The 57671-nt window shown below is 72.1% G+C and carries 51 protein-coding genes (1 of these 51 only partly in view); 20 read left to right on the plus strand and 31 right to left on the minus strand.

The window, feature by feature from the left end; all coding sequences use genetic code 11:
* Window positions 1-86: 86 nt before the first annotated feature.
* A complete protein-coding gene (locus tag ACXR8F_RS10065) occupies window positions 87-464 on the plus strand; it encodes a response regulator (RefSeq protein ID WP_458800127.1) in 378 nt (125 codons plus the stop codon).
* Here the strand turns inward: ACXR8F_RS10065 and ACXR8F_RS10070 are convergent.
* The 12 genes from ACXR8F_RS10070 to ACXR8F_RS10125 form a co-directional block, all read right to left on the minus strand.
* Window positions 414-2528, minus strand: a complete 2115-nt coding sequence (locus tag ACXR8F_RS10070; protein ID WP_458800129.1) for a sensor histidine kinase — start codon at window positions 2526-2528, stop codon at window positions 414-416. The two genes, ACXR8F_RS10065 and ACXR8F_RS10070, sit on opposite strands and share 51 nt — an antisense overlap.
* The gene (locus ACXR8F_RS10075) at window positions 2525-3823 is read right to left on the minus strand and encodes a GAF domain-containing sensor histidine kinase (RefSeq protein ID WP_458800131.1); all 1299 of its coding nucleotides are present in this window, start codon (window positions 3821-3823) and stop codon (window positions 2525-2527) included. The genes ACXR8F_RS10070 and ACXR8F_RS10075 overlap by 4 nt, the downstream gene beginning before the upstream one ends.
* 178 nt (window positions 3824-4001) lie before the next feature.
* Window positions 4002-4679, minus strand: a complete 678-nt coding sequence (locus tag ACXR8F_RS10080; RefSeq protein ID WP_458800133.1) for a response regulator — start codon at window positions 4677-4679, stop codon at window positions 4002-4004.
* A 227-nt stretch (window positions 4680-4906) separates the two neighbouring features.
* The gene (locus tag ACXR8F_RS10085; protein ID WP_458800135.1) at window positions 4907-5071 is read right to left on the minus strand and encodes a hypothetical protein; all 165 of its coding nucleotides are present in this window, start codon (window positions 5069-5071) and stop codon (window positions 4907-4909) included.
* A 263-nt stretch (window positions 5072-5334) separates the two neighbouring features.
* On the minus strand, window positions 5335-6276 hold the full coding sequence (locus ACXR8F_RS10090) for an alpha/beta hydrolase (RefSeq protein WP_458800137.1): 942 nt from the start codon (window positions 6274-6276) through the stop codon (window positions 5335-5337).
* Between the two features lie 137 nt (window positions 6277-6413).
* Window positions 6414-8318, minus strand: a complete 1905-nt coding sequence (asnB, locus tag ACXR8F_RS10095) for an asparagine synthase (glutamine-hydrolyzing) (protein ID WP_458800139.1) — start codon at window positions 8316-8318, stop codon at window positions 6414-6416.
* Window positions 8319-8531: 213 nt separating this feature from the next.
* On the minus strand, window positions 8532-9026 hold the full coding sequence (locus tag ACXR8F_RS10100) for a 2'-5' RNA ligase family protein (RefSeq protein ID WP_458800486.1): 495 nt from the start codon (window positions 9024-9026) through the stop codon (window positions 8532-8534).
* A 12-nt stretch (window positions 9027-9038) separates the two neighbouring features.
* A complete protein-coding gene (locus ACXR8F_RS10105; RefSeq protein WP_458800141.1) occupies window positions 9039-9764 on the minus strand; it encodes a glycosyltransferase family 2 protein in 726 nt (241 codons plus the stop codon).
* Entirely contained in the window at window positions 9761-11113 is a 1353-nt protein-coding gene (locus tag ACXR8F_RS10110) for a bifunctional PIG-L family deacetylase/class I SAM-dependent methyltransferase (RefSeq protein ID WP_458800143.1), read from the minus strand. Before ACXR8F_RS10110 ends, ACXR8F_RS10105 begins: the two co-directional genes overlap by 4 nt.
* The gene (locus ACXR8F_RS10115; protein ID WP_458800144.1) at window positions 11107-12165 is read right to left on the minus strand and encodes an acyl-CoA dehydrogenase; all 1059 of its coding nucleotides are present in this window, start codon (window positions 12163-12165) and stop codon (window positions 11107-11109) included. Before ACXR8F_RS10115 ends, ACXR8F_RS10110 begins: the two co-directional genes overlap by 7 nt.
* A gap of 82 nt (window positions 12166-12247) precedes the next feature.
* A complete protein-coding gene (serA, locus tag ACXR8F_RS10120) occupies window positions 12248-13459 on the minus strand; it encodes a phosphoglycerate dehydrogenase (RefSeq protein ID WP_458800146.1) in 1212 nt (403 codons plus the stop codon).
* A 151-nt stretch (window positions 13460-13610) separates the two neighbouring features.
* Window positions 13611-14285: a GntR family transcriptional regulator gene (locus ACXR8F_RS10125; RefSeq protein ID WP_458800148.1), complete on the minus strand. Its 675-nt coding sequence runs from the start codon at window positions 14283-14285 to the stop codon at window positions 13611-13613.
* A gap of 16 nt (window positions 14286-14301) precedes the next feature.
* Between ACXR8F_RS10125 and ACXR8F_RS10130 the strand changes: the two genes are divergently transcribed.
* Window positions 14302-17139 (plus strand): FAD-binding and (Fe-S)-binding domain-containing protein, encoded by a 2838-nt coding sequence (locus tag ACXR8F_RS10130; protein WP_458800149.1) that lies wholly within the window; start codon window positions 14302-14304, stop codon window positions 17137-17139.
* Window positions 17140-17211: 72 nt separating this feature from the next.
* Here ACXR8F_RS10130 and ACXR8F_RS10135 read toward each other — a convergent pair whose 3' ends face one another.
* Entirely contained in the window at window positions 17212-18813 is a 1602-nt protein-coding gene (locus ACXR8F_RS10135; RefSeq protein ID WP_458800151.1) for an Hsp70 family protein, read from the minus strand.
* 150 nt (window positions 18814-18963) lie between these two features.
* Between ACXR8F_RS10135 and ACXR8F_RS10140 the strand changes: the two genes are divergently transcribed.
* Window positions 18964-19617 (plus strand): dihydrofolate reductase family protein, encoded by a 654-nt coding sequence (locus tag ACXR8F_RS10140; protein ID WP_458800152.1) that lies wholly within the window; start codon window positions 18964-18966, stop codon window positions 19615-19617.
* Window positions 19614-20156, plus strand: a complete 543-nt coding sequence (locus ACXR8F_RS10145) for an AAA family ATPase (RefSeq protein ID WP_458800153.1) — start codon at window positions 19614-19616, stop codon at window positions 20154-20156. The genes ACXR8F_RS10140 and ACXR8F_RS10145 overlap by 4 nt, the downstream gene beginning before the upstream one ends.
* Before the next feature lie 69 nt (window positions 20157-20225).
* Here ACXR8F_RS10145 and ACXR8F_RS10150 read toward each other — a convergent pair whose 3' ends face one another.
* The 5 genes from ACXR8F_RS10150 to ACXR8F_RS10170 all read right to left on the minus strand — a co-directional run bounded on the left by ACXR8F_RS10150 (window position 20226) and on the right by ACXR8F_RS10170 (window position 25257).
* A complete protein-coding gene (locus tag ACXR8F_RS10150) occupies window positions 20226-21311 on the minus strand; it encodes a hypothetical protein (RefSeq protein ID WP_458800155.1) in 1086 nt (361 codons plus the stop codon).
* Complete coding sequence (locus ACXR8F_RS10155) at window positions 21304-21813, minus strand: RNA polymerase sigma factor (protein ID WP_458800157.1); 510 nt, start codon at window positions 21811-21813, stop codon at window positions 21304-21306. Before ACXR8F_RS10155 ends, ACXR8F_RS10150 begins: the two co-directional genes overlap by 8 nt.
* A gap of 144 nt (window positions 21814-21957) precedes the next feature.
* Window positions 21958-23190: an MFS transporter gene (locus ACXR8F_RS10160; protein ID WP_458800158.1), complete on the minus strand. Its 1233-nt coding sequence runs from the start codon at window positions 23188-23190 to the stop codon at window positions 21958-21960.
* Window positions 23191-23267: 77 nt separating this feature from the next.
* Window positions 23268-24473: a peptidoglycan recognition protein family protein gene (locus tag ACXR8F_RS10165; RefSeq protein ID WP_458800159.1), complete on the minus strand. Its 1206-nt coding sequence runs from the start codon at window positions 24471-24473 to the stop codon at window positions 23268-23270.
* A gap of 43 nt (window positions 24474-24516) precedes the next feature.
* Window positions 24517-25257: a phosphotransferase gene (locus ACXR8F_RS10170; protein ID WP_458800160.1), complete on the minus strand. Its 741-nt coding sequence runs from the start codon at window positions 25255-25257 to the stop codon at window positions 24517-24519.
* Between the two features lie 121 nt (window positions 25258-25378).
* On the opposite strand from ACXR8F_RS10170, the gene larC reads away from it, so the two are divergent.
* Window positions 25379-26662, plus strand: coding sequence for a nickel pincer cofactor biosynthesis protein LarC (gene larC, locus ACXR8F_RS10175; RefSeq protein ID WP_458800161.1), 1284 nt, complete (start codon window positions 25379-25381; stop codon window positions 26660-26662).
* A gap of 15 nt (window positions 26663-26677) precedes the next feature.
* Here larC and larB read toward each other — a convergent pair whose 3' ends face one another.
* The 5 genes from larB to ACXR8F_RS10200 all read right to left on the minus strand — a co-directional run bounded on the left by larB (window position 26678) and on the right by ACXR8F_RS10200 (window position 32662).
* Window positions 26678-27358 (minus strand): nickel pincer cofactor biosynthesis protein LarB, encoded by a 681-nt coding sequence (gene larB / locus ACXR8F_RS10180; RefSeq protein WP_458800162.1) that lies wholly within the window; start codon window positions 27356-27358, stop codon window positions 26678-26680.
* On the minus strand, window positions 27351-28256 hold the full coding sequence (larE, locus tag ACXR8F_RS10185) for an ATP-dependent sacrificial sulfur transferase LarE (protein WP_458800163.1): 906 nt from the start codon (window positions 28254-28256) through the stop codon (window positions 27351-27353). The genes larB and larE overlap by 8 nt, the downstream gene beginning before the upstream one ends.
* A 10-nt stretch (window positions 28257-28266) precedes the next feature.
* Window positions 28267-29697 (minus strand): NADP-dependent phosphogluconate dehydrogenase, encoded by a 1431-nt coding sequence (gene gndA / locus ACXR8F_RS10190; protein WP_045186647.1) that lies wholly within the window; start codon window positions 29695-29697, stop codon window positions 28267-28269.
* Window positions 29698-29847: 150 nt separating this feature from the next.
* A complete protein-coding gene (uidA, locus tag ACXR8F_RS10195; RefSeq protein ID WP_458800164.1) occupies window positions 29848-31629 on the minus strand; it encodes a beta-glucuronidase in 1782 nt (593 codons plus the stop codon).
* Window positions 31630-31825: 196 nt separating this feature from the next.
* Window positions 31826-32662 (minus strand): hypothetical protein, encoded by an 837-nt coding sequence (locus tag ACXR8F_RS10200; RefSeq protein WP_458800165.1) that lies wholly within the window; start codon window positions 32660-32662, stop codon window positions 31826-31828.
* A 332-nt stretch (window positions 32663-32994) separates the two neighbouring features.
* Between ACXR8F_RS10200 and ACXR8F_RS10205 the strand changes: the two genes are divergently transcribed.
* Window positions 32995-34065: a LacI family DNA-binding transcriptional regulator gene (locus ACXR8F_RS10205; RefSeq protein ID WP_045186656.1), complete on the plus strand. Its 1071-nt coding sequence runs from the start codon at window positions 32995-32997 to the stop codon at window positions 34063-34065.
* Here the strand turns inward: ACXR8F_RS10205 and ACXR8F_RS10210 are convergent.
* The gene (locus ACXR8F_RS10210; RefSeq protein ID WP_458800167.1) at window positions 33969-35303 is read right to left on the minus strand and encodes a lactate racemase domain-containing protein; all 1335 of its coding nucleotides are present in this window, start codon (window positions 35301-35303) and stop codon (window positions 33969-33971) included. The genes ACXR8F_RS10205 and ACXR8F_RS10210 overlap by 97 nt on opposite strands.
* A gap of 100 nt (window positions 35304-35403) precedes the next feature.
* On the opposite strand from ACXR8F_RS10210, the gene uxaC reads away from it, so the two are divergent.
* The 5 genes from uxaC to ACXR8F_RS10235 all read left to right on the plus strand — a co-directional run bounded on the left by uxaC (window position 35404) and on the right by ACXR8F_RS10235 (window position 42194).
* Complete coding sequence (uxaC, locus tag ACXR8F_RS10215; protein WP_458800169.1) at window positions 35404-36831, plus strand: glucuronate isomerase; 1428 nt, start codon at window positions 35404-35406, stop codon at window positions 36829-36831.
* Entirely contained in the window at window positions 36828-38258 is a 1431-nt protein-coding gene (locus ACXR8F_RS10220) for a mannitol dehydrogenase family protein (protein ID WP_458800170.1), read from the plus strand. The genes uxaC and ACXR8F_RS10220 overlap by 4 nt, the downstream gene beginning before the upstream one ends.
* Complete coding sequence (locus tag ACXR8F_RS10225; RefSeq protein WP_458800171.1) at window positions 38255-39865, plus strand: gluconokinase; 1611 nt, start codon at window positions 38255-38257, stop codon at window positions 39863-39865. The genes ACXR8F_RS10220 and ACXR8F_RS10225 overlap by 4 nt, the downstream gene beginning before the upstream one ends.
* Window positions 39866-39943: 78 nt before the next feature.
* Entirely contained in the window at window positions 39944-41413 is a 1470-nt protein-coding gene (locus tag ACXR8F_RS10230; protein ID WP_458800173.1) for a glycoside-pentoside-hexuronide (GPH):cation symporter, read from the plus strand.
* 91 nt (window positions 41414-41504) lie between these two features.
* Window positions 41505-42194: a FadR/GntR family transcriptional regulator gene (locus ACXR8F_RS10235; protein WP_458800175.1), complete on the plus strand. Its 690-nt coding sequence runs from the start codon at window positions 41505-41507 to the stop codon at window positions 42192-42194.
* Here ACXR8F_RS10235 and ACXR8F_RS10240 read toward each other — a convergent pair.
* Window positions 42181-42915, minus strand: coding sequence for a GAF and ANTAR domain-containing protein (locus ACXR8F_RS10240; protein WP_458800177.1), 735 nt, complete (start codon window positions 42913-42915; stop codon window positions 42181-42183). The genes ACXR8F_RS10235 and ACXR8F_RS10240 overlap by 14 nt on opposite strands.
* Before the next feature lie 203 nt (window positions 42916-43118).
* Here ACXR8F_RS10240 and ACXR8F_RS10245 point away from each other — a divergent pair, with 203 nt between their 5' ends.
* On the plus strand, window positions 43119-44372 hold the full coding sequence (locus ACXR8F_RS10245; RefSeq protein WP_458800178.1) for an FUSC family protein: 1254 nt from the start codon (window positions 43119-43121) through the stop codon (window positions 44370-44372).
* 235 nt (window positions 44373-44607) lie between these two features.
* On the opposite strand, the gene ACXR8F_RS10250 is transcribed toward ACXR8F_RS10245, so the two are convergent.
* From ACXR8F_RS10250 to ACXR8F_RS10265, 4 genes are read right to left on the minus strand one after another with little or no spacing between them, the layout of a single operon-like run.
* Entirely contained in the window at window positions 44608-45477 is an 870-nt protein-coding gene (locus ACXR8F_RS10250; RefSeq protein WP_458800180.1) for a glycosyltransferase family 2 protein, read from the minus strand.
* A complete protein-coding gene (locus tag ACXR8F_RS10255; RefSeq protein WP_458800181.1) occupies window positions 45474-46574 on the minus strand; it encodes a glycosyltransferase in 1101 nt (366 codons plus the stop codon). Before ACXR8F_RS10255 ends, ACXR8F_RS10250 begins: the two co-directional genes overlap by 4 nt.
* The gene (locus ACXR8F_RS10260; RefSeq protein ID WP_458800182.1) at window positions 46571-47650 is read right to left on the minus strand and encodes a glycosyltransferase; all 1080 of its coding nucleotides are present in this window, start codon (window positions 47648-47650) and stop codon (window positions 46571-46573) included. The genes ACXR8F_RS10255 and ACXR8F_RS10260 overlap by 4 nt, the downstream gene beginning before the upstream one ends.
* A complete protein-coding gene (locus tag ACXR8F_RS10265) occupies window positions 47638-48735 on the minus strand; it encodes a glycosyltransferase family protein (RefSeq protein WP_458800183.1) in 1098 nt (365 codons plus the stop codon). The genes ACXR8F_RS10260 and ACXR8F_RS10265 overlap by 13 nt, the downstream gene beginning before the upstream one ends.
* A gap of 161 nt (window positions 48736-48896) precedes the next feature.
* On the opposite strand from ACXR8F_RS10265, the gene ACXR8F_RS10270 reads away from it, so the two are divergent.
* Window positions 48897-49634, plus strand: coding sequence for an ANTAR domain-containing protein (locus ACXR8F_RS10270; RefSeq protein WP_458800185.1), 738 nt, complete (start codon window positions 48897-48899; stop codon window positions 49632-49634).
* 18 nt (window positions 49635-49652) lie between these two features.
* On the opposite strand, the gene ACXR8F_RS10275 is transcribed toward ACXR8F_RS10270, so the two are convergent.
* Both ACXR8F_RS10275 and ACXR8F_RS10280 read right to left on the minus strand, forming a co-directional pair.
* Window positions 49653-50237, minus strand: a complete 585-nt coding sequence (locus ACXR8F_RS10275) for a DUF2231 domain-containing protein (RefSeq protein WP_458800187.1) — start codon at window positions 50235-50237, stop codon at window positions 49653-49655.
* 43 nt (window positions 50238-50280) lie between these two features.
* Window positions 50281-50778, minus strand: a complete 498-nt coding sequence (locus ACXR8F_RS10280; protein ID WP_458800189.1) for a hemerythrin domain-containing protein — start codon at window positions 50776-50778, stop codon at window positions 50281-50283.
* Window positions 50779-50948: 170 nt separating this feature from the next.
* Between ACXR8F_RS10280 and ACXR8F_RS10285 the strand changes: the two genes are divergently transcribed.
* From ACXR8F_RS10285 to ACXR8F_RS10315, 7 genes are all read left to right on the plus strand, one after another.
* On the plus strand, window positions 50949-52577 hold the full coding sequence (locus ACXR8F_RS10285) for a RecQ family ATP-dependent DNA helicase (RefSeq protein ID WP_458800191.1): 1629 nt from the start codon (window positions 50949-50951) through the stop codon (window positions 52575-52577).
* Between the two features lie 525 nt (window positions 52578-53102).
* Window positions 53103-53807 (plus strand): hypothetical protein, encoded by a 705-nt coding sequence (locus tag ACXR8F_RS10290; protein WP_458800192.1) that lies wholly within the window; start codon window positions 53103-53105, stop codon window positions 53805-53807.
* Window positions 53804-54292 carry a phage holin family protein gene (locus ACXR8F_RS10295; protein ID WP_082081111.1) on the plus strand — a complete coding sequence of 163 codons (489 nt, stop codon included), beginning with the start codon at window positions 53804-53806 and terminating at the stop codon, window positions 54290-54292. Before ACXR8F_RS10290 ends, ACXR8F_RS10295 begins: the two co-directional genes overlap by 4 nt.
* Window positions 54289-54996 carry a DUF3618 domain-containing protein gene (locus ACXR8F_RS10300; RefSeq protein ID WP_458800194.1) on the plus strand — a complete coding sequence of 236 codons (708 nt, stop codon included), beginning with the start codon at window positions 54289-54291 and terminating at the stop codon, window positions 54994-54996. Before ACXR8F_RS10295 ends, ACXR8F_RS10300 begins: the two co-directional genes overlap by 4 nt.
* Window positions 54997-55099: 103 nt before the next feature.
* Window positions 55100-55603, plus strand: a complete 504-nt coding sequence (locus ACXR8F_RS10305) for a DUF4383 domain-containing protein (protein ID WP_458800196.1) — start codon at window positions 55100-55102, stop codon at window positions 55601-55603.
* A 164-nt stretch (window positions 55604-55767) separates the two neighbouring features.
* Window positions 55768-56493 (plus strand): ANTAR domain-containing protein, encoded by a 726-nt coding sequence (locus ACXR8F_RS10310; protein ID WP_458800198.1) that lies wholly within the window; start codon window positions 55768-55770, stop codon window positions 56491-56493.
* Window positions 56494-56639: 146 nt separating this feature from the next.
* Window positions 56640-57671 carry the start of a molybdopterin oxidoreductase family protein gene (locus ACXR8F_RS10315; RefSeq protein WP_458800200.1) on the plus strand. 1395 nt of this gene lie beyond the right edge of the window, so the window shows 1032 of its 2427 coding nt (coding positions 1-1032); the start codon lies at window positions 56640-56642; its stop codon lies beyond the right edge, outside the window.

Consider the following 57671-nt stretch of genomic DNA (forward strand, 5'->3'; position numbering starts at 1 on the left):
GTGGTCATCCCCCGAGAGTTTCGGGGGATGACCACATGGCGACGTCTGGGCGGATGAGACACGCTTCCCCAACGGAGGTGAAGCCGATGGGCAATGTCAGGGTTCTGGTCGTCGACGACCAAGCCCCGTTCCGGCTCGCCGCCAGCGCGTTGGTGGGCATGATGTCGGGCTTCGAGCTGGTGGGAGCAGTGGACAGCGGCGAGGAGGCCGTGACAGCCGCCGTGACTCTCAGGCCGGACCTCATCCTCATGGATGTGACGCTCGGCGGGATCAGTGGCCCGGAAGCGACCCGCCGCATCACCTCGTACCCGGGCATGGCCGACGTCCGGGTCCTGCTCGTGTCCACGTACGACGCGAGCGACGTCGCCGACGACATCAGCGCGTGCGGTGCTGCCGGCTTCCTCAGCAAGGCCTCATTCGACGGTGACGCGTTGCGCGAGGCCTGGCTCGGTCTCGAGCAGTGAGCTCAGGCGTTCCACCGGCAGTTCCAGCGTGTACACGCGCCCCGAACCCGGAGATCTCGTCGAGTGGAGCCGACCGTCGAAGGCGGCCAGGCGGTCCATGACGCCCTGCAGCCCGCGGACGGTCGTGCCACTTCTGCTGTGCACCTGAAGACGCGCCGCGCGTCGGTCGCCCGTGGCTGTCAGGACCATCGCCTCGACGTCGGTGATGCGGGTCAACAGCTCCACCGCCGCGAAGTAGAGCGTCGACTCGAGCTTCGGCTCGAGACGGCGCCCGGTCCACCAGTGGTCCACGTCTGGCTGCACACCGGGGTGCGTCTCAGCCAGGTGGCTGAGGAGTGCCGCAGCCACCCCCCGGCGGGCCAGCTGAGCCGGGAAGACGCCGCGAGTGACCGTCCGTAGTGCCTCGACCGCCTGGTCCGTCTCGCGGATGAGTCCGTCGATGAGCAGCCCGACCCGGAGGCTCGGTTCGACGCCTACCTGGGCGGCCAGCCGGGCGAGGTGCTCGGGCAGCCGGTCCAGGTGCGGGAGCACGACGTGCCGGATCGCCGCCTCGAACTGGGCGCGCTCGCGGTTCTGTGCAGCGTGCAGGCGCCGCCTCGAGGCTTCGAGCTCCTCGGTGGTGTCGGCGAGCTCGACCGCGCGCCGGGACAGCTCCGCCCCCAGCCTCAGGTTGCTGATGACGTGGCCGATCTGGGTGGAGAAGTCCACGAGCAGCTGGCGTTCGAGGTCACGAAGACCGCGTCCGGGAGGCATCCTGACGGCCAGTCTGCCGACCACTCGACCGGCGTCCGCGAGCAGTGGCGCGCTCCAGTCGGCACCTGACCCGGAGTGCACGCCGCCGGGGCGCTCCCAGGAGACGCTCGTCGGAGCGCTGTCCAGTGGCTGGGAGGTGCTGACCTCGACCTCCACCACAACGGCGCCCACCGCCCGTCCGACGGCCTCGGCGACTGCGGTCAGCATGCGCCGAGGGTGCGGCAGGTCCTGAAGTTCGCGGGTGAAGTCGGCGAGCGACTCGTAGGGCCGGGCTTGTGCTCCGTACACGAGCCGGGCAGCGAAGCGGGTGGTCCACCCACGCACGGGCTGCAACAGCACCGCGACGAAGGCCGTCAACGCCATCGACCCCAACAGCCCCAGATCACGCATGGACGCGGGCGCAGGCAGGCTCACCAGGACGACGACCCCGACGTAGAGGGCTGTGGCTGTCCCGCTGAGCAGCGTCAGCACGATCGCCCGGTTGAGCGCGACGTCGACCCCGAAGAGGTGGTGGCGCAGGATTCCGACCCCGGTGAGCACGGGGACGCACGCGTAGGCGGCCATCAAGGGCAGCACGGACAACCACGCGGGGAGGTCGAGCCACTCCACAGCCACGAGCGTGAAGACCGCGGCCGATGCCAGCAGCACGGCTGCAAGGGTGATCCACATCAGCTGTTCGCGCTGAGGGCCGTGGCTGCGGCGCAACCGGCTCAGCAGGGCGGTCGCGCCGGCGAGGACGCCGACGGCGATGAGCGCGTACGCTGCCAGCAACAGCCCCTGCGCCACGCCGTTGCCGGACGCGGCCACCTGTCCTGCCTCGTCGAGGCGGTCGGTGCGCACCTGTGACACCCCTGCCGCGTGCAGCACGGCGCCGAGGCCGGTGACCCAGACCCCCCAAGCCCAGCGACCCTCCGTCCACCGCCCGTCCGGCGCCAGCAGGAACAGCAGCGCGAGCAGGGCGAGCGTGGGGAACGCCCCGAACTGCAGCCCGGCCGAGATCGCGGCTGCTCCTCCCGGCGCACCGGGCAGGTCGCCGCGCAGTGCCGCCACGCCGTAGGCGTGAGCCGTGACGCCGAACTGGGTGGCGAGCTGGCCGAGGACGAACAGCCAGCCGATGGGGTGCCGGGGCTGCCGGGACAGGATCAGCGCACCGACGATCGCTCCACCTACGGCCCCGAGGTCGATCAGCGGGAATCCGGCTGTGAGCGCTTCGCTGGTCCAGAGTCGGCCAGAGAGGACGAGGAGCACTGTCCGAGCCAGCGCGAGCACGAAGGTGAGAGCGGCGAGCACCCACGCGAGACGCCTGCTCATGCGCCCGGTTCCAAGGCGTGGTCGAGGGGCACCGAGACCGTCACGGATGTGCCCGATCCGGCGTGCGATCGTGCCTGCCCCACGAGCACGGAGCCCCCCACCTGCGAAGCACGCTCCTGCATGCCCCGTATCCCGGTTCCCGCGCCGGCCGGGACCGACCCCACCCCCGAGCCGTTGTCGGTGACAGTGAGCACCAGGGCGGCCGCGCCCTGCTCCACGACGATGGAGATACGCGTGCCGCCGGAGTGTTTCACCGCGTTCTGGACCGCCTCGGACGCGCAGTAGTACAGCGCGGCCTCGGTCTCCGGGGCGTACCTGGAGTCTGGCGCCTCGACGTGTGTGGCCAAGGGGATGGTGCGGGCCATCTCGCTCAAGGCTGCGGCAAGACCGTCGGTGATGAGCGTGGTCGGTCCGAGTCCGCGAGCCAACGTCGTCAACGTCTCGATCGCGGCATGAGCGGCATCCGCCTGCTCGAGAAGCAGCCGGCGCCCGAACTCTGAATCGCTGCCGACAACCGCCCGAGCGAGGCCGAGGTTGATGCTCAGCGCCACCAGCTCCTGCTGGGCGCCGTCGTGCAGGTTCCGCTCGAGGCGCCGTCGCTCGACGTCGGCTGCCGTGACGAGCTCGGCCCTCGCCGAACGCAGCTGACGTGTCCTGGCGGAAAGCCGTTGCACCTGCTCCTGCAGATCGAGCCGGAGCCGGGCGTTGGCCAGCAGCAGCCCGGCCTGGCCGGCCAACCCCGCGAAGAGGCGCTGCTCGGCCCCCGAGAAGACGCGACCTTCCTGTTCCCGTACGCGCAGCACGCCGAGGATCTCGCTGCCGTGACCGACGGGCAGGCTGTGGACACCGTGTTCGGACATCGCAGCTGCCGGAGGGGGGACGGGATCGGTGGCTGTGTCTGGTGGCCATGCCGCGACGAGCTGCAGCTCGTCGCGGACCATGAGCCAGACCTGCACCCACGCCGCAGCGATGCCGGTTCCGAGCGTCTGAGCCATGCGGGCGGTCATGTCGTCGACGGACTCGGCGCCGGCCAGCCGGTCGTGGAACGTCGAGAGCACCTCGTAGGGTTCGGTGGTGGGCCGGGCCAGGCGCCTGGCAGTCGCGGAGTGGAGGCGACGGTGCAGTGGCTCGATGCCCACAGCCACCAGCACGGTCGCGAGCAGTGACAAGGCCAGGCGGGGTGTTGGGCCGCCGCCGAGCAGCCAGGTTCCACCCGCCACGATCGTCAGGTAGACGAGCAGCACGAGGGCTCCTGTCGCGAGCCAGCTCGCGACGAGCTCCCGTGACAGGTTCACCAGGGGCGCGCGACCAGGGCGAGTCGACGGTCGCGCGGACGCCGAGGCCATGAGCCTCATCATGACGGAGCGCCCGAGAGCGCGTCAGGGGGTTAGCCGCCCCCAGGCGGGGCGGCTGTCCGCACCCCGGAGCGGTGCCGATGGACGGGGCGGGGCGGACAAGTGCGCGACGAGGAGATCAGCGGCTGCCGGCGTGGCCCCCGGCCTGGATGAAGGTGAGAACTGCGGCGACTCGGCGGTTGAGGTCGCCCTCCTCGCTCAGTGACAGCTTCTGGAACAGCGACGTGATGTGTTTCTCGACGGCGCGTTCACTCATGAAGATCGTCTTCGCGATAGCCGCGTTGCTGCGTCCCGTGGCCATCGCCCGGAGCACCTCCGTCTCCCGCTCGGTGAGGTCCGACAGCACCGACTTCTCGGCCCTGGTGCGCTGCAGGAGCCGCTCCACCACTTTGGGGTCCAGTGCCGACCCGCCGCCTGCGACCTCGCGGAGGGCGCGCACCAGCTCGCCGATGTCGGACACGCGTTCCTTGAGCAGGTAGCCGAGGCCCTCGACGCCGTCTTCGAGGAGCTCGTAGACGAAGTCGGGCTCGACGTACTGCGAGAGCACGACGACGCCGACCGAGGGCTGAGCGGCGCGGATGCGCTTGGCGGCATCGATCCCCTCGTTCGTGAAGGTGGGGGGCATCCGCACGTCCGTGAGTACGGCGTCGGGTCGAAGCTCGTCGACGGAACGCATGAGCTCGTCCATGTCCTGCGCCACGGCGACCACCTCGATGCCCTCGACAGTGCCGAGCAGGGCTGCGGTTCCTTGGCGCACGAGGTAGTTGTCCTCGGCGAACACGACACGAAGAGCCATGTGGTGAGCGTATGGCCCCTCACGGCAGGCGGGGAGAGGGCTCCTGCCCCCCGTCCGGGTGGCTACCCACCTCGAAGGTTGCGGCCATCCGCAGGGAGGGGGTCGCGCCGCGGCCACCTCCACACGCTCGAAGGCGCACGCCAGACCGCCGTGTGCCGCTGGGTCGTCAGCGGCACACGGCGGTGTCGGCAGGCGCGCGAGGCGCCGAGCGGGGGAAGCGACCCCCGTCAGACTCGAGCGCGAGCCTTGCGGGTCACCCACCATCGCCGGAGCTTCTCACGCCCCGAGGTGCGAGGCATGCTGCGCTCCGTGGAGAGGACTGCCGCCATCAGGGGTAGGCCCGATGCGACCGACCAGGTCGCCAGGTGGACGTTGGTGTCGTGGGACTTCATGAGTACCTCCTCTGCGAACCGGTGTCGGTCACCGATGGCCACGAGTGGCCACGGACGTGGCCTCTTGATGACTTCATGGTCGGGGCGGTACGCGTTGCGCCGGGATGGGGCCAGCCCGATGGAGCGCGGCGAGAAACCGCCATGATCTGCCTTTGGAGACAGAGGAACCCGAGCAGTAGGCCATGAGACTCGACGCGTCGGCGTGCCCCGTTGCCGCCGAGGAGGACTGCCCCGCAGCTGAACTGGCGGTACCCACGCGACGGTCAGCGCGGCCGGCCGCCCGTCGCCAGCGAGGCGATCGCTCGCAGGGAGTCGGTGCCGGCGACGAGATAGCCGTTGTGCCCGTGGGCACCCCCTACCGGCAGGGAGTGGGCGCCGAAGGCCGCTGACGTCGGGTCCGCAGCATGGCCGAAGCCCTCGACGCGGGTGTGGGGGACGAGGGCGATCGGGTCGTCGGGGGCGATGCCGGCCCAGACCTCGGCCCTCGTCCGCAGCGCCGACCGGCTCCACACGTCCATGCCGGGAGAGCCGACGGCCACGAGGTCGCTGACCCGCAGCTGCGGCGCGGCGTGCGCGCACACGACCGAGCCGTAGCTGTGGCAGACCACGCTCACCCTGCCCGAGCGAGGGAGGCGGTCGATGAAGGAGACCAGCCGGGGAGCGCCCTCCACCGCACGATCCGACCGTGCGGCATCCGGGTCGATGCCGGCCGGTGGGTCGTAGTCGAGCCAGACCACGACCGCGGCCGGAGTCTGCGGGGACGAGCGCCGCATCTCGGCGAGGAGGCTGCGTGCCTGCACGGCGGGGTGCCGTCGCCCCGCGCCCTGCTCGTCGCGGAGCAGTTCGGCGTTCCAGCCCACGCCCGGCACGATGACGGCGATGTTGCGGGCGCGTCGCACGTCCCCGAACGCCTCGACGATCCGGCCCTGACCGCCGGCGTCGGCGCTCAACACCGTGGCCCGCGGCCCCACGACGTCCACCGGCACCCCGTCGCTGACCGACTGTGCCACCGCCGGTGCCGCACCGGCGACCAAGGTCAGCAGCACCGCGCCGGCGAGGACGAGCCGCTCGCGCAACGTGCGGCGCGACCGACGTCCTGCCGCCGAGGCGCGGCCCGTCGGCGCGGGGCGGTGCGTCGGCGCGGGGCGGTGCGTCGGCGCGGGGTGGTGCGTCGGCGCGGGGTGTTCGTGAGCTGGTCGATCCACGAGGTCCTTGTCGCGGTGGAAGGGCAAAGGGACCAGTGTCGACGACCAGCCTGTGAAGACCGCGGGAACAGCCGCCGTCCGTGCGTCGCGCGGCGCCGCGACGTGACCAGGGTCACGTCGCATCCCGGCGTGACGCGTCACGCAGCGGCGACCGTCGACGTCCCGTGCAGGGTGTGCACGCCGTCGACGAACTCGCGCAGCCACAGCTCGACGTTGATGAGGCGCCAGAACACCATGGAGTCGAGGTCGCCGGCGCCGGAGAGCCAGCGCTCGAACGCCGTCAGCGTCGCCGCGGAGTCGAAGTAGGGACGCTCCCTGAACGACGCCGACCGGAAGATGTCGTAGGCGAAGTCGCTCTGCTCGTGGAACCAGTCGTTCTGCGGGGTGGTGAACCCGATCTTGTTGCGGCGGCGGCTGATGGAGGGCGGCAGCAGCCCGTCGGTGGCGTCGCGCAGCACCCGCTTGTTCCAGCCGCCTTTGATGATGGCCTCGTCGCCGAGCCTGAACACGGTGCGGACGAGGTCGGGGTCGAGGAAGGGCACGCGTCCCTCGACGGAGAAGCGCATGCTGTTGCGGTCCTCGTAGCGCAGCAGGGCTGGGAGCGACCCGACGAACATGTCGTGCACGAGGCGCGTCCGCAGGTCGTGGGTGGGGACGGCATACGCCTCCGTGGCGTGGGCCGCGCGGAACTCGGGCCGGAGCAGGTCGGGCGTCGTGTTCCGGTGGGGGAGGAGGGTGCGGGCACGCACGGCGGCCAGGTGCCCGAGGACGTCACGCGAGGCGACGAGCTCGCGCACGGCGGATCGGCGGCTCCGGGTCAGCAGGTCCTTCAGGTGGACGACGAGCTGTGGCACGTAGCCGGCGAGCACCTCGTCCGCTCCTTGCCCGTCGAGCATCACCGTGACGTATGCGCTCGCCTCCTTCATGACCCGGTACTGCGCGTAGGGGCCGGTCGAGATGACCGGCTCCTCCTGGGCACGCACGAAGTCGGTGACGTCGCGAAGGAACTCGGCTGACGTGGGTCGGGTCTTGTGCGACATGACGCCGTGCGTGCAGGCGCTGACCGCGGCGTCGACGTAGCGCTCCTCGTCGTTGCGGTAGCCCGGGAAGACGGCCGAGAACGTGCGCTGGCGGGTGCCGACCGCGGCCGTCGCGTCGCGGTCGCCCAGGAGGTGGTCGATCGCCACGGTGATGGCCGAGCTGTCGAGGCCGCCCGAGAGCGACGTGCCCACCGGCACGTCCGAGCGCAGCCGCAGCGCCACGGCGCGCGTCAGCCGCTGCCGGAAGTCGTCGGCGACGGCGGCGTCGTAGCCCCTTCGGGGAGCCGTCGCGTCGAGGAGGTCGTCACGCAGCCGACTGAACATGTGCCGCCGTATGCCGTCCGTCGAGAGCGTGACCACCTCACCCGGCATGACCCGCTCGATCCCGTCGAAGAAGGTCTCGGCACCGTCGTCGTGCACGCGGTAGCGCAGGTACCGGTAGACGGTGCGGTCGTTCGGCCGGGGCTCGACGAGGCCGCTGGCCAGGAGTGGCTTGATCTCGCTCGAGAAGAGCCAGGCGTCGCCCGCGTCCGCCGCACCGCCGCGCGGCAGGGCAGGCACCCGGCACAGGTGCAGCGGCTTGATGCCGAACTCGTCGCGCGCCAGGGTCAGGGTGCGGGCGTGCCGGTCCCACACCGCCAGGGCGAACATCCCGTTGAACCGTGCGAACGCCGCTGACCCCCACTCGGCGAAGGACTGGAGCACGACCTCGGTGTCGCTCTGCGTGGCGAAGGTCCGTGAGAGCTCGGCGAGCTCGGCCCGGAGCTCGCGGTAGTTGTACACCTCGCCGTTGTAGGCGAGGACGTAGCGCCCGTCGGCCGAGGTCATCGGTTGGGCGCCACCCTCGCGGTCGAGGATGACGAGGCGCTGGTGCGCGAGCCCGACCGGGTTGTCGATGAAGGTCCGCGCGTCGTCGGGCCCGCGATGGTGCTGCTCGAGCGCCATCCGCTCGAGGAGGGCCGCGTCGCCGTCGAACCCGTAGTACCCGGCAATGCCGCACATGGCGTTCCCTCCGGTCCCGCGCGCGGGGTGTCGACAACAGTCGAGGGACATCGTGGGCGCTGTCGCTGAAAGGTCGCTGGGCCACGTCATCGAGGAGCCTGACCGTCGCCCTGCGATCCGACCCGCGGATGCGAGGGCTACCTCCATTCTCGTCCTCGGCCCCGCCCCACGTGCGGTCTTCGGCTCCGTCGAACGGGTTCTTCGGCCCGGGCCTCAGCCGGTCGGCGTGAGCGGCGCGACCTCCTCGAGCACCAGCTGCCCGGGCGCGTCGATCCGGTAGAGGCACAGCTCGGTCGCGGTGCCGTCGATGCGCAGCCCCTGGGCGAGGGCGGTGGCGCGGGCCGTCCCCAACCGTGCAGCATCGGTCGTCCGGGCGATCGTCACGTGGGGCTCGAAGACCGCTGGCAGCGGAAGGCCCAGCTGCCGGTACAGCTCCTCGTGCAGGTCACGGATCTCGTCGGCGCCCCGGTCGGCGAGCAGGAAGAGGTACTCGTCCTCGACCACGTTGACACCGGAGAAGGCGTACGTGAAGGAGGGTCGACGGGCACTTCGGTGCATCGCTTCACGAGCAGGGGCGAAGCGGATCGTCGTCGGGTAGACGAGGGTGATGTGCGCGGGGATCGCGCTCGCCAGCGGGTCGAAGCCGCCCCGGAAGCGTTCGACCCGCGAGTGCGTCGGCGGCAGCACGACCACGGCTCGCTGGGCCATCTCGTCCACGAGTCACACCGCGGGCGTCGGCGCGGCGAGAGCGGCGAGGAAGGCGGCGAAGCCGTGCGGCGCACGACCCACGAGTCGGCCGGAGGTGCCGATGTGCACCGCGGCGCTCGCCACGCAGGCCCACCCGCCGGCGCGGACGCGCTCGACGAGCCCGACGTCCTCGTGGGTGCGCACCTCCTCGAAGCCGCCGACGTCGTCGTACGCGGTCAGCCGCACCCCGAGGTTGGCGCCGTGCACGTGGGGATGCCCTTCACGCACCTCGTGGGTGGCCCACCAGCGCTGCGTCGTCGTGTCGTCGAGATCGCCGCGGAGGGGCTCGACGGTGCCGGTGACGAGGTCGGCCCCGGCGTCGGCGAGGCGCACGTGGTCGGCGAGCCACTCCAGTCCGACGACGCAGTCCGCGTCGGTGCTGGCGATCCAGTGCTCGTGGCGTCGCGCCTGTGGCGCGTCCGCGGTCGCGTGGGCGACGCCCGCCCGTCGCGCGGCTCCGACGTTGTTCCGCCCGACGGCGACGTGCTGCACCCACGCGTGGCGCGCGACCACGGCCTCCGTGCCGTCACGGCAGTCGTCGAGCACCACGGTGACGTCGACGGAGACGTGCGGGTGGGTGAGGGCGAGGCGCCCGACGGCTTCGTCGAGCGCGGCGAGGGCGCGGGGGAGCAGCTCCTCCTCGTCATGGACCGGGACGACGACGTGCACGTGCGTCACGAGCACGGGTGCCGGCGTCACGCGTCGGCCTGCCGGTGGGCCTTCGTGCTGGTGAGGACCTCGAGGCGGAAGTCCTCCTCGACGTGTGAGACGGCAACGGGGAGCGTCGACTCCGACCGCCAGATCTCGTGGACGCGGTCGCCGTCGAGCGGCCACCCCACGGCGTGGTGGCGCCAGTGGCAGAGCACGACGACGCCCTCCTCGGCCAGGCACGCCTCGACCTGGCGGGCGAGGCGGCGCAGTCGCACGGGGCCGAGGAAGTAGCCGACCTCCGAGACGACGACCACGTCGAAGAGCCCGGGGGGCCACTCCTCGGGCACGCTGTGGCGCAGCACGGCCACGTGGTCGTGGGCGTCCAGGGCTTCGCGCGCGGCGTGCACCGCCGCGCGGCTCTCGTCGACGACGACGAGCTCACGGCACCGTGCAGCCAGGGCGTCCGCCAGGGCGCCCACCGACCCACCGATCTCCAGGCCACGGCCGAACGAACGACGCGGCAGCGCGGCCAGCGTCACGGCCCGCTTGCGCTCCTCGTACCAGCTCGAGCGGACCTGCCAGGGGTCCTCGGAGTCCTCGTGGACGCGGTCGAGGGCGTGGTCGAGCGGCAGTCCCGCGAGCACGAAGGTCTCCGTCGCGCGTTCGAAGTGCGCGATGAACCCGTCGTGCAGCAGGGCCTCGTCACCCGGCGACGGCGAGAGGGGCTCGAGCTGGGTGCGGTGCAGCGCCACCGCCCGCGCCTTGGCCCGCCGAACCTCCTCGCCCAGGGGCAGGACGCGCAGGCTGGGCCACGGCGCGTCGGCCGGGTCGCACCAGTGCCACAGCCACACCGGGTACTCCCACAGTGTCGCGTCGGTGCGCCGGGCGGCGATCCCGGCCGCGAGCCCGGCCGCGTCGTGGTCGGAGTGCCCGTCCCGTCGCCACGGGGCGACCAGCAGCGTCTCCCGGCCTGCCTCACCGACGACGCGGACGACCTCGGCGACCATCGCCTCGGCGTGCTCGTCGAGCGCTCCGTCGGGCAGCCCGACCCGGTGCAGCCGAGCTCCGGGAGCGAGCACCGACAGTGCCGCGCGTGACTCCTCGACGCGCCGTGCGGCGAGCTCGAGCGGCGTCACCGTCACCGAGCGAGGGTGCGACTGCTCACCGTCGGTGAGCAGCACGACGTCGACCGCGACACCGGCCGCGTGCGCCGTGGCCATCAGCCCGCCGGCTGCCAGCGTCTCGTCGTCCGGGTGGGGGGCCACCACGACGACGCGGCGCACGTGGTCGGGCAGCGCCAACGGGCGCGCCGACCCCCATTCAGGGCGGGCTCGCCAGGTCTCCTCGGGGGTGCCCGGGTCGGTGTGCGCAAAGACGGGCCGAGCGACGCTCACCACGGCGGCCTCGTCACGTCGTCGTGCCGCAGCAGCGTGCGGCCGAGGTTGGCCGCGTCCCGCTCCGCGTGCTCCTGCCGCACGTACAGCTGGAGGTCGGCGACGCGACGTGCGTGCTCCTCCTCGAGCGCCAAGGGGGCGGGGCCGGTCGCGTGGGCCACACGAGCGAGCACGTCCTCCGCCGCGGCGGCGACGACCCGGCGTACGCGGAGGGCCAGCACGGTGCCGTCGGTGCCGTCGGCGCGACCCCCGTCCACCACGGAGGCGGCGTCGGCCAGGACGGCGCGGGCCGCCCACAGCGACGTGTCGACGGCGCCGACGTGCATGAGCGCCACCTGGTCGGGCTCGCGGCCGCCGCTGACGAGACGTCGGGCGACGCCGACTGCCCCGCCGAACCAGATGGCAGCGACTCCCATTCCGCCCCAAGCGAATCCGGGTCTGTCGAGATACCAGCCAGAAGGCCCGACCGGTTCTGCCGGGGCACCCTGGAAGTCGACGGGGCCACTGGGCACGTCCGTCAGACCGCGCGCGGCCCACGTCGTCGCACGGACGGACACGTGGTTCGCCTCGCCCAGCGCGACGGCATACAGGCGTCGGGTCGAGTCGCTGTCCCACGCCGTGACGAGAGCGTGGCTCAACCGGTCGGCCAGGGAGCACCAGGGCTTCTCGCCGGTGAGCCGCACCGCGGTCCCGGAGCGCTCCGCGGTCAGGCGCGCCCCTGGTCCCTCCGCGGCGAAGACGCCCCACGTGGATCCGTCGGGGACGGACGGCACCTCGTGGCCGCGGCTGCGTGCCTCGTCGAGGATCGCGAGCGCGTCGAGGTGCGGCTCGATGGAGCGCGCGGCCGTCAGGCTGACGGCCGCGACCGTCGCGAGCGACTCCCACAACGAGAGCGTGTCGCCCGAACCCGGGTGCGGGAACGCCTCCGGATGGCGGTCGAGCAGAGCGATCGCCCCGAGGGGGTCGGTCAGCTCGCCGGCGTCGCGCGCGAGCCCGTCGAGCAGCAGTCGTCGCTCGTCGGAGCCGTCCCGCAGTCGGACGGCGGCGCTCAGCACGAACCGCCTCGACGGGCATGCGGCACTGGCAGGACTTCGGTCACGCGCGTCACATACCCACGACCCGCGGACCGCTGCGCCCTCAGTCGGCGGCGTCCTCGGACCACGTCTCCAGGTGCACGGCCTCCGCGACGTGGCGCAGGGAGGCGAGCGTCTCGGGCGACATGGGCACGTCGGTGTCGGTGACGACGTAGCCGAGCTCGCCGCGGGTCGCGAGCGACTGCCCGACGACATTGGCGCCGGCCTCGGCGAGCGTCCGGTTGATCGACGCCAGCACGCCGGGGACGTTGCGGTGCAGCAGCGCCATCCGGTACGAGCCTTCGCGGGGTGCGGGGGCGACGTCGGGCAGGTTGACCGACAGCGACGTCGCGCCGCTCAGCATGTATGCCGTCAGCTTGCTCGAGACGAACGTGCCGATCTCCTCCTGGGCCTCCTCGGTCGAACCGCCGACGTGGGGGGTGAGGATGACGTTGTCGAGGCCGCGGAGCGGGGACTCGAAGAGGTCGCCCTGGGCCTTGGGCTCGACGGGGAACACGTCGATGGCGGCGCCCGACAGGTGCCCGCTGAGGATGTGCTCGCGCAGGGCGAGGTCGTCGACGACCATGCCGCGGGAGGCGTTGATGAAGACCGACCCGGGCTTCATCCTGGCGAACTGCTCCGCGCCGAACAGGCCTGCGTTGCCGGGCCGCCCGTCGACGTGGATGCTGACGACGTCGGACTCCTCGAGCAGCTCCTCGAGCGAGCCCATGCGCTGGGCGTTGCCGTGGGCGAGGCGATCTGCCGTGTCGAAGAAGGCGACACGCATGCCGATGGCCTCGGCCATGTTGGACAGCTGGGTGCCGATGTTGCCGTAGCCGACGATGCCCAGCGTGCGGCCGCGGGTCTCGTAGGCGCCCTTGGCGGACTTGTCCCAGACGCCGTCGTGCATGCGCTGCGTCTTCTCCGGGAGGCGGCGCGCGAGGGCGAGGATCTCGCCGATGACGAGCTCGACGACGCTGCGGGTGTTGGAGAACGGCGCGTTGAAGACGCCGAGGCCCAGCTGGGTCGCGTGGGTGAGGTCGACCTGGTTGGTGCCGATGCAGAAGCAACCGATCGCGCGCAGGTCGGGCGCCGCGTCGAGGACGGCCTGGGTGACCTTGGTGTTGGACCGGATGCCGAGGACGGACACGCCCGCGAGGGCCTCGACGAGGTCGGCCTCGCCCAGCGATCCAGGGCGGACCTCGACCTCGAATCCGTTGCGACGGAACGTGTCCGCGGCGACGGGGTGGACGTTCTCCAGCAGGAGTACCTTCACGCTCTTCTCCCTAGGGACTTCCGGACGGTGCCCGGGTCCCGATCTCGTGATTGCTGTCGGTCGTGGTGGTGTCGGGGCTCAAGCGTGCCCCCAACGGCGGTGCAGCCGCAGTGCGGTGCGCTGGGTGAGACGGTGCGGGTGGTCTCGGTCATTAGGCCTCCACCGTCGCCACACGGGCGAGGCTCCGGACCAGCAGCCGTCCGGTGTGCTCGAGGTGGTGGCGCATCGCCCGCTCGGCCCCGGCGCCGTCACGGCGCAGGATGGCGGTGACGATCGGCCCGTGCTCGTCGCGGATCTCGCGCAGCGTGCGCCCCGCGGTCGTGGTGGGCGGCCCCAGCAGCGCCGTGGTCGCGCGGAGCCGGTCGATGATCGTGGCCGCGCGCTGGTTGCCGCCGGCACGCATGAGCAGGTCGTGGAGCGCGTGGTCGGCGGCCCAGAAGCTCTCCTCGTCGTCGAGCGCCGCGTCCATCGCCGCCAGGGTGTCGCGGATGGCGGCGTGCTGCTCGTCGGTGGCCTCCTCGGCGACCCGGCGGGCGGTGCCCGGCTCGAGGGCGAGGCGGATCTCGATGATCTCCTCGATGTCGTGGGCGCTCGGGGTCAGCACGCGGAAGCCCCGGTTGCGGTCGATGCGCACCAGGCCGGCCTCGGCCAGGCGCAGCAGGGCCTCGCGCACAGGGCTGCGCGAGACGCCGAGCAGGTCGGCCAGCTGGTAGACGGAGTACGTGTCGTCGGGGACGAGCTCGCCGGCGGCCACGCCCGTGCGCACCGCATCGACGACCGCGTCCGCGAGGGACGGGGCGTCGTGGGGGAGCACGAGCTGGACCATGAGTAACATGTTACCCATGCCTGAGCTCACCACCGACGTGACCCGCGCGTTGGTCGGCGCCGGACTCGAGGTGCGGGCCGACGCTGGCACCCGCAGCATGTACGCGTCCGACGCCTCGCTCTACCGCATCCTCCCGCTCGCCGTCGTCCGTCCCCGCAGCGTCGACGAGGTCGCCGCGACGCTCGCGGTGGCTCGTGAGACCGGCGTCCCGATCACCGCTCGGGGGGCCGGCACGTCCGTGGCTGGCAACGCGGTGGGACGCGGGATCGTCCTGGACTTCTCGCGCCACCTGAACCGCGTCCTCTCGGTCGACCCAGAGAGTCGCACCGCCGTCGTCGAGCCCGGCACCGTGCACGCGGTGCTGCAGAAGGCGGCTGCACCCCACGGCATACGCTTCGGGCCCGACCCGTCGACCCACCCGCGCTGCACGATCGGCGGGATGATCGGCAACAACGCCTGCGGCTCGCGGTCGCTCGCCTATGGGCGCACCTCCGACAACGTCGCGGGGCTCGAGCTGCTCACCGCCGCAGGCGCGACGCTCGTGACCGGCTACGACGCCGACGGCACGCCGTTCGCGAGAGGCGCCGACGACGTGCTCTCGGGCGTCCGTTCGGTCATGTCGGGCCACCTCTCGACGGCTCGCACCGAGTTCGACCGGTTCGGTCGGCAGGTGTCCGGCTACGCCGCGCACCACCTGCTGCCGGAGCGCTTCGACCTCACCCAGGCGCTCGTCGGGTCCGAGGGCACGCTCGGCGTCATCACGGGCGCGACGGTCAAGCTCGTCGTCGACGCCACGGTCCGCGTCGTCGTCGTGCTCGGGTTCGACGACATCGTCGCCGCCGGCCGGGCGGCCCCGGCCGTCGTCGCGCACGGGCCGACGTCCTGCGAAGGCCTCGACTCGCGCCTCATCGACGTGCTGCGCGCACGCCGAGGCGCCGACGCCATCCCGCCGCTGCCGACCGGGCGCGCCTGGCTCTTCGTCGAGTTCGCCGGTGAGGACGTTGACGAGGTCACAGCGCGAGCGCGGGCGCTCGTGGGTGAGGACCTGGCCGTGGACGCCGAGGTCGTCGTCGAACCGGCCGTGCAGGCCCGTTTGTGGCGGATCCGTGAGGACGGCGCCGGGCTGGCCGGTCGCGCGCCCTCGGGCAAGCCGGCCTGGCCCGGCTGGGAGGACGCCGCCGTGCCGCCCGCGCGTCTGGGGGAGTACCTGCAGGCCTTCGACGACCTCGTGAGCTCCTACGGCATGACGTCGGCGCCGTTCGGGCACTTCGGCGACGGGTGCATGCACGTGCGGCTCGACCTGCCGCTCGACCGGCCCGACGGCACCAGCGTCATGCGCGAGTTCCTCACCGAGTCGGCACGCCTCGTGGGAGGATTCGGCGGCTCCCTCTCCGGCGAGCACGGCGACGGTCGGGCACGGTCCGAGCTGCTGCCGCACATGTACTCCGCCGACGCCATCGCCCTCTTCGGCGGGATCAAGCACGCCTTCGACCCCGACAACCTGCTCAACCCGGGGGTGCTCGTCGACCCCGACCCCGTGGACGCCGACGTGCGACCGGCCGGGCACTTCCCGGTGCGCAACCTCGCGATGGCCTACCCGCACGACGGGGGCGACCTCTCCCAGGCGGTGCACCGCTGCACCGGCGTGGGCAAGTGCCGCGCCGACAACTCGGCCGCCGGTGGCGTCATGTGCCCCTCCTACCTCGCCACCCGCGAGGAGAAGGACTCCACCCGAGGCCGGGCCCGGGTGCTGCAGGAGGTCGTCCGCGGCGAGCTGCCGTGGTCCGACCCGGCGGTGCACGACGCGATGGACCTCTGCCTCTCGTGCAAGGGCTGCGCCTCGGACTGCCCGACCGGCATCGACATGGCGACCTACAAGTCCGAGGTGCTGCACCAGACCTACCGGCGCCGCCTCCGGCCCCGGTCGCACTACACGCTCGGCAGGTTGCCGATGTGGGCCCGTCTGGGCGGGCGCGTGCCCGGGCTGGCCAACCGGGCGCTCACGCTGCCGCTCGTCGGTGCGCTGTCACTGTGGCTCGCCGGCGTCGACAAGCGGCGCTCCATCCCGGCGTTCGCCCGGCGTCCGTTCCGCCGCACCTTCCGACCCGCGACCTCCGACCTGAAACCCGTCGTGCTGTTTGCCGACTCGTTCACCGACGCGTTCTCTCCGGCGGTGGCGGAGGCGACGGTGCGCGTCCTGCGCGACGCCGGCTACGAGCCGCGCCTGCCGAGCGGTTCCGTGTGCTGCGGACTCACGTGGATCACCACCGGGCAGCTCGACTCGGCCAAGAGCATCCTGCGCCGCACGGTCGCGGCGCTCGCCGACGACGCGCGCGCCGGCGTGCCCATCGTCGGCATCGAGCCGTCCTGCACGGCGGTGCTGCGCTCCGACGTGCACGAGCTGCTTCCCGGCGACGAGGATGCCGCGCTGGTCTCGTCGCGGGTGCGCACCCTCGCCGAGCTGCTCGCCGAGACCCCCGGGTGGACCGCACCCGACCTCACCGGCACGACGGTCGTCGCCCAGCCGCACTGCCACCACCACGCCGTGCTCGGCTGGAAGGCCGACGCCGACCTGCTGAGGGCCACCGGTGCGGCCGTCGAGACGCTCGCGGGGTGCTGCGGTCTCGCCGGCAACTTCGGTGTCGAGATCGGCCACTACGACGTGTCGCTCGCGGTCGCGGACCAGAACCTGCTCCCGGCCCTCGACGCGAAGCCCGATGCGGTCGTGCTCGCCGACGGCTTCTCGTGCCGCACGCAGGTCGCGGACCTTCGCGACCGCGACAGCCTCCACCTCGCGCAGCTGCTCGACCCCGCCCGTCGCCCGGGCAGCCAGCGGGCGCGGCAGGAGGCCTGACTCGCCGCCGAGCGACACGGCATACGGCCGCGTGCATGAACTCGACCCCCGCCGAGCCGTCCTGCGCCCGGCTCAGGCCTGGAGCACGTGCTCCTGGCGATAGCCGGTCGTCAGGTCGGTGAGAGACAGCTCGATGATGCCCGCGGAGTCGACGGTGTAGCGCTCCTCGAGCAACGGGCCCGACCCGATGCGCACGATCGGCAGCTCGCGCAGCAGCGCGGCCCGGTCCGCGTCGCCACCCTCGGCCTCGCCCAGCGTCTGCTGGAGCTCCGGGTCGAACGGAAAGACGATCTGGGCCACCGGCGCGAGGTCACCGCGGGGCTCGCCCTGGTCGTCGACGGACGAGTACTCGACGAAGCGGAACCAGCCGATGTTGTGGGCCGCCTGGTAGCGGCGGGTCACCACGACGGGCTGCGCGGACCCGTCGTCGTCCAGCGGGTCGGCGGTGCGGAGCGACCGGTCCAGCACGGGGTCGAAGGACACGGCAGCGCCGCCCTCGCGCTCGCGGAAGACGCCGAAACCCCGCGAGAGCCGGTCACGCAGGGAGAACCCGCCGTCGGGGTCGGCGGCGATGGCCAGGCCGACCGCGGTGGACGCGCTAGGCATGGGGGAGCGGTGCACCCGGCGACCGAACCGGGTCCGGAGCTGCCGGGGGACCAGCGGCAGCCCGCTCGCGCCTCCGACGATGTAGATGCCGGCGACGCCCTGGAGCTCGTCGGGGGGCCCGTCGGACGGCTGCTGCGACTGCAGCGACTGCACGAGCGGTTCCATCGCCTCGGTCGTCTCGGCGACGAGGGGCGTCACGGCCGCGTAGTACTCGTCGACGGGGATCGTGACGGTCGTCGTGTCGGGGCCGTCGCGGTCGGGCACCTCCACCCCGACGCGGCGCGACTGTGGCCCGATGCGCTCCTTCGCCTCGCGGCACTCCTCGAGCAGCGCGGCCCACGACGCCTCGGACAGGTCCGAGCGCGAGCGGCCACCGGCAGCGAGGACGGTGGTGGCGAGCGCCTCGTCGAAGTCGTCGCCGCCGAGCCGGTTGACGCCGAACGAGTCGAGCACCTCGTGGTGGGTGCCTGACAGCCGGAGCAGGGAGGCGTCGAACGTGCCGCCGCCGAGGTCGTAGACGATGACGAGGTCGCGCTTCGAGGTGATCGACCGGGCCTGCCGGTGCGCGAACTCGAAGCTCGCCGCCGACGGCTCGTTGACGAGGCCGGCGACGTCGAACCCGGCGCGTCGGCACGCCTCGAGGGTGAGGAAGCGCTGGGCGCTGCCGGCCTGCGCGGGAACGCCCAGCACGGTGCGCGGAGACTCCGTACCGTCCAGCCGCTCGTCGACGCTCGACGCGTTGCGGAGCGCGTGCAGCACGGCCGAGAAGAGCCCGGTGATCACCTCGAAGAGCGGTACTTCGCGATCGCCGACGCGCATCACCGTTTCGGGAGTGAGCCGAGGCTCGGCGAGCAGCCGCTTGAACGACCGGGAGGACGGCATACCTCGCCGGGCGGCCTCGAGGGCCGCGAAACCGTAGACCAGCGTCCCGTCGTCGTCGGCGACGACGGAGGGGAAGTGGTCACGGGCGTCGCCTTCCTCGTCGAGGAAGCTGACCACCGGGTAGTTGCCGCGATCGCCGTGGGCGACGACCGTGTGCGTGGTGCCGAAGTCCAGGCCGAGATCCATGGCCCAAGGCTAGGCCGGTCACCGGGAGGGCGAAGAGGTGGACCGCAGGGCGAGCCGCGATGCAGGATCGCGGTGGGCTTGCGTGCTCGGCGTTCGCGCGGGACGACGGCCAGCCCGACCGACCCTGCACCCGCCCAAGAAGGAGCGACGATGTCGCGCACCAGAGTCCACAACTTCTCCATCTCGCTGGACGGCTTCGCGACCGGCGAGGGGCTCTCCGCCGAAGCCCCGTTCGGCCACGCCGGCCACCGGCTCCACGAGTGGATGACCGCCACCCGGTTCTGGCACACCCTCGGCGTCGTCGAGCACGGCGAGGGGGTCTTCGGCAGCACCGGCGCCGACAACGCCTTCGCGGAGCGGCACGAGCACGGCATCGGCGCGGAGATCATGGGTGCCGGCAAGTTCGGCCCACCCGGCTGGCAGGACGACCCGGAGTGGCGCGGCTGGTGGGGCGACAACCCGCCTTTCCACACGCCGACGTTCGTGCTGACCCACCGCCCACGCGGGCCGCTGGAGATGGAGGGTGGCACGACCTTCCACTTCCTCGACGCGTCGCCGGCAGAGGCGCTCGACGCGGCCCGTGAGGCAGCCAAGGGCCAGGACGTGCGACTCGGGGGCGGCCCGACCATGCTCCGTGAGTTCCTTGCTGCCGGGCTGGTCGACCACCTGCACGTCGTGCAGGTGCCGATCCTGCTGGGTCGGGGCGTGCGCCTGTGGGACGGGCTGGAAGCCCTCGAGCACGGGTATGCCGTCGAGGCCGTGTCGACGCCGAGCGGCGTCACGCACCTCACCTTCACCCGATGAGCCCTCGACGCCCGACGCTGCACCTCACGGTCGGGCTCCCGAGCACCGGGAAGACCACGGCCGCGCGCCGCCTCGAGGTGCAGCGGGGTGCCTTGCGCCTCACGAAGGACGAGTGGGTGAAAGCCCTCCACGGGCGCGAGAACCCGCCCGCGGCGCAGGACGTCATCGAGGGTCGGCTGGTCGAGGTCGGGCTGCGCGTCCTGCAGCTCGGGGTCGACGTCGTCATCGACTTCGGCCTCTGGAGCCGCGACGAGCGCTCGGCGCTGCGCCAGGCGGCCGCGGACCTCGGGGCGGCCGTCGAGCTGCACTACTTCGAGGCCAGCCCGGAGGAGCAGCGGCGGCGAGCCGACCAGCGCCAGGCCGACGCACCGCACACGACGTGGCCCATGTCCGACGAGGAGCTCGCCGGCTGGGCGGCCCGCTTCGAGACGCCGACACCCGGCGAGCTCGACGACAGCGAGGCCGTGGACGACCCACCGGCAGGGTTCGAGACCTGGGACGCGTGGCGCGAGCACCGCTGGCCGCCCACCGTCTCGTGACGGCGGTCGCCCGGCTCGCCGGCGCCGTGCTGGGATGCCCGGGATCCGCCGTGCCTCCGAGCGAGCGCGTCAGAGCGGCGTGAGCGGGCCGGGTGGCTTGAGCGGGTGGGCCATCGGGGGCAGCTCCTGCCATCTCGGTGGGATGAGGAACCGGTCACGGGGCTGGTGCTCGTAGTAGCCCGCCAACTGCGGCATCGGGGTCTGGCGGATCTGCCAGGTGCGGCCCTGGTCGAGGCTGACGACGAGCTGGTCCTGGTCCGGGGTGACGGTCTGGTAGTAGGCGACCTCGCAGTCGGGCCCGCCCTCGGCCATGGTGGTCGAGTAGGGGTCGGCGGGCAGGTCGGTGCTGGCGAACGAGCCGTCCCGCTGCTGGATGACCAGCCTGGTGCGCGTCCCCGCGCCCGACAGTCCCCACACCCCGCACCCTTGGGCCGTCGGGGTGGCCCAGCGTGTGTCGGGCAGGTCGGGCACCGCGAGCCGTTCGAGGGTGTGGGCGGTGACGTTGAGCGAGCACAGGCCGACCTGGTCGGCGCACTCGATGCTCGACACCCCGTAGTTGTGGGTGACGGCGCGGTTCAGCACGGTGAGCGGAACAGGGGTGCTCATGGTCGCGGACAGCAGGTAGGGGCCCGGGTTCTCGTGGGCCCAGTACCAGAGGCCGTTGCCGACCTCACGGAGCAGTCCGTCCCCCGTACGCGACGGCTGGGAGAGCGTGTCGGTGACGGCTCCCATGGTGACGAGCTGGTGGCCCGACCCGTCCACGACCGCGATCGCCTCCTGTCCGAGGCAGTCGTTGTCGTGCGTCGGCGTCGGGCACCGCTTCCACACCGTGAGCAGGGTCCGGGAGTCGCTGCGGGACTGCAGCTGCTTGACGATCGCCGCGGCCGGGTGGCCGACGATGTCGGCGGCGGTCCAGGTGGGGACCAGCAGCTGGGATGGGGGCTTCGGAGCCGGCACCGAGGGAATCGGCGGGCGGCGCAGCTGGCTCAGGCCGGCGACGGTGAGGGTCAGGGCGAGCACCGCGGCCACGGCAGCGGCCGCGGCGACGAGCGCGCGGCGCCGGCGGGCGCGTCGTTGCCCGGCGATCATGACCTCGAAGGGGAGCTGGTCGACCGACCGCTCGGTCTCGCGGGCGAAGCTGCGAAGGTCAGACATGGTCGGCCTCCTGTCGGTCGCTGAGATGGCCCGCCATCTGAGTGCGGGCCCGGGCCAGGCGGGCCTTGACCGTCCCTTCCGGCACAGCGAGCTCGTGCGCAATCTGGGCGACGCTGAGGTCGGCGATGTAGTGCAGCACCGCCGTGAGCCGCACCTGCGCGCTCAGCTGGCTCAACGCGTACACGACGGCGACGTGGTCCTCCGGGGCGCCGGGGCCGAGCTCGATGCTCAGCTCGGCCCGGAACCTGGGCAGGATGCGCCCGGCCACCCGGGCCCGGCGCCAACGGTTGCGCAGTCGGTTCAGCGCCACGGTACGCAGCCATGCCTCCTTGTTCGACGCGGCGACGAAGTCCGCACGGTGCGTCAGGGCGGTGAGGAACGACTCCTGCACCACGTCCTCCGCCTCGGACCGGTTGCCGCACAGGGCGACCATCTGGGTCACGAGGCGCCGGTAGGACAGGTCGTACACCGCGCGGATCGCGTCGTCGTCGTCTTCGTGCATGAGCGGGCCACCTACCGATTTCCCTGTCGATGCTTCCACTCCTGACGAACCCCCAGAGGGCGTTTCGGTTGCATGCCGTCTGTGGTGCCGGCGGGACGCGTACGCCCGGGCGGCTGGGACGTGCCGACGCGAGGGGACGGACGGCTACGCGGAGGCGCGGACGTGGCGGAACGGCGTGGCGGCCAGGCCGACGGCCACGAGCGCGAAGACGGCGGCCGCAAGCAGCAGTGTGGGCCGGATGCCCCAGCCGTCGGCGAGCACGCCGGCGGCCGGCGCCACGACCATGGCGACGGCCCGGTTGAAGGAACGGAGCGTCGTGTTGGTGCGCGCCTGGAGCGAGTCGGGCGTCATCAGCTGGCGGTAGCTCATCTCGTGGGAGTTGCTCATCCCCATCGCCAGGCCGTAGAGGAACTGGCCCAGGAGCACGGCCGCGAACGCCGTGCCGGCCGCCTGCCCTGCCAGCACCATGGCCACCACGCCCGCGGTCGTGACGACGTGGCAGGCGATGATCGTGCGGCCGGTGCCCAGCCGCCGCCCGACCCACGTCGTCAGCACGGCCCCCGCGACGGCACCGACGCCGCCGGCCGCGCCGACGATGCCGAACTGGAACGCCGTCAGGTCGAGGGTGAGCAGGACGTAGGGGGCCAGCACGACGCCGACGATGGCGTTGCCGACGAACCAGGCGTGGGTGGCCACCGCGATCGCGGCCAGACCCGACGACCGGTAGACCCAGCGCACGCCCTCGACGATCTCGCGCAGGAGCGTGCGGACCGTGACGCCCGTGCGGGGCGGCGGCTCATCGACCCGCATCCGGCGCAGCGTCAGTGCCGAGTACACATAGGTCAGGGAGTCGAGCAGCACCGCAAGCGGGGCACCGACCGCGTTGACCAGCAGGCCGCCCAGAGCGGGCCCCGCGGTCGAGGCCGCGGCATCGGTCCCGTCGATGCGCGCGTGCGCCGGCTGCAGGTGCCTGGTCTCGAGCAGCCTTGGCAGAAACGACATCTCGGCCGCCCCGTTGATGACCGCCGCGGTGCCGGAGAGCGCGACGACGGCCAGCAGAGCGGGCAGGGAGAGCGCCTCGAACCACCAGAGCAGGGGAATCGTGAGGAGGAGGAACGCCTGCGCGAGGTCGGTGCCCACCATGAGTGGCAGCCGGCGCCTGCCGTCGACGATCGCTCCCACGAGCAGCCCGAGGACGAGATAGGGCAGCCAGCGCGCGGCGTTGAGCCACCCGACCTCCGTCGCCGTCCCGTGCAGGTCGAGGACGACCAGCGCCTGCAGCGCGAAGAGGGTCACGTACGAGCCGAGGCCGGAGACCGCGCTCGCCCTCCAGAAGCGCACGAACGCCGCGGAGGGCCACGCGTCACTGCCGGTCACGGACGCGAGTCTCCCATGCTCGGTGGAGCGCACGGCATACGGCGGGGGGTGGGTGAATCCGCCGCCACCGCCGTGGGTCAGGGCGTGTAGTAGCCCATGAGGTCGGCGACGACGTGGGTCGAGCCGGCGGCGTTGTAGACGTTGACGAGGCTGCCCGTCGTCGTGCTCGTGGTCACCGCATTGGTGACGCTGCGGCCGGCGAGCGTCGAGAGCGACGAGGTGCCTGGCTGGCTCTGGCCGGAGCGGTAGAGCGAGAGCCAGCCGTTGGCCGTCGAGGCTCCACCGGCGGACAGGGACGCGCCCCACACGGGATAGGTGGTGTCGGGGATGCCGAAGGTCGTGGCCCGGCCCGCCTCCAGTGCCCCACCTGCCACTCCCCACCCGAGGCGGGTGTCGACGAGCCGCCGCGGCGCGACGGCGACGAACTTGAGTCCGCGACCGTCGGCGTAGAAGCCCAGGGCGTCGACGACGACGTCGGCCTGCCCCTGGGCCACCCAGAGGGTCACGCGGCCCGACTGGTCCGCCGGGATGGTGATGAGGTTCGCGACGGGCGTGCCCGCAGAGACGCTGAGGGTCGGGACAGCCGGTCGTGCCGTGCGGTCAGGTAGGCGGTCAGCGTCGTCGTGGCCGTCGCGTTGAGCGTGGTGACGTGGAAGGTGACCGCGCGCGTGCCGCGTGTAGGCCGCGTAGCCGGCCCCCGTGCCGGTGCGGAAGTAGCCCTCGAGGTCGGCGATGACGTTGATCGAGCCCTTGGCGTTGAAGAGGCGCACCTTGCCGCCGGGCGCGACGCCCACCGTGACCTGGGTGGAGACGTTGCGGCCGGCACCACGTCGACGTTGGACGTGGAGCGGCGGGCCATGTGGGCCGGGTATGCCGTGACGTTCGTCGGCGTCGTCGCGTTCAGCGCCGTGACGTTGAGGGTGACGGCCGTCGCGTTCGAGGGCAGCCCCGGCACGGTGAGCACCAGCGAGGTGTTGGCCGGGAGCGGACGCTGGCTGGTGCCGAGCCCCGTGCGCGTGTCGAGCAGGCGTCGTGCCGTCACCGGCACGTAGACGGACCGGCCCACGACGTACTGGTAGGTGCGCCCCGCTGGTCACCGCGCTCGGCATCGTCACGCTGGTGGAGGTGCCGATGACCGAGACGCCGAAGGTCTCGGCGTTGAAGCCGCCGGCGTGGGCGCCCTGCGTGAAGCCGGTGAGCCCGCCCTTGCGGCCTTCGTAGATGCGCCCGAAGCGGTCGACAAGGAAGTTGTTGCCGATGTCGCACCAGACGTTGCTCTGCAAAGACCATCGACCGGTAAGTCCTGCGTGACGTCGCGCGACAGCCCTACAGCTGCGCCTTCAGCACGTCGATCTCGCACCCCGGCGCTGCCGGGTCGAAGCCGTGCTCGACGAGCCAGCGGATCGCCGTCAGGCTGCGGAGAGACCACCACCCCCGGATCACGTCGCGGTCGGCGTCACCGCCGTAGCCGAGCAGCACGTCGTCGAGGTGCTCCGGGTGGCCGAGGCTCAGGACGGCGAGGTCGTAGAGCGCGTCGCCCCGCCCACCCTCGGACCAGTCGAGGATGCCGGTCACCTCGTCGTCGTCGTCGACGAACACGTGGGCGACCTGGAGGTCACCGTGCACGAAGACCGGGTGCCAGGGACGCAAGGCCGCCTCGGCGACCTCTCGGCTGCGCCTCACGAGCTCGGCCGACAGGACGTCGTGCTCGATGAGCCAGGCGCACTCGGCGTCGAGGTCCGCCGTCTTCTCGTCCACGCTCGCGCTGGACCACGGCGGCGGCGGCGCGTCGTGGACCAGGCGAAGGGCGGCGCCGGCGGCGCTCCACGACGCCGTCGAGGCCGTGGACGGCTGCCCCAGGCGCGCGATCGGGGTACCGGGCAGGGCGGCGAGAGCGAGCACCGGCGGTGTGCGCCAAAGGATCGTCGGTGTGGGAACCGGTGCCATCGTCATCGCCTGGACCTCGCGGTCGGTGCGCGCCTGGTCGGCGTCGACCTTCAGGAAGACGTCCCCGACGCGCAGCGTCGCGCGCTCGCTGTGCGCCACCACGACCTCGATGCCGTCCACGTCGGCCAGTCTCGCGGAACGTCGACGCCCTTCCCCACCCAATTGCGAGGTCAGGTGCGCCTCCGCGCGGCCCGGCAGGTCCCGCGCGGCTCCGGCGCCGGCGCGGCATACGGTGTCGGTCATGGAGCGTGGAGGCGAACCGGGGCTCGCGGCGTGGCTCGACCTGTCGGCGGGTGTCGCGGGAGACATGCTGCTCGCCGCCCTCGTCGACGCGGGCGCCGACCTCGAGGTCGCGCAGTCCGCCGTGGACGCCGTCATCCCGGGCACCGTGCGGCTCGTGGCCCACGAGGTGCAGCGTGCAGGGATGCGCGCGCTCAAGGTGGACGTCGAGCTGCTCGTCGCCGACCAGCACCACCGCTCGTGGTCGACCATCCGTGAAGGTCTCGTGTCGGCCGCCCTCGACGAGTCGACCCGCCGGCGCGCGCTCGCGGTCTTCGGCGCCCTGGCCGAGGCCGAGGCGCGGGTGCACGGGCTGGGCGTGGAGGAGGTGCACTTCCACGAGGTCGGTGCCTGGGACTCGATCGCCGACGTGGTCGGGGTCTGCGCCGCCCTGACCTCCCTTAGCATCTCCAGCGTGACCGCGTCGGCCATCGCCGTCGGGTCAGGCACCGTCAGCGCGGCGCACGGACGCATCCCCGTCCCGGTGCCGGCGGTGCTCGAGCTGGTCGACGGGTGGGAGGTCACGGCGGGCGGCGACGGCGAGCTCGCGACGCCGACCGGGGTCGCCCTGACGACGGCACTTGCCACGACGCAGGGGGCGGTGCCGTCGCTTCGCGTCACCGGCAGGGGTGTCGGTGCCGGCACCAAGGACGTGCCAGGCCGGGCGAACGTCGTCCGGGTCGTCATCGGTCGGGCGGTCGCCGGTCCAATGGATGACGGCGACGTGCCGGCGGAGTCGCGGCGGGGGGACGACCTGGAGCTCGCCGACCTCGTGGTGCTCGAGGCGAACGTCGACGACTTCGACCCGCGCCTGTGGCCCACCGTCATCGACAGCCTGATGAGCGGCGGTGCCGCCGACGCGTGGCTCACGCCCATCCAGATGAAGCGGGGTCGTCCGGCCCACCAGCTGTCTGTCCTCGCGGAGCCCGCACGCGCCCCCGAGCTGCGCGACCTCGTCCTCGCCCTCACGAGCACCATCGGGGTCCGGGAGACGGCGGTCCGGCGATGGGCGCTGCCGCGGGGGTGGGCCGACGTCGAGGTCGACGGCTGTCGGGTCGGCGTCAAGGTCGCCCATCGAGCCGGTCGGGTCGTGACGGCGACGCCGGAGTTCCGGGACGTCCAGGCCGCCGCATCGGTGCTCGGCGTGCCCCTGCGGCACGTCCTGGACCGGGCAGCGGCCGCCGCCATCGAGTCCGGCCTCGTCGCGGGCACGCCTGTGCCCGAAGGACTTCGCGCGCAGGCGTGACGCGGCGGACGGCTTTCAGCGAGCTGCGATCTGCGCTGCCAGGTGGCCGCCGCCGTAGCCGTTGTCGATGTTGACCACGCCCACGCCGGGCGCGCAGGCGTTGAGCATCGTCAGCAGCGGGGCGATCCCGCCGAACGCCGCGCCGTAGCCCACCGACGTCGGAACGGCCACCACGGGCGCCTTGGCCAGGCCGGCGACCACGCTGGCCAGCGCACCGTCCATCCCGGCGACGACCACGAGAGCACCCGCGCGGTCGATGAGCTCGCGCCGGGCGAGGATGCGGTGGATGCCCGCGACGCCGACATCGACGACGAGCTCGACCTGCCGCCCGAGGTACCGGGCCGTCAGGACCGCCTCCTGCGCCACAGGCAGATCGGAGGTGCCGGCACACAGGACGACGACGAGCTCGCCCGTGGCAGAAGGGGGTTCGGCCGGCCACGCGACCAGTCGGGCCACGTCGTCGTGGATGGCGTCGGGCAGCTCGGCCAGGACGGCGGCGGCGTGCTCGCCCGAGGCCCGCGTGAAGAGGGCGGCCCCGCTCGTCTCGCCGGATGCGTGCGCCTCCGCGAGCCGGCGGGCGATGGCGCGCACCTGCTCCGCGGTCTTGCCCTCGCAGTAGACGGCCTCGGGGTACCCGCGTCGCGTCGCGCGGGCAAGGTCGAGCTCGGCGACCCCATCGAGCGACGACTCAGCCACGGGTCACCTCGACGAGCGGCAGGGTGAAGGCGCCGGACTGGATGCCCGCCAGGTCGAGCGCGACGAAACGGAAGCCGGCCGCAGTGACCTCGGAGACGAGCCGGTCGCGTACGCCGGGCGCGACCGCCCGGGCGAGGTCGTCGGCACCCAGCTCGATGCGTGCGACGTCCCCGTGGTGCCGGACCCTGCTGTCGGCGAAACCCATTGCACGCAGGGCGTGTTCGGCTGCCTCGACCTGGGCGAGACGCTCCGGGTCGACCTCGGTGAAGTGCGGGATGCGCGAGGCGAGGCACGGCGCCGCCGGCTTGTCGGCGTTGGGCAGACCGAGCGCGCGCGCCAGCGAACGCACCTCGGCCTTCGTCAGGCCGGCGTCGGCGAGCGGACGGAGCACCCGGTGGTTCGTCGCGGCGCGGGAACCAGGACGGTCGGGCCTGCGGGCGTCGTCGGCGTTCTCGCCGTACGCGACGGCGACGAGCCCGTGGCGCCCGGCCACCTCGTCGGAGATGCGGGTGAAGAGCTCGTCCTTGCAGTGGAAGCAGCGGTCGGGGCCGTTGCGGCGGTAGGCGGGGTTGTCGCCCTCGTGCGTGGCCACCTCGACGATGGCGACGCCGAGGTACGCCGCCACGTCGTGCGCGCCACGTCGTTCGTCGGTCGCCAGGCTCGGGGAGACGCCGAGCACGGCGACGACCCTCTCGAGCCCGAGGGCGCCAACCGCCAGCGCGAGCAGCAGGCTCGAGTCCACGCCGCCCGAGAAGGCGACCCCGACGCGCCCGTCCGAGCCAGGCGGCATACCGGCTCGGAGGGCCGCGGTGACGCCATCGGCCAACGGCGCCAGGTCGTCAGGCAGGGACGGTCGCGCGGCCTCGTCGGTGCCGGTCACGGCTGAAGGGGTCGTCATGACCCCATCCTCACGCCTCGACCTCGCTCCGGTCACCCGACCACAGGGTGTGGAACGCGCCGGGCCGGTCGGTGCGGCCGTAGGTGTGGGCGCCGAAGTTGTCGCGCAGCCCCTGGACGAGGGCGGCGGGGAGGCGCTCGGCGCGCACCGTGTCGTAGTAGCCGAGTGCGCTCGAGAAGCCCGGCACGGGCACCCCGGCGGTGGTGGCGAGGCCGACCACTCGCCGCCAGGCGCCCTGGCGGTCGGCGAGACCCTCGAGGATGCTGGGGGCGACCAGGAGCGTGCGCAGCCCACCGGCGGCGTACTCGTCGCTGATCTGGGCGAGCAGGCGGGCGCGGATGATGCAGCCGCCGCGCCAGATGCGCGCGACGGTCGCGATGTCGACGTCCCAGCCGTACTCCTCGCTGGCCTTGCGGATCTGGTCGAGGCCCTGCGCGTAGGCGACGACCTTGGACGACCACAGCGCGTCGCGGACGTCGTCGATGAGCTGGCGTCGATCGTCAACGGAGAGGGTGCGATCCGGCCCGGCGAGGACGCCGCGGGTGACCTCGCGCACTGCGGCGTCGCCCGACGCCGACCGGGCGAAGACCGACTCGGCGATGGTCGAGACCGGCACGCCCAGCTCCAGCGCGGTCTGCACCGTCCAGCGGCCGGTGCCCTTCTGCTCCGCGGCGTCGGTGATCAGCTCCACCAGTGGGCGACCACTCGTGGCGTCCACCTGCGACAGCACCTCCGCCGTGATCTCGACGAGGAACGAGTCGAGCTCGCCGGTGTTCCACTCGCGGAAGACGTCGGCGATCTCGGCGGCCGAGAGCCCCGCGGCCGAGAGCACGTCGTAGGCCTCCGCGATGAACTGCATGTCGGCGTACTCGATGCCGTTGTGGACCATCTTCACGAAGTGGCCGGCGCCGTCGGGACCCATCCACGCGCAGCACGCCTCGCCGTCGACCTGGGCGGCGATCGACTCGAGGATCGGGCCGAGGGCGGCATACGACTCCTGGGAGCCCCCGGGCATGATCGACGGACCCTCGAGCGCGCCGACCTCACCGCCCGAGATGCCGGTGCCGACGAAGTGGAGCCCCTTCTCGCGCAGGGCCGCCTCGCGCCGGCGGGTGTGCTCGAAGTGGGCGTTGCCGCCGTCGACGACGATGTCGCCCTCGTCGAGCAGGGGCACGAGCTGGTCGATGACGGCGTCGGTGCCGGCGCCGGCCTTGACCATGATGACGATGCGCCGCGGCTGCTCCAGCGAGGCGACGAAGTCCTCGAGCTGCTCCGACGGGACGAAGGTGCCCTCCGAGCCGTGGTCGGCGACGAGCGCGCGGGTGCGTTCGGGGCTGCGGTTGTAGAGGGCGACGCGGTGGTCGTGACGAGCCAGGTTGCGGGCGAGGTTGCTGCCCATGACCGCAAGACCCACGACACCGATGTTGGCGAGAGCTGTCATTCGAGTTTCCTTCTGGGACAGGCGGTCGAGGAGGCATGCCGCCGGGCGGAGGGAGGGGCCGAGCGCGGCCACGTCATCGGCGACGTGACCGCGCTCGGTCGAGGTCCCGGATACCGACGGTACGCGAGTTGGCGCCGGCACCCGAGCCGCTCAGGCGTCCTTGCGCCAGCGACGGCGCAGGGCGAAAGCCGCGGCCTTCGGCTTGCGGTCGCGGGTGAAGGCGCCCTTCTTGTTGCCGTCGACGCGCATGATCCCGGAGGTCGTCGCGAAGTCGGCGAAGTTCCAGACGTGCTCGCCGACGACGGCGTCGCACGCGTCGAACACGCGGTGGTTCATGTCGAGGTAGTCGACCTGGTACTCCTCGCTCCACGGCTGCGGCGTGAGCGAGTGGTTGCCGGCGAGGGTGTCGGCGCCGTACTCGGTGATGACGATCGGCTTTCCCTCGGACGCCCAGCCGTTCAGCTCGTCGGTCCAGGCGATCTCGGCACCGGGCAGGTCGCCGGTGTTGACGTACCAGCCGTAGTAGCGGTTGAGCATGAGCACGTCTGCGAACTGCGAGACGCGGCACTTCCCGTGCGGCGCGAGCATGACGTTGACGAAGCCCACCGGACGCGTCGGGTCGGCCTCTCGGGCCACGTCGAAGAGCGGCCGGAAGTAGTCCTCGGCGCCCTCCGTGTCGGACTCCGGCTCGTTGGCGATCGACCAGAGCACGACGCTCGGGTGGTTCTTGTCGCGGGCGATCAGCTCGCGGATCGCCCGGGCGTGCACCTCGCGGCTCGCGTCGTTGATCGTGTCGGGGGAGAAGGTCGTGTAGCCCTGACCGCCGAAGATGCCTCCGCCGAGGCCCATGTTGAGGCCCACGGCCGCCGTCTCGTCGATGATGACGATGCCGTGGCGGTCGGCGTAGTCGATGACGTCCTCGGAGTAGGGGTAGTGCGAGGTGCGGAACGAGTTGGCGCCGATCCAGTCGAGCAGCTCGAAGTCCTGCACGACGTGGGCGGGGCTGTGTGCCTTGCCGATCGTCGAGTGGTCCTCGTGCATGCCGAAACCCCTGAAGTAGAAGGGATCGCCGTTGATGAGGAACTGCGTGCCGCGCACCTCGACGGTGCGGATGCCGACGCTCTGGTGGTAGCTGTCGAGCACGGCGCCGGCGTCGTCGAGGAGCTGCACCTCGAGGTCGTACAGGTACCCGTGCCCGGGCGCCCAGAGGTGCACGTCCTCGACCGTGAGGGTGCCGGTGGCGCCGGTCGCCGTGGCGACCTCGCGACCGCCCGCGTCGCGGAGCACGACGTGTACGTCGAGCCCGTCGGCGTCGGCCGCCTCGACCGTGTAGCCGACCGACCCGGTGTCAGCCTGGAAGCCGGTGACGACGGTGATGTCCTCGACGCGCGCCTGCGGCGTCGCGCTGAGCCACACCGAGCGGTGGATGCCGGCGAAGTTGAAGAAGTCGTGCCAGTAGATCTGCTTCCGGCCGGCCGGCCCCTCCTCGATGACGCCCGGCGGGATGGACTGGAAGCTCAGGGTGTTGTTGACGAGCGCCGTGACCCGGACGGGCCGGCCCGGCGTGACGAACTCGGTGATGTCGGCCTCGAACGGGGTGTAGCCACCCTCGTGGCTCATCACCTCGTGCTCGTCCACCCACACCGTGGCGCGGTGCGTCGCGGACTCGAAGTGCAGCACGACCCGCTGCCCGGCCCAGCCGCGCGGCACGTGCACGGTGCGCTGGTACCAGATGTCGCCGAAGTAGTCGCGCACCGACGGGTCGGCCGTCAGGTCGTTGAACGAGGCCGGGACGGCCATGTCGCGGGGTGCCGGCAGGTCGGCGCTGAACCAGCGGGCGTCGCGCCCCTCGGAGTCGCCGTCGAGCTGGAAGGACCAGATGCCGTCGAGCCGCTTCGTCTCGCGGGTGTTCGTGTCCTGGGGGCGGAGCATGGGCTGGCCTTTCGATGGGTGGTGCGGGGCTCGTCCCATTGACCCACCGCGCGCCGCGACCACGCGAGCGATTGCCACCAGTTGCCACGCCGCTCCCGCTCTCCTCATCGAGAAAGCAATCCGTCCCCCACATCACGATCGAGAAAGCAGTCCGTCCCTGCCACTGCCCGGAGTCAGCGTCTCCCTCGAACCGTGATTACCGGAACTGCGCCCGGAGTCGCCGGCTACGGATCTCGGCGAGCTCGAGCATGCGCAGGCTGAAGAACCTGGGATGGATGTCTGTGAGGTCAAGGTCCTCGATCGGGTGACCGAGCTCGTTCGCCACCCCTACAACGAGAGCTTCTCGGGCCTCATCGGTGTTCACGTCCTTGTCCCAGACAGGAAGGACACGCCAGTCGTGCTTCGCGAACCGCGCGAAGCGCAGCTCGTCCTTGGCCCGCTGCTCGTCACTGTCGTGGAAGTCTCGGCCCTGGTACTCCAACAAGAGTCGTTGCTTCACCCACCGCATGTCGGGCCGACCGAGACGACGGCCACTTGACGCGTACACGGTTGCGTTCAGCTCCGGCTCAGGAAGTCCGGCCCGAACCAGGATCAGCCTCGTCCTCGTCTCGCCCGGTGACTCCGAACCGACCCGGACCCACGACAACGCCTCGAGAAGCGTTCGCTTCCCCCTGGGTGCCTTCCGTGCGTCTAGAGCCTCGACGAGCGGGGTGATCGAGCCCAGCCTGTCCGCGACTGCATCTCCCATGATGACGAGGTCGTCGAGGCCGAGCGGAACCCCGGGACGGATGAGCTCTCCCATGTCGACCCACGTGTCGGCCAGGTTTGTCACCGGTATGCCGTCGACGTCCACGACGTCGCGAGCGAACAAGCCACAATGCCCGACCACGCCGCGGCGCCGAACCGCTCCGTCGCGGGCATCCCGCATGACGTGGATCGCGTCGTCGTCGTCAAGCGAACGCGGGAGCGGCAGGCCATGGAGTCGTGCCGCCGTCAGGTGCGAGAAGCAGTGGCATTCGACCACGAGGGACACGGCCGCACACTGCTGAGCAACCGACTCGAGGGGCGTTGTCGACCAGACACCGCGAACGGGCGCATGCAGGTTCAGACGGTGCACCTGACGTCTGCTCAACCGCCACACTGTTGCGATCTCCGAGGTGAACGGGCGGTGCCTGAGTGGTTCTGGGATCGAGGTGGCCATGATCCCGATCGTGGTCGTCCGGCGGGGCAGGTCTCGTGCCTCATCCACAGCGTCGATCGGATTGCTCTCTCACTGGGGGCGGGGGACGGATTGCGTTCTCGATGAAGAGGTGAGGGGGACGGATTGCTTTCTCGATGAAGGGGCGGGGTGGCTAGGGTGGGCGGATGGAGCGTCGCCCGACGATCTACGACGTCGCCGAGGCCGCCGGCGTCGCTGCCTCCACGGTGTCGCGCGCCTTCGCCCGACCCGGGCGGGTCAACGCCGAGACGGCGGCCCGGATCTTCGAGGCGGCCCAGAAGCTCGGCTACCGGTCGGGGTCGCTCGCGGGGCTCGTGCCCACCCGCACCCGCTCGATCGCGCTCGTCGTCACCGACATCACGAACCCGTTCTACGCCGACATCATCCGGGGCGCCCACGAGGCGGCGGGCGAGCTCGGCTACACGGTGCTCCTCTCGCACACCCAGGAGGACGCGCAGCTCGAGCGGGAGTGGACCGAACGCGAGCTGCGGGCCGTCGAGGGCGTGCTGCTGACCAGCTCACGCATGTCGGACCAGGCGATCCGCATGATGGCGAAGCAGAAGCCGTTGATCGTGCTCAACAGGCGGCTGCCCGAGGTGGCGAGCATCCTCGTCGACAACGCCCGCGGGATGCGCCGCGCCGTGGAGCACCTCGCCGAGCTCGGGCACGAGAGTGTCACCTACGTCGCCGGCCCCGAGTCGAGCTGGACCGACGGCGTGCGCTGGCAGGCGCTGCGCGAGGCGGCCTACGAGCTCGACCTCAAGGTCAAGCGGGTCGGGCCCAGCAACTCGCCGACGATCCAGGCGGGTTTCGCCCGCGCCCGCGAGATCTCGAACCAGCGCGCCACCGCGGTCATCGCCTACAACGACGTCGTGGCGATCGGGGTGCTCAAGGGCCTGCTGCGCCTGGGGCTCGACGTGCCGGGCGACGTCAGCGTCGTCGGCTTCGACAACACGCTCCTCGCCGAGATCACCGAGCCTGAGCTCACGACCGTCGCCGCACCACTGCATGCCATGGGCGCGACCGGGGTGCGCAACCTCGTGGCGATGGTCGGGGGAGCCGTGCCGAGCCGCGAGCCGATCGTCATGCCGATGCGGCTCGTGACCCGCCGCTCGACGGGTCAGCGCAGCCGGAAGAGGACCTCGCCGGCGTTGGGCACGACGAACGCGCCGCCCTCCGCCTCGGCGGCGACGTCGAGGGAGTCGGGGTCGAGGTAGCCGAGGTTGGCGGCACGGCATACGTCCTCGGGGATGCGGGTCGCGAGCGTCACCTGCACGCGCAGGCGCTCCTCGCCCGTGTCGGCGTCGTAGGTGCCTGCCCCCCGCAGGTGCGTCGAGTGGGCGAGCGTGCCCCAGTGGATGTGCTTGAAGCGATCCCACTGCTTCACGAAGTAGTCGCGGCAGTGGTAGCCGATCTCGTTGATCTCGGGGTGGCTCGTCGAGATCTCGCTGATGTGCGGTGCGTAGAGGATGACCTCGCCGCCGTCGGCCACCGCGGGCTCGAGCTTGTAGAAGCCCTTGGCGCCGGTCCAGATGTCGTCGTACATCTCGGGGATGACGGAGATGACGCGACGCACCGGCTCGTCGAGGTAGGTCACGTGGGTCTGGGCGCACACCTCGGCCGCGCTGGCCCACGACGAGATCGTGTCGCCGAACGAGATCGAGTGCAGCGCCTGCTCGCCACCGTGCGAACCCTTCTCGCCGACGACGCAGAAGGCGAGCTTCTCGGCCGGCACGAGCGACGCGCCCTCGTTGATGAGCGCCCGCACCGGCGTCACGGCGGTGGTCCCGATGATCTCCGCCGACGTGATGAGCGCCCCGATCCAGTGCGAGACGTCGATGATGTCCTGCCCGGCGACCCCCGGGAAGAAGTACTTGTTGCCGCCCGAGATGCCGACGACCTCGTGCGGCAGCACCGGCCCGACGACGAGGGCGATGTCGTGCTCGACGACGGCCCGGTTGAGCAGCACCCGCACGTCCATCGACAGGCGCCCCTCGGACAGCTCGGCGAGGCGGGCCGCGGGGATCGTGCCCAGGTCGGCGAAGGTGGTCTCGTCCCACCACTCGTGGTTGATGACCGTCATGCCGGGATAGGTCTCCTCGATGCGCCCCGGCTCGTAGCCCAGGTGCGCGGCCAGCGCCTCCTCGGTCATCGGCTGGTGGGTGCCGAGCGCGATGAGGGTCGTCATCCTCGTGGCCCGCCCCTGGAGCGCCTCGTGGACCGCGCCGACGAGCAGCGGCAGCGGGCACGTGCGGGTGCCGTCGGGCACGACGATGCACACGCTCTTGCCGTCGACGTCGGCCGCGGCCAGCTGCTCGCGGATGAAGCCGCGCACCTCGTCGGCCGTGAGGCGACTCTCCGCACCGCCGAGACGCGCCGCCCGCCGTGCAGCCACCTCTGGCGCCTCGTCGGCGGCAGGACCAGCGGGGGCAGGCTTCGGTGCGGTCGTCGTCATGGGCCCCACTCTCACCCGGTCGCCGAGGAGTGGCAAGCGCCCTGGGCAACAGGTGGCAACCCGTAGCCCGGCCACGCACCCGAGGCACACGATGGTTGGCATGACCACCCTTGCCGCGGCCCGACCGCTCGCCCTCGACCCCGATCGGCTGCTGCCCGTCGATTCCGGCACGCGCGAGATCGCCCGTCGGCTCTACGCCGCCGTCGCCTCGCTGCCGATCATCTCGCCGCACGGCCACGTGCCACCGGCGTGGCTGGCCGACGACGTGGCGTTCCCCGACCCGACGTCGCTGCTCATCGCGCCCGACCACTACGTCTTCCGCCTGCTGCACGCCCAGGGCGTACGGCTGGACGACCTCGGCGTCGCCGGCCGGCCCCTGGACGCCGCCGCGTCCCGCAACGCCTTCCGCCTCCTCGCCGAGCACTGGAAGGCGTTCCGGGGCACGCCGAGCCGCTTCTGGATGGACAGCGTGCTCGCCGACGTCTTCGGCGTGACGGAGCGGCTCGCACCCGAGACGGCCGACGCGATCTACGACCGCATCGCCGAGACGATCGCGCGGCCCGACTTCCGGCCCCGGTCCCTGATGGACCGGTTCGGCATCGAGGTCCTCGCCACGACGGACGACCCCGCCGACGACCTGCACCACCACCGCGTGCTGCGCGACGACGAGAGCTTCGCGCCGCGGGTCGTCCCGACGTTCCGTCCCGACCGCTACCTCGAGCCGATTGGCGCCGGCTTCGCCGACCTCATGACCGACCTGGCGCGCACCAGCGGCGTCGACACCGGCTCGTATGCCGGCTACATCGCCGCGCTCGAGGAGCGCCGCCGCTTCTTCAAGGCCAACGGCGCCGTGTCGTCGGACCACTCGCACGCCGACGTCGAGACGCTCGTGCTCGATGTCGCCGACGCGGCCCGCATCTACGACGCCGCCCTGCGGGGGGTCGTGAGCCCGGGCGACGCGACGGCGTTCCGTCGCCACATGCTCGTGGAGATGGCGCGGATGGCGACCGAGGACGGCCTCGTCATGACGCTGCACCCCGGCGTCCACCGCAACCACCACACACCGACGTTCGAGGCCTTCGGCGCCGACACCGGCCACGACATCCCGACGACCGTCGAGTTCACGAAGGGCCTGCAGCCGCTGCTCGACCGGTTCGGCACAGCGGACGGGTTCCAGCTGGTGCTCTTCACCCTCGACGAGACGGTGTTCTCGCGGGAGATCGCGCCGCTCGCCGGCTTCTACCCGAGCGTCTACGCGGGCGCCCCGTGGTGGTTCCTCGACGCCCCCGAGGCGGTGCGCCGGTTCCGCGGCGCGGTCACCGAGACGGCCGGCTTCTACCGCACCTCCGGGTTCATCGACGACACCCGCGCGTTCCTCTCCATCCCGGCGCGCCACGACATGTCGCGCCGCCTCGACAGCGGCTACCTCGCCCAGCTCGTCGCCGAGCACCGCCTCGACGAGGACGAGGCGCTCGAGACGGCCGTCGACCTCGTGACGTCGATCCCCAGGAAGGCGTTCAAGCTGTGAGCACCCGCACGAGCCCCACCCCGTCCAAGCCGCCGTATGCCGTCAGCGACGTGCCGGGGGAACGGCTGAGTCGCCGGCGCGCCGGCCGTCCCGCCGCCCCCGTGCGCATCGTCCACCTCGGTGTCGGCAACTTCTTCCGCGCGCACGCCGCGTGGTACACCGAGCACGCCCCCGACGCGGACGACTGGGGGATCGCCGCCTTCACGGGGCGGTCGGCCGCCGTCGCCGACGCGCTGTCCGCCCAGGACGGCCTCTACACGCTGCTCGTCCGGGGTGAGCAGGGCGCGCGCCCTGAGGTGGTGTCGAGCCTCAGCGCGGTCCACCCAGGCGACGACCTCCCGTCGCTTCGCCGCTACCTGGCGGACCCTGCTGTGGTCGTCGTGACGACGACGGTGACCGAGGCCGGTTACAAGCGCGCGGGTGACGGTGGCCTCGACGTCACTGATGCTGACGTGGCGGCGGACATCGCTGCGCTGCAGGCCGATCCGGTCGACGGAGCCGTCACCACGACGCCCGGTCGTCTCGTCGCGGGCCTCTTGGCGCGACGCGCTGCGGGAGCAGGCGCTCTCGCCGTCGTCCCCAACGACAACGTGCCCGACAACGGCGAGATGGTGGCCCGGGTCGTCGGCGAGCTGGCCGTCCGTGTCGACCCCGACCTCGCTGCCTGGATCGACGACAACGTCTCGTTCGTGACGACGATGGTCGACCGCATCACCCCCCGCACCACCGACGACGACCGTGCCGCGGTGCGCGAGCTCACCGGCTTCGACGACGCGGCCGTCGTGCCCACCGAGCCGTTCTCGGAGTGGGTGCTGGCCGGGGACTTCCCGGGCGGTCGACCGGCCTGGGACGCCGCGGGCGCGCGGGTCGTCGACGACGTGCGCCCCTTCGAGCGCCGCAAGCTGTGGCTGCTCAACGGCTCTCACTCGCTCATGGCGTATGCCGCGTCGGCCCTCGGGCACGAGAGGGTGGCCGACGCGATCGCGGACCCCGTCGTCAGGTCCTGGGTCGAGGAGTGGTGGGACGCAGCAGGACCCCACCTCGACCTGCCCGCCGACGACGTGACGAGCTACCGTGCGGCGCTGCTCGACCGCTACCGCAACCGGGGCATCCGACACCTGCTCGCCCAGATCGCCGCCGACGGCTCGCAGAAGGTGCCGATCCGTGCGGTTCCCGTCATCCGCGCCGAGCTCGAACGCGGTGTCGCAGCGCCCGGAGCCACGCGTCTCGTCGCCGCCTGGGTGGCCCACCTGCGCGGGCTCGGTGCCCCCGTCACCGACGCCCGCGCCCGCGAGGTGACCGGGCTGGCCTCCGGCACCGTCGAGGAAGCCGTGCGCCGGACGCTCGCGTGGCTCGACCTCGACGACGAGCGGCTCGTCGCCGTCGTGTCGCGGCAGGTGCACGACCTCGAGGCCAGGTCGCGATGACCGGTGCGCCCCGCGTCGTGATCGGTCTCGACGTCGGCACGACCGCCGCCAAGGCCGTCGCGTTCGGCATCGGGGAGTGGCGGCCGGTGGAACGTGTCTCGGCGGTCCACGAGTACCCGCTCGTCCGACCCCGGTCGGGCTGGCGGGTGCAGGACCCCGGGGCGGTCCTGCGCGCCGTCGACCGCGCGCTCTCGGACGTCGTCGCTGCGCTGGACGGCACCACCGTGGTGGAGGCCGTCTCGATCAGCACCGCCATGCACGGGGTCATCGCCCTCGACCGCGACCAGCAGCCGCTCACCCCGATCGTGACGTGGGCCGACGCGCGGGCCCGGGACGAGGCACGAGAGCTTCGCGCGACGCCGACGGCGGCCGAGCTGCAGCGATCGTCGGGCACGCCGGTGCACTCGATGTCGCCGCTGACGAAGCTGCGCTGGTTCTCCCGTCACGAGCCGGAGCTGACGGCCCGAGCCGCCACGTGGGCCGGCCTCAAGGACCTCGTCGTCCACGCCCTCACCGGACGGGTCGTCACCGAGCTGTCCTCGGCCAGCGGCACCGGTCTGCTCTCCATCGCGGACCGCACCTGGGACCCTCGCGCCCTCGAGCTCGCCGGGGTGCGCCGCGACCAGCTGCCCGAGGTCCTGCCGACCACGGGCTCCCTCCCGCTCTCGGCGTCGGCTGCCGCTCGCACCGGCCTGCCGCCCGGCACGCCGGTGGTGCTGGGCGCCGGTGACGGGCCGCTCGGCAACCTCGGCACGGGCGCGCTGCGTCGCGGTGTCGCCGGACTCTCGCTGGGGACGAGCGGCGCTCTGCGGCTCGTCGTGGACGAGCCGTTCGCGGACCCGACAGGGCGGCTCTTCTGCTACGCCCTGACCGACGACAGATGGGTCGTCGGCACCCCCATCAGCAACGGGGGAGCGGTCGTGCGCTGGGCGGGCTCGGTGCTCGCCGCGGACCTGCCCGAAGGCCCCGACCGCGATGCCGACGTGCTCGCGCTTGCCGCGGGCGTGCCGCCCGGCAGCGAGGGGCTCGTCATGCTGCCGTTCCTCCTCGCCGAGCGCGGGCCGCTCTGGGACGCCGACGTCCGAGGAGCCTTCCTCGGGCTGCGCCAGCACCACACGAGGGGCCACTTCGTGCGGGCGGCCGTCGAGGGCGTGGCGTTCCAGCTGGCCACGGTTCTCGACGGGCTTGACACCGTCGGCCCGGTGACGTCGATCCGTGCGACCGGTGGTGTCTTCCGCGCACCGCTGTGGCGCGAGGTGCTCGGGGGAGTCCTCGGCCGCCCGCTCCTCGTGACGGCCGGCGCGGAGGGGTCTGCGCTCGGCGCTGCAGCCCTGGGCCTGCACGCGATCGGAGGGGCGCCAACGCTCGAGTCCGCCCTGGAGGCGCTGGCGCCCGGCCTGCTCGATGCCGACCCGCTGGGGGCGGACACGATCGTCCCCGACGCCGCCGACGTCGCCGCGTACCGCGCGGCACGGGACTCCGCCGCGGGGCGACTGCGCGAGCTCGCAGCGGCCGCCGACCTGCTCGCCGTTCCCACGCCCGGACCGGGCGCCACCGACGCCGCTCAGAGCCGGTCGGCCACCACCCCGGCAACAAGCGGCAACTGATTGCCGGGTGCGGTCCGCCGGACCTGTACTTGAAACATCACCCGGCAGAAATGCCCAGCCCACAAAGGAGTTCGGCTGATGGCCTCCATCACCACAGAGCAGATCGCTCAGAAGTTCATCGACGAGCGGCTGCCCAAGCGCTCGGTCGTCGGCTACGGGTTCGGCGACTTCGCCAACAACCTGGCCTTCACGCTGAGCACGGCGTTCCTGCTGTACTACTACACCGACGTCGCGGGCCTCTCGGCCGCCGCCGTCGCGACGATGTTCTTCGTCGTGCGGCTCTGGGACGCCTTCGCTGACATGTTCGCCGGCCGGCTCGTTGACCGGACGATGACGCGGATGGGCAAGTTCCGTCCCTTCATCCTCTTCGGCGCCGTGCCGCTCCTCTTCCTCAGCTTCCTCACGTTCCACGTGCCGAGCTCGCTCGAGGACGGCGCCAAGCTCCTGTACGCGTACGTCACGTACGCCGTTCTGGGGCTGCTGTACTCGCTCGTCAACATCCCCTACGGCTCCCTCGCCTCGGCGATGACGCAGTCGGTCAAGGAGCGCGCCAAGCTGGTCTCGTCCCGCTTCTTCGGCGGCGCCGTCGGCGGCATCGTCCTCACCTACATCATCGCGCCGAAGATCTCCGACCTGAAGTCGGAGAAGAAGACGCTGAGCGCCGCCCAGTACCAGGAGAAGGTCCAGGCGATCTTCACCCAGACGACCCTGCTCTTCATCGTCATCGGCTCGCTGGCCTACCTCGTCACCTGGTACCTCTGCCGCGAGCAGGTCGTGCGCACCGCCCCTCGGGTGTCCCTGCGTGAGACCTGGGACACGCTCCGCAGCAACAAGCCGCTGGGCTACCTGTGCGCCGCGAGCTTCTTCTACCTGATCGGGCTGTTCGCCGTCGGTGGCGCCTCGGCCTACTACGCGCAGTACGTCATGGGCGACATCAAGTGGCTCGGCCCGATCACCCTCGTCAACAGCGGCATCTCCATCGTCGCGGCTCCGTTCATCCCGAAGCTCGTCGACCGCTTCGGCAAGAAGTCCCTCTTCCAGTGGTGTGGCCTGTTCACCGTCGTGGGCGGCATCGGCCTCTTCTTCACCCCGACCGGCGCGGCCGCTCCTGCTCTGATCTTCCTCGGCATCAAGGGAATCGGCGCCGCACTGATCAACACGATCATGTTCGGGCTGGAGGCCGACACGGTCGAGTACGGCGAGTGGAAGTCGGGCACGCGCTCCGAGGGTGCGACGTACGCGGTCTTCTCCTTCACGCGCAAGATCACCCAGTCGATCGGCGGCGCGGTCGGTGCCGCAGCCCTCGCCTTCGGCGGCTACCTGTCCGCCACCGCGGCGGTGCCGAACCCGGTGCAGCCCGAGTCGGCGGTCACGGCCATCCGATTCACCATCGGCCTGCTGCCCGCCCTGGTCGCTCTCATCGCGATGGTGATCTTCTGGAAGTACCCGCTGAGCGACCAGCGCTTCCGCGAGATCCGTAACGAGACCGAGCTGCGCAAGGCCCGGCAGGGCCACCTCGTGCAGCCCGACGGCACCGTCGTCGACTGACCCCCACAGGGCCGGTGCCGCGCAGCCCGCGCGGCACCGGCCCTTTCCTTGTCCTCTTTCCCAGTCCGCCCGCAGAGCCCCAGGAGGCCTCATGAGCACCACCGGCGCCATCGGAGCCCCCGTGTCTCGGGCCTTGCACGCACGGCTCCTCGACACGCTCGCACGCGAGATCGTCGCGGGTGACCTGCCGGCCGGGACGGTGCTGCGCATCGACCAGCTCGACGAGCGCCACGGCGTGTCCCGGTCGGTCGTGCGCGAGGCGGTGCGGGTGCTCGACTCGATGGGCCTGGTCGAGGCGCGCAAGCGCCTGGGCGTACGCGTGCTGCCGAGCTCGTCGTGGAACGTGTTCGACCCGCGGGTGATCCGGTGGCGTCTGGACGGCCCGGGGCGTGAGGAGCAGCTGCTGTCGCTGGGTGACCTGCGGCGCGGGATCGAGCCGGTGGCCGCCGAGCTGGCGGCGGCGCACGCGAGCCCGGAGCAGTGCGGGGCGATGGTCGGGGCGGTGGTGCAGATGGCGGTGCACGCGAAGTCCGGGGACCTCGAGGCGTACCTGCGGGCCGACCAGCTGTTCCACGCGACGCTGCTCGCGGCATCGGGCAACGAGATGCTCGCCGCGCTCGGTGACGTCGTCGGCGAGCTGCCCTCCTCGCCGCCCGGCGCCTCGGTGGTGCGCGCCCACGGCGACGTCGCTGAGGCCGTCCAGTCGGGCGACGGGGCCGCGGCCGCCGCAGCCATGCTGCGGGTCGAGTGCGGGCGATGCGGGGGACTCAGCGCCCTCTGAGCACGTCTTCCAGCGGTCCGGAGAGGGTTCCGGTCTCGACGAGCTCGGCCGCGAGGGCGCTGAGCTTGCGGTTGCTCTGCTGGCTGGCCTGCCGCAGGCGATCGAAGGCCTGACCGGAGGGGATGCGCAGGCGTTCCGTCAGGATGCCGATGGCCGCGCCGATCGTGCGGCTGTTGCGCAGGGCCACCTCGAGGTTGTCGGCGCGGTCGCCACTGATCTCGGCAGCGATGGCGAGGGCCGCGTGCTCGGTCAGCAGGTGGGCCCGCTCGACGGCCTCGGCGTCGAACGCACCCGGCTCGGCGGCATACATGGTGAGCACCCCGACCGTCGTGTCGTGCACGCGGATGGCCACCGAGAGGACCGAGCGCACGGCAGTCTCCTGCAGGATGCCGTCGCGGTAGTCCGGGAACCGGTCGTCGCAGGCCAGGTCGGGTGAGTGGACGGTGCCCCCCTCGTCGAAGGCGGCGATGCCGGGACTCGTGCCCGCGCGGCTGGCGATGCGCGCGACGGTGGCGCCGAAGGCCTCGTCGGAGCTCGCCGAGTGCTTGGCGGCGTGGTCGGTCAGGTGCGGGCTCACGGCGACGGCTGCCCACCGGCAGGGGATGAGCTCGACGGCACTGCCCACGATCGTCTCCAGCGTCGAATCGAACCCATCCGTCTCGACCAGGCTGCGCGCGAGAGAGGCGAAATCGTAGGCCGACGACTGTCTCAGGTCGGTCATGACTGCATCATCGCACCCGGGGCGCCGCAAGTGTGACCATCCGCTGCGGGAGTGCTGGTCCGCCTCGGGCCCAGAGCCGGTGCTCGCGCGGCCGCGACGTGGCCGTGGGACGTGTGACGCCCGTCGGCGTCCGAGCTCGTGGTGACGTGGGTACGTGGCCCCGGAGTGGGGCACCCCCTCACCCCACTCGCCAAGGAGTGATGGTGAGCACGTGGCGAGACGACACGACGACCCGCCTCCGCGCGCTCGGGCGTGCGCTGAGGCAGCCCGGGCCCGAGCGCGACGCGCTGCTGCTGCTGGTCAAGTCGGCCGTGGCAGCGGTCGTGGCCTGGCAGTTCGCGCTGCACGTGCTGCACAGCTCCGCGCCCTTCTACGCCCCGATGGCGGCCCTGCTCGTCGTCGACCGCACGATGGTCCGCTCGCTCGCGGCCAGTGTGCAACGCATCGCGGCGGTGGTCCTCGGTCTCGCCGTGGCGTGGGTGGTGGCCATCCTCGTCGGCATCACCTGGTGGTCGATGCTCGGGGTCCTTCTCTTCGCGCTGGTCATCGGTCGCTGGGGGAGGCTCGGCGACCACGGCATCCAGGTGCCCACCATGGTGCTGCTCTCCTTCATCACGGTGAAGGGCACCGATGAGCAGTTCACCTACCTCACCATCGTCGAGACGGTGATTGGCGGGCTGATCGGCGTTGCGGTCAACGCCGTCGTGTTCGCGCCCCTGCACCTGACCAAGCCCCGTCAGCGAGTGGCAGCGCTCGGCCGTCAGGTCCACGACCTGCTCGAGGAGATGGCCGCCGGCGTGCGCGGCGAGTGGAGCCACGACAGCGCGCAGGCGTGGTACCGCCGCGGCAGCGCGATCGCCGACCGTGCGCCGCTGGTGATCGAGGACATCCACACCGGCCGCGAGAGCACTCGTCTCAACCCGCGTGACAACCTGCGCCCCGTCGACGTCGACTGGGAGGGGTACGAGCACACCGTCAACGCCCTCCGGCGGATGCTCTGGCAGGTCACCGGCATCGCCCGCACCCTGGTCGATGCTGGCGACGCCGACCGCCAGCAACCAGCTCCGTCACCGACCTTCCTGCACCGGTACGCCGACGCCCTCGACGCGCTGGCGACGGCCGTCGAGCAGCTGGGCCGGCACGACGACGTGGCCGACGCAGCGTTTGCGGACGCGACGGAGCGCGCGCTCGGCGTGCTCGAGGTCCTGCGCGAGGAGGTGCGCACGACGCCCCTGCCCGATCCGGACGCGTGGCCCGTCTACGGCTCGCTCATCAGCGACTCGCTGCGGGCGGTCCGAGAGCTCCAGCTCTCGCACGACGTCGCCTCGTTGCCGACCGACACCGGGCCGCTCCGGGTCGAGCGGTCATGGGGCCGTGGCAGCTCCTCGACCGCACCGCCAGCTGCCGACGGCGGTGACCCGGCCGACGACCCTGCGGGTGACGACGACCGGACGTGAGGCCCGGGACGTGAGGCCCCGGACGTAAGACCGGACACGGCGGCCGGACGCAGACCGGGCTCCTGTTCGACGTCCACGGCGGGGTGCGTTCGTCAGACTCGAACCGCTCTGGGTAGGGCGTCAGGAGCGCCACCGCCTGGCTCCAACCACGTGGCACAGGCGGTGGCGCGCACATCATCGCCCCACGCCGCCCGCCCCGGCAAGACCACCGTCAGTGCCCTGGTCGCGGGCCGCGTCAGGCGGTGTCGCCCGTGGTCGTGCGCCACCGACCGCCGGGGTCGCGACGCGCGAGGCCGAGCGTTGCGAATGCCTCGAGCCAGCCCTCCATGGGCCACCAGCCCCAGCGCCGTGCGAAACGGTTCGCGTTGGCCACGATGTCGTCGAGGTGCTGCGTGGGCGGGTCATTCGTCGGATGGTGCTGGTGGTAGGCGCGGGCCCCACCGACCCAGACCATGGCCCCGCCGAGGTGCGCCAGTCGCTGGCCGAAATCGGTGTCCTCGCCGCCGTAGCCGACGTACGCCTCGTCGAAGCCACCGGCCGCGGCCCAGGTCCGCGCCGTGGTCGCGAAGGACAGGGACCAGAACAGACGCAGGTCATCGGCCACGCGCACCTCGTCCGGGGCAAGCACAGGCCGGGCGCCGTGTGGGGCGGCCAGCGCGTCCAGGTCGAGCTCGAGGTAGTCGCGGCCGGCAGGGGCAGGCGGCAGGTACGCCACCTCGCCGGCCCAGATGAGAGGTCGACGGGCGTCGTCCGCCTCCATCACGGCGCAGTACCGCTCGACCAGTCGCGGAGACGGGATGCAGTCGACGTCGAGCACGACGAGCCGGGTGGCTCCCAGCTGCACCGCGCTGGCCGCACCGAGGTTGCGTGCAGCCGCCAGGGGCAGACGCCCGCGGACCCGCCCGATCGAGGGGACCACGACGGTGGGCACGTGCTCTGCGAGCGGGCTGCGGCGCACCACCGGTTCGACGTCGTCGTCGTCCATGGCGACGACGACGAGGACGTCGGGCGGCCGTGTCTGCACCGCCAGCCCCGACAGCAGCCTGGCGAGGTGGTCGTGCCGGCGATGCACGATGGTCACCACCGCCGCCCGGTGCGCCGTCACGACGCGGCTCGTGCCGGGGCAGGCGGCGCTTCCACGGTCTCAGGCACGGCTCGCCCCGGGGTCCGTGCCCCGTCCGAGGGGGCCGTGCCGGCCATCGCATCGAGCCGGGTCGCCGCGTCGGCAGCCCCGTGTCCCGACGACCACCTGGCCCAGCCGTCGCCCCCGATCGCGAGGGCGTGGTCCAGCAGCCCGGGCCAGTCCGCGGCATCGCGTGGCCAGCGCCGCAGCCCCACACCCGCCCGGAGTCGTGCCACGGCGGCAGCGGTGGCCCCCTGCTCGTCGAACGGCCGGCGCTGCGGGACGACGACCGCCGGGCGGCGTGCGGCCGCCACGTCGGCGACCGCGCCCTGCCCCGCGTGGGTGACGACGACGTCGGCGGCCCGGAGGTCGGACCAGAGGTCGGGGGAGGGCGACTGCGGACTGCGCTCGACCCACTGCCAGCCGGGGGTGGCTGCCCGGGCCGCCGCCACGTCGGCTTCGGTCACGTCGGTGCCGCCGGCGCCCCACACGAGCAGTACCCGGCGGGGCGTGTCGCGGCCGGCCACCGAGGCGCCGGAGCCGACGCTCGGGACGGTGCGCGCGTCGAAGCGGGAGACGCCGCCGACGGCCCACAGCTTGCGGCGCCACGCGTCGGGCCAGCCGGCGGTGTGCGCGCCTTCGGGCCACGGCGCGAGCAGTGCGTCGGCGAGGTCGTACGCGAGCCGGTGCGGGCGGTCCCACCGGGCGCCAGGCATGGCCACGACCACCACGGGCACGCCGGCGAGCCGGGCAAGCACGGACACCTCGACCGACACGTCCACGACCATGAGAGCCGGCCGGGCGTCCGCGATCCACGACGTGAGCCGCGCCGTCCGGTCGGCGAGGCCCGGGTCATGGCGCGGCACCCAGTGCAACGTGCCGCGGGCCGTCACGTCGAGGGCATGGACCTCGGCGGGACCCGCGCTGTCGTCGCGCTCGAGCCGGACCCACGGCCCACTCCAGGAGGCCGGCCGAGGCATCGAGCCGAGACCCGTCACCGGGGAGCGCAGCTCGCGGGCGACGGACAGGAAGCGCATGAGGTGCCCGTTGCCGTGGTGGTGCACGTAGTAGCCGATCATGCCGCTCCCACCTGCGACACGAGCGCGTGGTAGACGCTCACGTAGTCGTCGACCATGCGGCTCACCGAGCAGGTGGTCTCCGCATGCATACGGCAGGCGGCACGGTCGAGGCGCACGGCACGCTCGACCGCGTGCGCGGCGGTCTCGTCCGACACGTCCGGTGGCAGGAGCATGCCCACACTCGGGTGCACGAACTCGCGCAGGCCGCCGCGGTCCAGGGCGACCACCGGGGTGCCACAGGAGAGGGACTCGGCCGCGACGAGACCGTAGGGCTCGTCCCACTCCGGGGTGACGAGCGTCGCCGCGCTCGAGCCGAACAGGGTGACGAGCTCGTCGGTGCCGAGGTGGCCGACGTACTCGACACCGCCGCCCAGGAGCGGGGCCACCTGCAGCTCGAAGTAGTCGCGGTCTCCGACCGGACCCGCGAGCAGCAGGCGACGGCCGGAGGCCCGCGCCATCGCGATGGCGCGGTGCGGGGCCTTCTCGGGGACGATGCGTCCGGCCCAGGCCAGGTGGCTGCCGCCGACGCCGGCCGTCCACCTGCGGACGTCGATGCCGTTGTGGACGACTCGCGCCGGTGTGACGTGCGACCAGGACCTGGCCGTGTGCGAGCTCACCGCCGTGAAGTGGTTCCGGGGGTGCCCGGACCTCGACATGGCGATGTCGACTGCCGGCTCCAGCCACGGTGTCGGTGGCGTGTGGAGCGTCGTGAGGGTCGGCATGGGCAGCGAGTCAGCCATGGCCACGGGCAGGTGGTGGAGGCTGTTGTTGTGCACGATGTCGACGTCGTGTCGCTGCCTCAACGAGAGCATCACCTGCAGGTAGGCGTGGTGGGTGCGCAGCCACGACTCGGGCACCATCGCGACGTCGGCACGGGCCGCGTCGCTGAGGCTGAGAGGCGGGACGTCCAGGTGCGTGACGTCCAGGACGGGGTCACTACCGGGGGCGGCGAAGACCGTGACGTCGACGTCGCGCTCGCGCAGACCCCGGGCCAGGTGCCACGTCAGCGACTCCAGGCCGCCCGCGAAGGGCTCCGCGATCGGATAGGTCGAGGAGGCGATGATCACGACGTGCATGCAGCACCCCTGTCCCTCACCACCGCAAGGACGTCCGAGTAGACCTGCTCGTGCACCCTGGCGATCTCCGCCCGCTCGCGACGGCGGTCGCCAGGGTCCGCACGCCACTGGGGGCGTTCCACGAAGGCCCGGCGCAGGACGTCACCCAGCGCAGGCGCGCCTGACTCGACGCGCCCGCTGCCCTGGGCGGCATACGTCAGGCACGGCCGCTGGTCGGCGTAGTAGCCGAAGTCGGGGGCGGCCACGACGGTGCCGAGGTCGTAGCAGGCCTCGAGCCACCCGGAATGCGTGCCGAACCGGTAGGGGAGCACGGAGACGTCGAGCGACTGGAGGTAGTCCCACAGCTCGTCGTCGGTGAAGAAGTCGTGCACGTGCAGGTCCACGAGGCCCGCCGCCTCGAGCCGGTGCAGGTGCGCGGCGAGGTCGGGAGCGTGACGGTCGTAGCCCGGAGTCATGACATCCGTGTGCGCGTCGACCCGCAGTCTCGCCCCCGGCAGCTCACCCAGGACCGCGACGATCTCGTCGATGACGGGCAACGGGTCCATTCCGGCTCGAAGGCTCTTGACGTGCACGCCGATGACGAAGCCCTCATGTGGTTTGCGCGCCACGGCGGCACGCTCCGGCTCCACGACGTGGGGGTGTGGCACGACGAGGGCTTTCCGGCCCCAGCGCGCGCGGATCTCCGCGGCAGCGCCGGGCGTGAGGGTCAGCACCCGGTTCGCCGACTCGACCAGCACGCCCTGCTGGGCGGCGTGGAGCTCGGGCTCGACGTGGTGCGGGTTGCGCAGGTCGTGGACCGTGACGACGAGCGGCTTGTCGTGCCGACGCAGCTCGACAACCAGCTCGGCCAGCTCGGAGGGTGAGACGGCATCGAACCCGAAGTGCACGTGCATGAGGTCGAACTCGTCGGCATGGCTCCCGACCCATCCCGGCTCCAGCATCCGCGGCGGCCACCACTGCGCATCGGGAACATCCGCCCGTGGCTTCGGGTCGGGAAGGCGGATGACAGAGCCGATGTCGTCGGGCGAGCTGAGGTGACGCACGTAGACGTGGCTCGAGGGGACGGAGGCAATGACAGGGCTCAAACCGGGTGCCTTTCGAAGCAGGCACACAGCGCACCGCGTGAGGGGGCGCCGGCGCATTCGGGGGCCGCGTGGCTGGAGCCTCCACAGGGGGTGGTACCCGTTGCGATGCCCGCTCAGACGCCAGCGGGCATGATCGCTGCTCCACTGGGTAGGTCACTGGCATGGAGCCGACTCGAGAGACCGGTGAAGCACTCACGGAGCTCGAGAGCTACGGCGACGTGGACCTTCGGGAGGACCTGCGCCAGCTCGTCGACGAAGCCAAGCGGAGCGTTCCGGAGCTGGTCGGCGTCAGCCTGGGCCTGCTGGTGGAGGGTCTGGTGCTCACCTACGTCGCCAGTGACCTCGACGTGGCGGTGCTCGACGGCATGCAGTACCTCGAGGCGGGGCCGTGCACCGTGGCCACCGAGACCGGAACCGTTGTGCAGACGAGCGCGGATGGCTTGTTCGACGAGGAGAGCTGGCGGTCGTTCGCGCAGGCGACGGCGGCCTACGGGGTGCGCAGCACCCTCTCCCTCCCCTTCATGCGCAACGGCGTCGTGACCGGCGGCGCCAACTTCTACGGCTCCGGTGCCCGCACGTTCGACGGGCACGTGCAGCAGCTCGCCTCGCTCTTCGGCGCCTGGCCACAGGGGGCGGTCCACAACGCCGACCTGGAGTTCCAGACGAGGGTCCAGGCGACCCAGAGCGTGGGCAACCTCAGGGACGCGCGGGTGATCGATGTCGCCATCGGGGTGCTGATCGCCCAGGGCGCCGTGGACCCCGACGAGGCCGAGACGCGACTCGGCGAGGCCGCCGCACGGGCCGGCGTCCCGCTCGCGGTGCTCGCCCGCGCCGTGGTGGCGACGTACGAGGGCCAGCAGGACGACGGCGGGCAGGACGTCGTCGGCCCCGGAGGGTGAGCCGCGAGTCCGGCCGGGTCAGAGCACGCCGACGTCGTCGGGGCTGGGCGCCACCGCCGTGGTCGTGCCCACCTTCTCGCCGATGGCGAGATGCCCACCGAGGTACGCCGACAGCCCAGCCACCGTGAGACCGGCCAGTCCCAGCGCGACTCCTCGGCTGCGGTGGCGCGGCCGGGCTGCCCACGACGCGGCATACAGCCCGAGCGACAGGACGTTGAGGCCCCCGTGCACGAGGGCCACACGCCGGGGTCTCGGGCCGATTCCGGCGTACTCGGCCACGCCGGTGAGCGCCGCGGCAGGCGCCGAGGCCAGTCCGGCAGCGACCAGGCGCCGGGAGGCGCTGGCCGCCCCCGGCCCGCCGACGAGATCGAGCAACGCCGCGGAGGTCCAGAAGCCGATGGGCAGGTCGGTGAGGAAGGGGTGCGCGGCGTGCCCGATGGCCTCACCCGTCACGAGGCGCCGCCACGCGCCCGTGCCACGGAGGTGAGCGGCGATGGGGGCGAGAGCGTCGGCCGGTGCGTCGAGCGACGCGCGGCCTTCCACCAGTCGCTCGACGAGACCGACCGCGGGGCTCGACGAGGTCGTTGCAGGGGATGGGTTCATGCCGAGTCCCTACCCCCTCGGCTGGTCCTCGAACGGTGCGACGTCAGGAGATGACGGCGTCGACCGCCTTCTTCATGGCACTCGGCTGCTCGGGCCGGCGAGGGGCCTTCTTCCGCGCTGCGAGAAGCTCCTCACCGAGCTCCTGGAGCTGCTTGCGGCCCAGCCCCTCACGCACCTTGGGGAACCACTCCTGCTCTTCCTCCTCCATGTGGTGCTCCACGTTCTCCATGAGGACGGTCGTCTTGGCGTCGAAGCGCTCGTCGGTGGCGTCCATGGCGGCGAGCTCCATGCACAGCACGTCGGCCACGTGGTGCTCCTCGTACGACTCGAGCACGTCGTCCTCGAGGTCGGGCAGCAGCTGTCGCACCCTGGGGTACATCACCTCGTTCTCGACGTAGGTGTGCACGGTGAGCAGCTCGAGGATCGTGTCGACGATGGTCTGCTTCTGCACCGGGGTGAGGTCGGCCTTGCGAAAGGCCCGGAACTGCTTGCGCACCTCCTGGTGGTCGTTCTTCAACAGGACGATGGCGTCGTTGGACATGGCGCTCTCCTCGGGGTGCTCGGTCAGTGATGGGTGGGTGGTCTGGTTGTGGTCTGTCGGTGCAGGACCCGGCTGCGGTCCAGTGCCCCCATACCCACCCGGCACCATGCCGGCCCGTCGAGGAGCTGCCCGGCCGCTCGCGGCAGCGTCGCGAAGGGTAGGAGTGGCCCGTGCCCCCCACAACCCGTGAAGACCTGCAGCGCGTCGCGACCGAGTCGTTCGGCTGGGAGCGGCTGCACGACTACCAGCTCGACGCGATGGAACAGGTGCTCGCTGGACGGGACCTGCTCGCCGTGCTGCCCACTGGGGCAGGGAAGTCGGCCATCTACCAGCTCCCGGCCCTGCTCGTCGACGGCCCAGCCGTCGTCGTCTCACCGCTTCTCGCGCTCCAACGCGACCAGGTCGAGGCCCTGGACCGGGCCGGTGTGGGCGGGGCGTTCCTGGTCAACTCGCTCCAGTCGGCCGGCGAGCGTCGGGCAGCGTGGGACGCCCTCGCGCAGGGCGACGCCCGCTACGTCTTCCTCTCACCCGAGCAGCTGGCCGGCGACGACGCCGTGGAGCGTCTGGCGGGCGCCCGCCCGGGGCTCTTCGTCGTCGACGAGGCACACTGCGTCTCGTCCTGGGGACACGACTTCCGGCCCGACTACCTGAGGATGCGGCCGGTCGTCGAGAGGCTCGGGCACCCTCCCGTCGTCGCGCTGACGGCCACCGCAGCACGGCCGGTCCGCGACGACATCGTCGAGCGCCTCGGAATGCGCGAGGTGGCCGAGACCGTGACGAGCTTCGACCGCCCGAACCTCCGGCTCCGGGTCGCCTTGCTGACGGAGGCCGACGAGCAGCGCCAGGCGGTGGTCGAGCGCGCCGTCGAACTCACCGCCGACGGCCACGCGGGCATCGTCTACGTCAGCCGACGGGTGGACGCCGACCGACTGGCGGAGGAGCTGGCGGGCCGTGGTGCGCGCGCTGCCGCCTACCACGCCGGCATGACGGCCGCCCGCCGTGAGTCGGTGCACGATGCCTTCCTCTCCGACGAGGCTGCGGTCGTCGTGGCGACGTCGGCCTTCGGGATGGGCATCGACAAGCCGGACCTGCGCTTCGTGCTGCACGCGGCGGCGCCCGACTCGCTCGATGCCTACTACCAGCAGATCGGCAGGGCGGGCCGCGACGGTGAGCCGGCGGCGGCAGAGCTGTTCTACCGCCCCGAGGACCTGCACCTGCACGCCTTCCTCACGGCAGCGAGGGCACCGGAGGACGCCCTCAGGCGCGTCTCGAAGGCGCTGCGTGACGCTGACGGACCCGTGGGGACGCGCGAGCTCGATCGCGCCACGGAGCTCTCGCGGACCGTGCGAACGAGAGCTGTCAACCTGCTCGAACAGGTCGGTGCCCTGCGAACGGTGCGGCGCGGCAAGGTTGCCCACGCCCGCGACGTGTCCACCGCGGAGGCCGTGACCGCCGCGGTGGAGCGAGCCGAGGCGCACCAGGCGCTCATCCGCTCACGCATCGAGATGATGCGCGGCTACGCGGAGACGAGCGGCTGCCGGCGCCAGTTCCTGCTCGGCTACTTCGGCGAGCACCTGGGCGAGCCGTGCGGCAGGTGCGACCGCTGCGAGGCCGGCACGGCACTGGCCCGGCGCCAGAGCAACGGGCCCTTCGAGCTGGACGCGCCCGTCACGCACGACGACTGGGGCGACGGCATCGTCATGGCCGTCGAGGAGGACCGCATCACGGTCCTTTTCGACGCCATGGGCTACCGCACCCTCTCCATCGAGGCTGTGACGAGCTCTGGCGTCCTGCGCTGACCGGTGGTCTCACCGGCAGCGGCAACGGGCCGGCCGAGGTCGGCGGCTCGGCGTCCATCAGCGCGGTGTGGAACTGCGCATTGCCCTCGGCCAGACCGTCACTGCGGCGGTGAATCGGTTTGCGAAATGGGCGAAGTCGCGAACTGGCGCATGCTTGGCGCGACCCGGTCCGTTGGGTCGGAGGGGCACACCACAACTGGTGTGTCGTACCCGATGTCGCCGAATCCAGATCAGGTGTTCGAAGTGGGCTTGAGCCAGATGCCGGTGGGTACCCCAACCCCGTGACAGCACGCCCGCCACGTCGAGCTCGAGAACGGGGCCCGCGAAGGGCGACCGATGAAGGGACAAGGATCCATGACCGAACGACCGTATGAGACAACCGTTCCAGACGACCTGACCTCCGGGACCCCCACGACGTCGGGCCTTGCGACCGGAGGACACGGGACCACCTCGCTCGGCTCCGCTTCGACCGGCGGCCAAGGATCGTCGTCAACGGCGGCAGCTGCCGCCGAGGAGGCGAAGTCGGTGGCGTCCGACGCGGCCGACAGCGGGCGGCAGGTCGCCGAGACCGCTGCTGCGGGCGCCAGGGACGTCGTCTCCGAAGCCACGACCCAGCTCCGCCAGCTCTTCGACCAGCTGCGATCCGAGCTCGACGGCCAGGCGTCCTCCCAGGGCCAGCGCGCCGTGGGTGGGCTGCGCTCCCTGGCGGACGAGCTGCGGCAGATGGCCTCCGGCTCACAGCAGCAGGGCATCGCGGGGGAGGCGGCTCACCAGGCGGCCGACCGCGCGTCGTCCTTCGCCGACTGGCTGGACGGCAAACAGCCCGGTGACGTCCTCGACGAGGTGCGCTCGATGGCACGACGGCGCCCGGGCGCCTTCCTTCTCGGTGCGGCGGCCCTCGGCCTGCTCGGTGGCCGCATGACCCGTGGTCTCACCGCCGGCGGTCCCGACCAGCAGACCTCCGGTCCGGCCGGCTACGGCTCGGGCACGCAAGGTGGCGCGGCTCCCTTCCGGGCCGGCGGCTACTCGAGTGGCGCGGGAGCGCCTTCCACGACCACAGTGGGTCTGCCGCCCGACGTGTCCCCGGTGCGTAGCGAGCCGTACACCGTCGGGGTGCGCGACACGGACACCCACGCGATGACCACCGCGACCGACGGCGTGACGGAGGAGCACAGCACCGACCAGACCGATGTCCTGTACGCCGAAGGGGAGAGCGAGGCTCGCCGATGAGCACCGTTCCCCGAGACGAGCTCGGCGGCGGCCTCGGCACGCAGGGGACCTCCTACGCCGGACCCTACGAGGGCGCTCGTGAGAGCTCCCACGAGAAGGCCGAGCACGCCTCCATCGGCGAGCTCGTCGGCGACATCTCCCAGGGCCTCAGCACGCTGATGCGCCAGGAGGTCGAGCTGGCGAAGGCCGAGGTGCGCGACTCCGCCAGACGCGCCGGCAAGGCGGCCGGACAGTTCGGCGCCGCGGCCCTCGCCGGCTGGATGACGCTGCTCTTCCTGTCCATCGCCGTATGGGAGTTCCTGTCCAGCGCCCTCGACAGCCGAGGCTGGTCAGCAGTGATCGTCATGGCCGTCTGGGGCATCGTCGCCGCCGTGCTGGCTGCCGCCGGTCGAAGGAACAGCAAGCAGATCCAGGGACTGCCGCGCACCACCGAGACCGCCAAGAGGGTCCCGGACGCGCTGAAGGGAAACGAGGAGACCTCATGAGCACCGACTACCCGACGACGAACGACCCCGTGACGAACGCACCGATCGTGAGCGAGCCGGTGGTGAACGCACCGTCCACGAAGGACCCGGACGCCATCCGGGCCGACATCGAGCGCACCCGCGCCGGCCTGAGCCGCGACGTCAACGCGCTCGGCGAGTCGGTGTCACCGGGACACATCGCCCACCGCCAGGCCGAGAAGGTCAAGGGACGGGCGAGCCGCCTGCGTGATCACGTCATGGGCAGTGCGTCGGGTGCCGGCGACAAGGCGTCCGACGTCGCCCACGGCGTGGGCGACCAAGCCTCCGGCGTCGCCCACGGCGTCGCCGACACGGCACAACAGGCGGGACACAGCGTCCAGAGCAAGACGCGGGGCAACCCGATCGGCGCCGGCCTCGTCGCTCTGGCGGCGGGTTGGCTGGTCGGCTCCCTGCTCCCCGCGTCGGAGAAGGAGCGCAGGCTCGCGGAGTCGGCCAAGGAGAAGGCACAGCCGGTCCTCGAGCAGGCTCAGTCCACCGTCAAGGACGTCGCCAGCGAGTCGGCGGACCACCTGAAGCAGCCCGCCCAGGACGCGGTCCAGTCGGTCAAGGAGACCGCGGTCTCGGCCGCCGACGACGTGAAGCAGCAGGGCCAGCAGGCCGCGAGCGACGTGCGCGACAGCGCCGCCGACTCGGCCTCCTCGGTCAGGGACCAGACCCAGGGCTGAGCGCGCGGCGCCAGGAGCGGAGCAACCTGCGCATCACGGAAGCCCATGGGGCCGCGCGACCGTCGTCGCGCGGCCCCCGTATCACGGCCGGAAAGGAAATCAGATGGACCGAACGTCACACGCCCGGGCCACCGGTACGGGACGGACCACCCTGCAGGGCGCGGCTCTCGCGGTCGGCATCGTCTTCCTGCTCGTCGGCGTCGCCGGCTTCATCCCGGGCATCACCACGAACTACAACGACCTCAGCCTCGCCGGCCACCAATCGGATGCGAAGCTGATCGGACTCTTCCAGGTCTCCGTGCTGCACAACGTCGTGCACCTGCTGTTCGGCGTCGTCGGCGTGGCCGCCTCGAGGTCGTGGACCGGTGCGCGCCGCTATCTCGTCGGCGGCGGGGCCGTCTACCTCGTCCTCTGGCTCTACGGCCTCCTCGTCGACAAGGAGTCCAGCGCCAACGTCGTCCCGGTCAACGCCGCGGACGACTGGCTGCACCTCGTGCTCGGCCTGGGGATGATCGCCCTCGGTGTGTTCTGGCCCCGACGCCGTCGCCGGGTGGCGGGGCACGACGAGGCCCTTCGCCGAGGCCAGCTGCACGGCGACCCGCACTGACCCGCACCTCACCCGCTCTGACCCGCACTTACCGCCCGACGCCCCGGCTCGCCCGACCAGGCTGGGAAGGACATCCGGCACACGTTAGGGTTGAGGTGGTTCGAACCGGGAGCCACAGACCAGCGGTGCCTCGAGTGCGCCCTCGTGTCAAGGAAAGGGCGGCGATGGACCCTCGCGCGGAGCCGGCCGATCTCGCGTCGGAGTTCGTGGCGCTGAACGAGTACCTCGGTGACGGCAGTGACGGTGCCGACGCCCTCGAGCGCCTCGTGAAGCTCGCCGTCGCCTGGGTGCCCGGTTGCGACTGGGCCGGGGTCACGGTCTGGCCGGTGCAGCGCAACCCGCGCAGCCTCGCCGCGACCGACCGCATCGCCATGACGGTCGACGAGCTGCAGTACGCCCTCGGCGACGGCCCCTGCCTCGTCGCGGCCAAGGAGGACGACCCGGTCCGGATCCCCGACCTCGCCTCGGACGAGAGGTGGCCCGGTTTCAGCCGCCTCACCATCCAACGGACGCCAGTGCGCTCGATCCTCTCCTTCCACCTCGGCGACGACCCGGAACGCAGCGCGCTCAACCTGTACGGAGGGACTCCCCGGGCGTTCGAGGGGGAGGGGCTGATCGCCGGTGCCCTCTTCGCCGACCACGCGCGGGTGCTCCTCATGCATGCGGGCCACGCTGAACAGGCGGCCCACCTCAAGGAGGCCCTCGCCAGCAACCGACGCATCGGGATGGCGATCGGCATCCTCATGAACGTCCACAAGGTCACCGAGGACGAAGCCTTCGCGCTCCTGCGGGCCGCCAGCCAGAACCTCAACGTCAAGCTGCGTCTGGTCGCCGACGACGTCGCGCGCACGGGCGCGCTCCCTCGGACGGCCCGGGACCTCGAGGGCTGACCTCTCGCCGGTCGTCCCCTGGCCTCCTTCCCCGCGACCGAAGAGCCTGTCGAGGGGTAAGCGGGCGTTGACGGGCCGACCGCGGTCCTCACCTGACCGGCCGCTCGCCGACGGCACAGGGTCGACGCCGACAAGGAGGACCGCCCGTGCCCACCGAGGACCGCATCGTCGATGTCTGGGGCGAGCGCACACCGTACGCGAGGGGCGGGCGATGGCCCGTCCGCGTCGACACGCACCTGGCCGACGGCATACGCGATGAGGACGTCGAGCGGTGGGTGCAGACCGCCTCCTCGTTGCACTCCAACGGGGACGCCTTCGACGTGGCCGTCCGTGACGGCCGCATGGTCGGCGTCCGCGGACGGCCCGACGACCGCGTCAACCACGGCCGCCTCGGACCGAAGGATCTCTTCGGGTGGCAGGCGATCCAGTCTCCCGACCGGCTCACTCGACCACTGCTGCGCCGGGACGGCGTGCTCGTCGAGGCCACCTGGGACGAGGCCATGGGCGCCCTCGTCGAGCGGACGCGAGCGCTCCTCGACGAACAGGGACCGAGCGCCGTCGGCTTCTACACGACCGGTCAGCTCTTCCTCGAGGAGTACTACACGCTGGCGCTCGTCGCGCACGGCGGCATCCGCACCAACCACGTCGACGGCAACACCCGACTGTGCACGGCGACGGCGGCCGAGGCACTCAAGGAGTCGTTCGGCAGCGACGGCCAGCCCGGCTCGTACACCGACATCGACCACGCCGACGTCATCGCGCTCTTCGGGCACAACGTGGCCGAGACGCAGACGGTGCTCTGGATGCGCATCCTCGACCGGCTCGCGGGCGACGACCCCCCGAAGCTGCTGTGCGTCGACCCGCGGCCGACACCGGTGGCGCAGGTCGCGACGGTCCACCTATCGCCGCGGCCCGGCACCAACGTCGCGCTGATGAACGCCCTGCTCCACGAGCTCGTCGTCACCGGCGCGGTCGACGATGACTGGGTGAGCAGCCACACCGTGGGCTACGACGGCCTCCGCAAGGTCGTCGAGCGCTACACGCCCGAGGTCGTGAGCGCGATCTGCGACGTGCCGGCAGACCAGATCCGAGCGGCGGCGCGTCTGCTGGCCGAAGCCGAGGCACTCGTGTCCACGGTCCTGCAGGGCTTCTACCAGTCGCACCAGGCCACCGCCGCC

Source organism: Terrabacter sp. AAH1 (genome assembly GCF_054456855.1).

Coding starts and splice junctions, on each gene's coding strand:
- gndA (WP_045186647.1), bottom strand. CDS start 29,697: ATGACAGCTCTCGCCAACATCGGTGTCGTGGGTCTTGCGGTCATGGGC.
- ACXR8F_RS10230 (WP_458800173.1), top strand. CDS start 39,944: ATGGCCTCCATCACCACAGAGCAGATCGCTCAGAAGTTCATCGACGAG.
- larE (WP_458800163.1), bottom strand. CDS start 28,256: ATGACGACCCCTTCAGCCGTGACCGGCACCGACGAGGCCGCGCGACCG.
- ACXR8F_RS10275 (WP_458800187.1), bottom strand. CDS start 50,237: ATGAACCCATCCCCTGCAACGACCTCGTCGAGCCCCGCGGTCGGTCTC.
- ACXR8F_RS10270 (WP_458800185.1), top strand. CDS start 48,897: ATGGAGCCGACTCGAGAGACCGGTGAAGCACTCACGGAGCTCGAGAGC.
- ACXR8F_RS10155 (WP_458800157.1), bottom strand. CDS start 21,813: ATGCACGAAGACGACGACGACGCGATCCGCGCGGTGTACGACCTGTCC.
- ACXR8F_RS10080 (WP_458800133.1), bottom strand. CDS start 4,679: ATGGCTCTTCGTGTCGTGTTCGCCGAGGACAACTACCTCGTGCGCCAA.
- ACXR8F_RS10145 (WP_458800153.1), top strand. CDS start 19,614: ATGAGCCCTCGACGCCCGACGCTGCACCTCACGGTCGGGCTCCCGAGC.
- ACXR8F_RS10295 (WP_082081111.1), top strand. CDS start 53,804: ATGAGCACCGTTCCCCGAGACGAGCTCGGCGGCGGCCTCGGCACGCAG.
- ACXR8F_RS10260 (WP_458800182.1), bottom strand. CDS start 47,650: ATGCACGTCGTGATCATCGCCTCCTCGACCTATCCGATCGCGGAGCCC.
- asnB (WP_458800139.1), bottom strand. CDS start 8,318: ATGTGCGGCATTGCCGGGTACTACGGGTTCGACGGCGACGCGGCCCTC.
- ACXR8F_RS10305 (WP_458800196.1), top strand. CDS start 55,100: ATGGACCGAACGTCACACGCCCGGGCCACCGGTACGGGACGGACCACC.
- ACXR8F_RS10150 (WP_458800155.1), bottom strand. CDS start 21,311: ATGTCTGACCTTCGCAGCTTCGCCCGCGAGACCGAGCGGTCGGTCGAC.
- ACXR8F_RS10135 (WP_458800151.1), bottom strand. CDS start 18,813: ATGGATCTCGGCCTGGACTTCGGCACCACGCACACGGTCGTCGCCCAC.
- ACXR8F_RS10300 (WP_458800194.1), top strand. CDS start 54,289: ATGAGCACCGACTACCCGACGACGAACGACCCCGTGACGAACGCACCG.
- ACXR8F_RS10225 (WP_458800171.1), top strand. CDS start 38,255: ATGACCGGTGCGCCCCGCGTCGTGATCGGTCTCGACGTCGGCACGACC.
- ACXR8F_RS10140 (WP_458800152.1), top strand. CDS start 18,964: ATGTCGCGCACCAGAGTCCACAACTTCTCCATCTCGCTGGACGGCTTC.
- uidA (WP_458800164.1), bottom strand. CDS start 31,629: ATGCTCCGCCCCCAGGACACGAACACCCGCGAGACGAAGCGGCTCGAC.
- ACXR8F_RS10210 (WP_458800167.1), bottom strand. CDS start 35,303: ATGACGACGACCGCACCGAAGCCTGCCCCCGCTGGTCCTGCCGCCGAC.
- ACXR8F_RS10065 (WP_458800127.1), top strand. CDS start 87: ATGGGCAATGTCAGGGTTCTGGTCGTCGACGACCAAGCCCCGTTCCGG.
- ACXR8F_RS10310 (WP_458800198.1), top strand. CDS start 55,768: ATGGACCCTCGCGCGGAGCCGGCCGATCTCGCGTCGGAGTTCGTGGCG.
- ACXR8F_RS10125 (WP_458800148.1), bottom strand. CDS start 14,285: ATGGTCCAGCTCGTGCTCCCCCACGACGCCCCGTCCCTCGCGGACGCG.
- larC (WP_458800161.1), top strand. CDS start 25,379: ATGGAGCGTGGAGGCGAACCGGGGCTCGCGGCGTGGCTCGACCTGTCG.
- ACXR8F_RS10280 (WP_458800189.1), bottom strand. CDS start 50,778: ATGTCCAACGACGCCATCGTCCTGTTGAAGAACGACCACCAGGAGGTG.
- ACXR8F_RS10085 (WP_458800135.1), bottom strand. CDS start 5,071: ATGAAGTCCCACGACACCAACGTCCACCTGGCGACCTGGTCGGTCGCA.
- ACXR8F_RS10240 (WP_458800177.1), bottom strand. CDS start 42,915: ATGACCGACCTGAGACAGTCGTCGGCCTACGATTTCGCCTCTCTCGCG.
- uxaC (WP_458800169.1), top strand. CDS start 35,404: ATGACCACCCTTGCCGCGGCCCGACCGCTCGCCCTCGACCCCGATCGG.
- ACXR8F_RS10255 (WP_458800181.1), bottom strand. CDS start 46,574: ATGATCGGCTACTACGTGCACCACCACGGCAACGGGCACCTCATGCGC.
- ACXR8F_RS10070 (WP_458800129.1), bottom strand. CDS start 2,528: ATGAGCAGGCGTCTCGCGTGGGTGCTCGCCGCTCTCACCTTCGTGCTC.
- ACXR8F_RS10235 (WP_458800175.1), top strand. CDS start 41,505: ATGAGCACCACCGGCGCCATCGGAGCCCCCGTGTCTCGGGCCTTGCAC.
- ACXR8F_RS10100 (WP_458800486.1), bottom strand. CDS start 9,026: ATGGCCCAGCGAGCCGTGGTCGTGCTGCCGCCGACGCACTCGCGGGTC.
- ACXR8F_RS10205 (WP_045186656.1), top strand. CDS start 32,995: ATGGAGCGTCGCCCGACGATCTACGACGTCGCCGAGGCCGCCGGCGTC.
- ACXR8F_RS10130 (WP_458800149.1), top strand. CDS start 14,302: ATGCCTGAGCTCACCACCGACGTGACCCGCGCGTTGGTCGGCGCCGGA.